Source organism: Clostridium chromiireducens, assembly GCF_002029255.1.
Taxonomy (GTDB): domain Bacteria; phylum Bacillota; class Clostridia; order Clostridiales; family Clostridiaceae; genus Clostridium; species Clostridium chromiireducens.
Map to the genome: position 1 here is coordinate 1 of NZ_MZGT01000021.1, position 57,671 is coordinate 57,671.

47 protein-coding genes and 1 pseudogene (1 of these 48 running past the window's edge) are annotated in these 57,671 nt (G+C 30.2%); 41 read left to right on the forward strand and 7 right to left on the reverse strand.

Features of this window, described 5'->3' with window-relative positions:
• Window positions 1-126: 126 nt before the first annotated feature.
• From CLCHR_RS09115 to CLCHR_RS09175, 13 genes and pseudogenes are all read left to right on the forward strand, one after another.
• Window positions 127-1,083, forward strand: a complete 957-nt coding sequence (locus tag CLCHR_RS09115) for an NAD(P)-dependent oxidoreductase (RefSeq protein WP_079439399.1) — start codon at window positions 127-129, stop codon at window positions 1,081-1,083.
• A gap of 415 nt (window positions 1,084-1,498) precedes the next feature.
• Window positions 1,499-2,215 carry a CoA transferase subunit A gene (locus CLCHR_RS09120; RefSeq protein WP_079439400.1) on the forward strand — a complete coding sequence of 239 codons (717 nt, stop codon included), beginning with the start codon at window positions 1,499-1,501 and terminating at the stop codon, window positions 2,213-2,215.
• A gap of 11 nt (window positions 2,216-2,226) precedes the next feature.
• The gene (locus CLCHR_RS09125) at window positions 2,227-2,880 is read left to right on the forward strand and encodes a 3-oxoacid CoA-transferase subunit B (RefSeq protein ID WP_079439401.1); all 654 of its coding nucleotides are present in this window, start codon (window positions 2,227-2,229) and stop codon (window positions 2,878-2,880) included.
• Window positions 2,881-3,163: 283 nt separating this feature from the next.
• Window positions 3,164-3,769, forward strand: coding sequence for a hypothetical protein (locus CLCHR_RS09130; protein WP_079439402.1), 606 nt, complete (start codon window positions 3,164-3,166; stop codon window positions 3,767-3,769).
• Window positions 3,770-4,379: 610 nt separating this feature from the next.
• Complete coding sequence (locus tag CLCHR_RS09135) at window positions 4,380-6,875, forward strand: GxGYxYP domain-containing protein (RefSeq protein WP_079439403.1); 2,496 nt, start codon at window positions 4,380-4,382, stop codon at window positions 6,873-6,875.
• 123 nt (window positions 6,876-6,998) lie between these two features.
• Window positions 6,999-9,419: a histidine kinase N-terminal 7TM domain-containing diguanylate cyclase gene (locus tag CLCHR_RS09140; RefSeq protein ID WP_312291556.1), complete on the forward strand. Its 2,421-nt coding sequence runs from the start codon at window positions 6,999-7,001 to the stop codon at window positions 9,417-9,419.
• A 595-nt stretch (window positions 9,420-10,014) separates the two neighbouring features.
• On the forward strand, window positions 10,015-10,833 hold the full coding sequence (locus tag CLCHR_RS09150) for a MerR family transcriptional regulator (protein WP_079439405.1): 819 nt from the start codon (window positions 10,015-10,017) through the stop codon (window positions 10,831-10,833).
• 423 nt (window positions 10,834-11,256) lie between these two features.
• Window positions 11,257-11,355: pseudogene (locus tag CLCHR_RS25645) on the forward strand (PEP-utilizing enzyme); the annotation flags it as partial.
• 107 nt (window positions 11,356-11,462) lie between these two features.
• Window positions 11,463-12,554, forward strand: coding sequence for an N-acetylmuramoyl-L-alanine amidase family protein (locus CLCHR_RS09155; RefSeq protein ID WP_079439406.1), 1,092 nt, complete (start codon window positions 11,463-11,465; stop codon window positions 12,552-12,554).
• A gap of 100 nt (window positions 12,555-12,654) precedes the next feature.
• Window positions 12,655-14,067, forward strand: a complete 1,413-nt coding sequence (locus CLCHR_RS09160; RefSeq protein ID WP_079439407.1) for a DUF5050 domain-containing protein — start codon at window positions 12,655-12,657, stop codon at window positions 14,065-14,067.
• A gap of 628 nt (window positions 14,068-14,695) precedes the next feature.
• Complete coding sequence (locus CLCHR_RS09165) at window positions 14,696-14,971, forward strand: CD3324 family protein (protein WP_079439408.1); 276 nt, start codon at window positions 14,696-14,698, stop codon at window positions 14,969-14,971.
• Between the two features lie 244 nt (window positions 14,972-15,215).
• Window positions 15,216-16,610 carry a L,D-transpeptidase family protein gene (locus CLCHR_RS09170; protein WP_079439409.1) on the forward strand — a complete coding sequence of 465 codons (1,395 nt, stop codon included), beginning with the start codon at window positions 15,216-15,218 and terminating at the stop codon, window positions 16,608-16,610.
• Between the two features lie 152 nt (window positions 16,611-16,762).
• Window positions 16,763-18,316 carry an ABC-F family ATP-binding cassette domain-containing protein gene (locus tag CLCHR_RS09175; RefSeq protein ID WP_079439410.1) on the forward strand — a complete coding sequence of 518 codons (1,554 nt, stop codon included), beginning with the start codon at window positions 16,763-16,765 and terminating at the stop codon, window positions 18,314-18,316.
• A 127-nt stretch (window positions 18,317-18,443) separates the two neighbouring features.
• Here the strand turns inward: CLCHR_RS09175 and CLCHR_RS09180 are convergent, their stop codons facing one another.
• A complete protein-coding gene (locus CLCHR_RS09180) occupies window positions 18,444-19,691 on the reverse strand; it encodes a DUF4179 domain-containing protein (protein ID WP_079439411.1) in 1,248 nt (415 codons plus the stop codon).
• 399 nt (window positions 19,692-20,090) lie between these two features.
• Here CLCHR_RS09180 and CLCHR_RS09185 point away from each other — a divergent pair, with 399 nt between their 5' ends.
• Complete coding sequence (locus CLCHR_RS09185) at window positions 20,091-22,124, forward strand: Na+/H+ antiporter (protein WP_079439412.1); 2,034 nt, start codon at window positions 20,091-20,093, stop codon at window positions 22,122-22,124.
• A gap of 242 nt (window positions 22,125-22,366) precedes the next feature.
• Window positions 22,367-23,434, forward strand: coding sequence for a galactose ABC transporter substrate-binding protein (locus tag CLCHR_RS09190; RefSeq protein WP_079439413.1), 1,068 nt, complete (start codon window positions 22,367-22,369; stop codon window positions 23,432-23,434).
• 133 nt (window positions 23,435-23,567) lie between these two features.
• Here the strand turns inward: CLCHR_RS09190 and CLCHR_RS09195 are convergent, their stop codons facing one another.
• Complete coding sequence (locus CLCHR_RS09195) at window positions 23,568-24,215, reverse strand: flavodoxin family protein (protein ID WP_079439414.1); 648 nt, start codon at window positions 24,213-24,215, stop codon at window positions 23,568-23,570.
• Between the two features lie 129 nt (window positions 24,216-24,344).
• Between CLCHR_RS09195 and CLCHR_RS09200 the strand changes: the two genes are divergently transcribed.
• From CLCHR_RS09200 to CLCHR_RS09255, 12 genes are all read left to right on the forward strand, one after another.
• Window positions 24,345-24,680, forward strand: coding sequence for a winged helix-turn-helix transcriptional regulator (locus tag CLCHR_RS09200; RefSeq protein ID WP_079439415.1), 336 nt, complete (start codon window positions 24,345-24,347; stop codon window positions 24,678-24,680).
• A gap of 445 nt (window positions 24,681-25,125) precedes the next feature.
• Complete coding sequence (locus CLCHR_RS09205) at window positions 25,126-27,033, forward strand: BglG family transcription antiterminator (RefSeq protein ID WP_079439416.1); 1,908 nt, start codon at window positions 25,126-25,128, stop codon at window positions 27,031-27,033.
• A complete protein-coding gene (ypdE, locus tag CLCHR_RS09210) occupies window positions 27,026-28,087 on the forward strand; it encodes an aminopeptidase (RefSeq protein WP_079439417.1) in 1,062 nt (353 codons plus the stop codon). Before CLCHR_RS09205 ends, ypdE begins: the two co-directional genes overlap by 8 nt.
• The gene (locus tag CLCHR_RS09215) at window positions 28,080-28,403 is read left to right on the forward strand and encodes a PTS sugar transporter subunit IIA (RefSeq protein ID WP_079439418.1); all 324 of its coding nucleotides are present in this window, start codon (window positions 28,080-28,082) and stop codon (window positions 28,401-28,403) included. Before ypdE ends, CLCHR_RS09215 begins: the two co-directional genes overlap by 8 nt.
• A 1-nt stretch (window position 28,404) precedes the next feature.
• Window positions 28,405-28,737 (forward strand): PTS sugar transporter subunit IIB, encoded by a 333-nt coding sequence (locus tag CLCHR_RS09220; RefSeq protein WP_079439419.1) that lies wholly within the window; start codon window positions 28,405-28,407, stop codon window positions 28,735-28,737.
• 17 nt (window positions 28,738-28,754) lie between these two features.
• On the forward strand, window positions 28,755-30,068 hold the full coding sequence (locus CLCHR_RS09225; RefSeq protein ID WP_079439420.1) for a PTS sugar transporter subunit IIC: 1,314 nt from the start codon (window positions 28,755-28,757) through the stop codon (window positions 30,066-30,068).
• A 290-nt stretch (window positions 30,069-30,358) separates the two neighbouring features.
• Window positions 30,359-31,447, forward strand: coding sequence for a M24 family metallopeptidase (locus CLCHR_RS09230; RefSeq protein WP_079439421.1), 1,089 nt, complete (start codon window positions 30,359-30,361; stop codon window positions 31,445-31,447).
• The gene (locus CLCHR_RS09235; protein ID WP_079439422.1) at window positions 31,448-32,629 is read left to right on the forward strand and encodes a MalY/PatB family protein; all 1,182 of its coding nucleotides are present in this window, start codon (window positions 31,448-31,450) and stop codon (window positions 32,627-32,629) included.
• Window positions 32,630-32,641: 12 nt separating this feature from the next.
• Complete coding sequence (locus CLCHR_RS09240; protein ID WP_079439423.1) at window positions 32,642-33,241, forward strand: RDD family protein; 600 nt, start codon at window positions 32,642-32,644, stop codon at window positions 33,239-33,241.
• A 415-nt stretch (window positions 33,242-33,656) separates the two neighbouring features.
• Window positions 33,657-34,268 carry a class I SAM-dependent methyltransferase gene (locus CLCHR_RS09245; protein ID WP_079439424.1) on the forward strand — a complete coding sequence of 204 codons (612 nt, stop codon included), beginning with the start codon at window positions 33,657-33,659 and terminating at the stop codon, window positions 34,266-34,268.
• Window positions 34,269-34,340: 72 nt separating this feature from the next.
• Window positions 34,341-35,456: an acyltransferase family protein gene (locus tag CLCHR_RS09250; protein ID WP_079439467.1), complete on the forward strand. Its 1,116-nt coding sequence runs from the start codon at window positions 34,341-34,343 to the stop codon at window positions 35,454-35,456.
• Between the two features lie 32 nt (window positions 35,457-35,488).
• Window positions 35,489-36,355, forward strand: coding sequence for a Tim44 domain-containing protein (locus tag CLCHR_RS09255; RefSeq protein ID WP_079439425.1), 867 nt, complete (start codon window positions 35,489-35,491; stop codon window positions 36,353-36,355).
• A 209-nt stretch (window positions 36,356-36,564) separates the two neighbouring features.
• Here CLCHR_RS09255 and fliB read toward each other — a convergent pair whose 3' ends face one another.
• Window positions 36,565-37,725 (reverse strand): flagellin lysine-N-methylase, encoded by a 1,161-nt coding sequence (gene fliB / locus CLCHR_RS09260; protein ID WP_079439426.1) that lies wholly within the window; start codon window positions 37,723-37,725, stop codon window positions 36,565-36,567.
• Between the two features lie 271 nt (window positions 37,726-37,996).
• Here fliB and CLCHR_RS09265 point away from each other — a divergent pair, with 271 nt between their 5' ends.
• Complete coding sequence (locus tag CLCHR_RS09265) at window positions 37,997-38,590, forward strand: TetR/AcrR family transcriptional regulator (RefSeq protein ID WP_079439427.1); 594 nt, start codon at window positions 37,997-37,999, stop codon at window positions 38,588-38,590.
• 117 nt (window positions 38,591-38,707) lie between these two features.
• Window positions 38,708-39,355: a lactate utilization protein gene (locus tag CLCHR_RS09270; RefSeq protein WP_079439428.1), complete on the forward strand. Its 648-nt coding sequence runs from the start codon at window positions 38,708-38,710 to the stop codon at window positions 39,353-39,355.
• Window positions 39,356-39,499: 144 nt separating this feature from the next.
• Here the strand turns inward: CLCHR_RS09270 and CLCHR_RS09275 are convergent, their stop codons facing one another.
• The gene (locus tag CLCHR_RS09275; protein WP_079439429.1) at window positions 39,500-40,216 is read right to left on the reverse strand and encodes a spore coat protein; all 717 of its coding nucleotides are present in this window, start codon (window positions 40,214-40,216) and stop codon (window positions 39,500-39,502) included.
• Window positions 40,217-40,619: 403 nt separating this feature from the next.
• Here CLCHR_RS09275 and CLCHR_RS09280 point away from each other — a divergent pair, with 403 nt between their 5' ends.
• From CLCHR_RS09280 to CLCHR_RS09295, 4 genes are all read left to right on the forward strand, one after another.
• A complete protein-coding gene (locus CLCHR_RS09280) occupies window positions 40,620-41,531 on the forward strand; it encodes an AEC family transporter (RefSeq protein ID WP_139376219.1) in 912 nt (303 codons plus the stop codon).
• Window positions 41,532-42,005: 474 nt separating this feature from the next.
• Window positions 42,006-43,172 (forward strand): stalk domain-containing protein, encoded by a 1,167-nt coding sequence (locus CLCHR_RS09285; RefSeq protein WP_079439431.1) that lies wholly within the window; start codon window positions 42,006-42,008, stop codon window positions 43,170-43,172.
• A 300-nt stretch (window positions 43,173-43,472) separates the two neighbouring features.
• A complete protein-coding gene (locus CLCHR_RS09290; RefSeq protein ID WP_079439432.1) occupies window positions 43,473-43,973 on the forward strand; it encodes an RNA polymerase sigma factor in 501 nt (166 codons plus the stop codon).
• Window positions 43,951-45,081, forward strand: a complete 1,131-nt coding sequence (locus CLCHR_RS09295; RefSeq protein WP_079439433.1) for a hypothetical protein — start codon at window positions 43,951-43,953, stop codon at window positions 45,079-45,081. The genes CLCHR_RS09290 and CLCHR_RS09295 overlap by 23 nt, the downstream gene beginning before the upstream one ends.
• A gap of 288 nt (window positions 45,082-45,369) precedes the next feature.
• Here CLCHR_RS09295 and CLCHR_RS09300 read toward each other — a convergent pair whose 3' ends face one another.
• Complete coding sequence (locus CLCHR_RS09300; protein WP_079439434.1) at window positions 45,370-46,023, reverse strand: flavodoxin family protein; 654 nt, start codon at window positions 46,021-46,023, stop codon at window positions 45,370-45,372.
• A gap of 148 nt (window positions 46,024-46,171) precedes the next feature.
• Between CLCHR_RS09300 and CLCHR_RS09305 the strand changes: the two genes are divergently transcribed.
• The gene (locus CLCHR_RS09305; protein WP_079439435.1) at window positions 46,172-46,540 is read left to right on the forward strand and encodes a winged helix-turn-helix transcriptional regulator; all 369 of its coding nucleotides are present in this window, start codon (window positions 46,172-46,174) and stop codon (window positions 46,538-46,540) included.
• 40 nt (window positions 46,541-46,580) lie between these two features.
• Window positions 46,581-46,919, forward strand: coding sequence for a DUF2500 domain-containing protein (locus CLCHR_RS09310; RefSeq protein WP_079439436.1), 339 nt, complete (start codon window positions 46,581-46,583; stop codon window positions 46,917-46,919).
• A gap of 142 nt (window positions 46,920-47,061) precedes the next feature.
• On the opposite strand, the gene larA is transcribed toward CLCHR_RS09310, so the two are convergent.
• Window positions 47,062-48,339 carry a nickel-dependent lactate racemase gene (gene larA, locus CLCHR_RS09315; protein ID WP_079439437.1) on the reverse strand — a complete coding sequence of 426 codons (1,278 nt, stop codon included), beginning with the start codon at window positions 48,337-48,339 and terminating at the stop codon, window positions 47,062-47,064.
• A gap of 817 nt (window positions 48,340-49,156) precedes the next feature.
• On the opposite strand from larA, the gene CLCHR_RS09320 reads away from it, so the two are divergent.
• The 6 genes from CLCHR_RS09320 to CLCHR_RS25440 all read left to right on the forward strand — a co-directional run bounded on the left by CLCHR_RS09320 (window position 49,157) and on the right by CLCHR_RS25440 (window position 56,675).
• Window positions 49,157-49,942: an electron transfer flavoprotein subunit beta/FixA family protein gene (locus tag CLCHR_RS09320; protein WP_079439438.1), complete on the forward strand. Its 786-nt coding sequence runs from the start codon at window positions 49,157-49,159 to the stop codon at window positions 49,940-49,942.
• Window positions 49,943-49,962: 20 nt separating this feature from the next.
• Complete coding sequence (locus CLCHR_RS09325; protein ID WP_079439439.1) at window positions 49,963-50,901, forward strand: electron transfer flavoprotein subunit alpha/FixB family protein; 939 nt, start codon at window positions 49,963-49,965, stop codon at window positions 50,899-50,901.
• Window positions 50,902-51,188: 287 nt separating this feature from the next.
• On the forward strand, window positions 51,189-52,724 hold the full coding sequence (locus tag CLCHR_RS09330) for an L-lactate permease (RefSeq protein WP_079439440.1): 1,536 nt from the start codon (window positions 51,189-51,191) through the stop codon (window positions 52,722-52,724).
• A 211-nt stretch (window positions 52,725-52,935) separates the two neighbouring features.
• Window positions 52,936-54,369: an FAD-binding oxidoreductase gene (locus tag CLCHR_RS09335; RefSeq protein WP_079439441.1), complete on the forward strand. Its 1,434-nt coding sequence runs from the start codon at window positions 52,936-52,938 to the stop codon at window positions 54,367-54,369.
• Window positions 54,370-54,484: 115 nt separating this feature from the next.
• Window positions 54,485-55,624 carry an acyl-CoA dehydrogenase gene (locus tag CLCHR_RS09340; RefSeq protein ID WP_079439442.1) on the forward strand — a complete coding sequence of 380 codons (1,140 nt, stop codon included), beginning with the start codon at window positions 54,485-54,487 and terminating at the stop codon, window positions 55,622-55,624.
• Window positions 55,625-55,931: 307 nt separating this feature from the next.
• Window positions 55,932-56,675 (forward strand): cell wall-binding protein, encoded by a 744-nt coding sequence (locus CLCHR_RS25440; RefSeq protein ID WP_079439443.1) that lies wholly within the window; start codon window positions 55,932-55,934, stop codon window positions 56,673-56,675.
• Between the two features lie 115 nt (window positions 56,676-56,790).
• On the opposite strand, the gene desB is transcribed toward CLCHR_RS25440, so the two are convergent.
• On the reverse strand, window positions 56,791-57,671 hold the 3' portion of the coding sequence (gene desB / locus CLCHR_RS09350) for a Delta(10) desaturase DesB (protein ID WP_079439444.1). 178 nt of this gene lie beyond the right edge of the window; only the last 881 of its 1,059 coding nucleotides appear in the window; its start codon lies off the right edge, out of view; its stop codon occupies window positions 56,791-56,793.

The window sequence follows — 57,671 nt, forward strand, 5'->3', positions numbered from 1 at the left end:
CATATATTATATAATATTTATATGGCAGGAATAAAAATGCAAATATAAGAGTAAACACCTCATATGTTAAAATAATTAATAATTAAATAACCATAAAAAAGATTAAAAGGAAAGTTGTGGGAGAAAATGAGCAATATTATATTTCTTAATTCAAGTAAAGTAAATTTTGATAACAAACTTGATTTTTCATTACTAGATAAATTAGGCCAAGTTACTACATACGAAGATAGTAGTAATGATGAAATTTTAGAACGAGTTAAAGACCAAGAAATAGTAATTACAAAAGAGATGACAATTGGGAGAGATTTAATTGAAAAATTTCCGCCTTGTGTTAAATTAATCTGTGAAGCTGGTACGGGATATAATAATATTGATATTGAAGCTGCAAAAGAAAAAAATATATCTGTGTGTAATGTGCCAGGTTATAGCAGTGAAGCAGTAGCTCAGTTAGTTGTTACATTTATATTAAACTTAACTTCATCATTATCAGAGCAGCAAAGGATGATTGAAAATAAAAATTATGATAACTTTACTAAGTATCTTCAAGTCCCTCACTTTGAAATACAAAACAAAACTCTTGGAGTTATTGGTGCTGGAGCTATTGGTCAGCAGGTAATAAAAGTAGCTAAAGCCTTAGGAATGAACATACTTGTATACAGCAGAACTCCAAAAGATTTAGGAGATTCAGCTATTAAATTTGTTAGTCTTGAGGAGCTTCTCAAGGAGAGTGATTTCGTTACTTTGCATTGTCCTCTGACAAGTGACACAAAGCATCTCATTAATAAGTCTAAATTAGAACTTATGAAACCAGAAGCTTGTATTATAAATACTTCAAGAGGTGCAATTATAAATGAAATGGATTTAATTGAAGCACTTAAAAATAGAGAAATTGCAGGAGCAGCACTTGATGTTCAGGAACAAGAACCTCCAGAATTAAATAATCCACTTTTTGACATGAAGAATGTTATTCTTACTCCACATATAGGATGGAGATGCCTTGAATCAAGACAAAGACTTGTAAACTTATTGGCTGATAACATTGAAGCATTTATTAAGGGAAGTCCTATTAATACTGTTTACTAATATTTGAAATATTTTTGAGGAAATGTGTTATAAATTGTTTATTGAAAGGAATTGCTAATTTTAAGCAGTTTCTTTTTTTATCTTAATTATTGGTAAATATCATGAAATATAAGATTAAAATGTTAATCGTTGATATAAAAAAGCAAAAAAATGAAATTGATAATTTAGGAATTGAAATTAAAATGGTAAGGAAATATATTTAGAGATTGGAATATTTTAATACATTCCTTTTACTGTATTAGGCGAAACTTCCTAGTTTTACGTACCTATAAATTAGATAAAACAGGAATGTAAACTATTTAATAATAATATATATTATAAGAGTAAGATTTCTAAAAAGAAAAAAGTAGTATCAAGGTATAAGTCTCTTTTAACAATTCATAGTATATAATGAAAATTTGGGGGTGTACAAAAAATGGCAGAGATTAAGACAGTGCAAGAAGCGGTAGAAAATATTAAAGACGGGATGAAAGTTATGACAGCAGGCTTTTTAGGAGTAGGTGCTCCATTAAAGATGATAGACGCATTAGCAGAAACAGATGTTAAGAACCTTACACTTATTCAAGCCGTATCAGCTCATCCGGGAGAAACACATGATATTGGTAAGCTTGTAGCAAATAAACAAATAAAAAAATTTGTAGGCGCACATATTGGAACTTGTCCTGAAATACAAGAACAATACAATGCAAGAGAACTTGAAGTGGAATTTATACCTATGGGAACTATAGTAGAATGTATAAGAGCTGGAGGAGCTGGGCTTGGTGCAGTTATAACTCCAACTGGTCTTGGAACTGAAATTGAAAAGGGAAGAGATAAACTTACTGTAGAAGGAAAGGAATATTTAGTATTTCCAGCAATAAAGGCAGATGTTGCCCTAATTAAGGGTTTTAAAGCTGATAAACTTGGGAATATCGTATATAGAGGGACAACTAAAGGAACAAATACAATTATGGCGCTTGCTGCTGATTTAGTTATAGCTGAGGTAGATGAAATTGTAGAAGTCGGCGAAATTCCCCCTGACAGTGTTGGAACACCGGCTATATTAGTAGATATAATTGTTCAAGGTGATTCTATTGAGGATAGAACAAAGTATTTTGAAGATTTATGGATAAGAACTAAAAAAATGAAATAAGGGGGTAAAAGATGGATAGTAAAGAGATTATTGCAAGAAGAATCGCAAAAGAGTTTAAAGAAGGAATGGTTGCTAATTTAGGATTCGGGATACCTAATATGGCTGCAAACTATTTGCCAGAAGGAATAGATATAATATTACAATGTGAAAATGGAGCATTGAAGTTTGGAGAAACTCCAGCTATAGGCAAATCTGATCCGGACTTGGCTAATTCTGGTGGCGCTCCAATTACTTTATTACCAGGAGCCTCAACATTTGAAATGGATCTATCCTTTGCAATAATAAGAGGAGGACATGTTGATATAACTGCATTAGGTGCCTTAGAGGTAGATCAAGAAGGAAATATTGCTAACTGGAAGATACCTGGAGTTTTTGCACCAGGCATGGGAGGTGCAATGGATCTTTTAGTAGGAGCAAAATATGTAATAGCTGCTTTAAATCACAATGACAAAAAAGGTAATCCAAAGGTGCTAAAGAAATGTACATTATCTTTATCAGCTGCAAAGTGCGTTGATCTTATAATTACAGATAAAGCGGTTATGAAGGTTACAGATAAGGGATTGGTATTAATGGAAGTAGCACCAGATTTAACTGTTGATGAAGTATTAAAGATCACTGATGCTGATTTAATAATAGATAAAGATGTTAAAGAAATGGATATATAATAATCGTGGTTAAAAAAATCAAGTAAAATTTTATTATTTGTTGTATTGTAAATATAGAATTTTGAAGAGTCTAAGGCTAGACAAAATCTAGCTTTAGACTCTTCGTTATCTTAAGATGTAACTATAAAATTAAGAGGCATACAAATGAAAAAAGCTAAAATGAAAAAATATTTAATAATATTTATTTTTTTTGTCAGAAGATGATATTGAATTACGAATAGTATTAAGAAGGAAAAAAATATATTATTATGTTTAAATATGAAAGCAAGGAGTGTATTGGAAGATGAAAACTAAATTAATCAAAAAAATTATGATGTTAACAATTACAACAATCACTGCTATAGGAATGTTTTCTGTAGGTGCTTCAGCATCTTGGAGACAAAATACGCATGGTTGGTGGAATCAAAAAGGAAATGGATATTCAATGGGATGGGATCGAATCGGAAGTCAGTGGTTTTATTTTAATCCAGATGGATATATGAAAACTGGTTGGCTTAAAGATGGGGACAAGTGGTACTTCTTAAATTCAAATGGAGATATGAAGACTGGCTGGGTTCAAGATGCAGGAAAATGGTATTATTTAAATCCTAATGGAGATATGGCATATAATACAGCTGTTGATGGTTATATATTAGGTCCTGATGGTGCTTGGACAGTTGATATCAATGTTACTACTGGGGCAGCCGTTAATATTACCATAACTCCAACAACAGAGGCAGCAGTAACTTTACCGTTTAGCGGTAATGATGATAATAAGTATTTAGATAAATTCAACAAGGAAAAAGAAAAGGTTGAAAAGTTTTTGGATAAAACAAAGGAAAAATTAGATGAGCAAACTCAAAAAATGCAACAAAAATTAAACCAAGCTTGGTGGTACTTGCATAGATAAATATTATTATTAGTTTTTTATTAAAATCTATCTAAAATTATACTTAACACAAAATTAAAAGTTTTAAGGGCATAGAAGTTAATTCTCTATACCCTTTAATTTTTATGTGTATCGAGATTATTATAAAGATTCAAAAAGGTAACAATCCTAGAATATTAGCCTAAAATTAAAAAAAATAGAAGAGGTTATTTTGGAATATAACAATTGGATAAAGAAGAACAATAGAGAGGATAAAATAGAAAACAATGAGGATTTTTTACAAACAGAATAAGCTTTAAAAGATAGTAGACAGTAGAAATATTGTTTGCTATTTTTTATTTTTGTTAAGCTAATGTTAAGGAAACATTATTATAATAAGAATTGTTAAAAAAACTTTTTCATTAGTAACTCTTTAATTAAGCAGCCATTAATTTGGCTGTATTTTTTTATTTAAAATGAAAAAGGCAGTAACCAAAGTTACCATCAAGTACATTTGGCAATATAATTGTAATTTATGTACTAGTTATAAACCAATGAGTGGAGTTAGTATTTTTTTGAATAATAATGATTTTATTGTCGAATACTATTTTATGATTTATAGAATTACTATATAACAGAGGAGGAAATAGTATTGAATAAAAAATCGAAAAGGTTTATAACCTGGGTTATATTAATGACCATTGCTTTTTCATATATAATAAATGTAAATGTAATGGCCGAAATGACTAATGACAATGGTGTACATTTGGTTCTAGATGGGTTTAACAATAACAGTATCCTACCAAAACATTTTCGGAAAACTACTGATTTAACAGTTGTAAAAAACAATAAAGATTTGATTCTTAATGGCTTGGATAAATTAAATATTTCTGGAAGCCAACAATTTTCGGGAAATAACATCCAGCTATTAACAAAAGCTATTGATACTTCGTTGCCTATAACAGTAATAGATTTAAGGCAAGAATGTCATGGATTCATAAATGGATTTGCAGTAAGCTGGGCAGACGCAAAGAATAACGCAAATGTAGGGCTTACTAGAGATCAAGTTATAGCTAAAGAAAAAGAGGATTTAAAAAGTATCAAAATAAATGAACCCATAACTTTTTACAATAATTCTAAGGAAACTATGGTTGTTAAAACAGTTCAAAACGAAGAAGAACTTACTAAATCTAAAAATTTAGGATATCAAAGAATAACGGTTAGAGATGGTGGAATACCTACTGATGATATGGTTGATTATTTTATGGAAGTTATAAAAAATAAGCCAAAAGACTCTTGGCTCCATTTCCATTGTAAAGAAGGGATTGGAAGGACATCTACTTTCATGATAATGTATGATATGATTAACAATTATAAGGAAGTTAGTGCTGATGGAATAATTAAAAGACAATTAGCATTAGCAAATTTTGAAGATGTCACACTAAAGTCTTTTTATAATAATGAAAGAATAGGCTTTTTAAATAAATTTTATGATTATTGCAAAGCTAATGGTGATTCATTTAATACAAAATGGAGTAAATGGGAAAGTAAATCTTCGAGTATAGATAAAGCAGATAATTCTGATACTGCACAAGTAATGAATATGAATCCCGCTTATATAAAGAATAATATAATTCCTAAATCTTTATATGTTATTTCTTTAGATTCAATGCTACCTAGTGAAAGAACAATGATAACTAGCCTTCAGGGGCTAGTTAATAATCATTGTTCTTTTCAAATATATACGATTAATTCTTCTCAGCCAGATTATAAAATATGGTTGGAAGATTTAAAAAGTAATTACAAGGTATCCTATGAGATAATATCAGATCCGTGGCAGTTAGTAAGTATATACAAAGATTACATAAATGGATATGTGCTCTATAGCAGTAAGATGCCAAAAGATTCTTCAATAAATAATGCGTGTTCCTTGGCATCTTTAAATAAAGCTTTAGTTATTGATGAGACAATAGAGCCTAAAATAAAGGAGATGGGAATAGAACTTAAAGGAGATTGCAGGAATACAGATGAATGTTGGGCTTATAATAATTTATGGAATAAAGGATTAAATCATTCCATGGTAATAGAGCTCGCTCCCGATAGAATTGATGCATTAAGGGATTATGCGATAATGACTAAATCGTTAATATTTTATGAAAAAAGCATAGATAAAACAGTCCTTAGGGACAAGATATTTTCTTCAATGGAGGGTGATTCTACTTGCTTAGGTTGGGGACCAGATGAGTTTATTAATGTAAGTACTGCATCAAAACATGGTGTTAGTATGGTTGCAGCAGATTGGTCTTATAATTTAACTAGCTTAAGTGCTTTTAATAAGCCTCATCTCACTAAAAAATCTTCACTTACAGTTCCCAAAGAGGATAATGTGCATTATGTTACGTTTATAATGTCGGATGGAGATAATCAGCAGTGGAACCTTGGAACTAACTATGGATCTCCTAAATGGTTTGGGTATGAAAATAGAGATAAACTTGCTTTAGGCTGGTCTATAACTCCAGCATTATATTACTTAACTCCGACTGTGTTCAATTTATATTATAAAAGTATAAGTAATGAAAACCAGAAAAATAACTTTATTGTAGCGCCTTCTGGAAATGGATACATATATCCAAGCAAATTTCCTCGTAATAAATTAAGTGTATATGTTAATTCGTTAAATGATTATATGAAAAAAGTTAATGAAAATTATGTTGCAATAATAGATGATTCAGCCTTTAATGATATTGAGCTTTGGGATAATTTCACTAAGAAGTCAAATATTCAAGGATTATTTTATCTTGATTATCATAGACATGATAATTATAAAGGAAAAATTTTATGGTCTAATAATAAACCTATTGTATCCTGCAGAGATTTACTTTGGGATTCCCTTGAAAATGAGGAGGATTTAGTGAAAAAAATAAATGATAGGGTTAATTCAGGACAAATAAATGTTCACAATTCAGAAGCTTACACTTTTGTTTATGTTCATGTCTGGTCAAAAGAAGCAGGAAATGTCGAGGAGGTAATAAACATGTTAAGAGACAACAAAAGTGTAAGGGTAGTCCCTCCTGAAGTTTTCATGGAATTGATAAAGAAAAATGTTAAACCTGATAAGCAAGAAATGGGATTTGCTAGAATTTATTAAAAATTATAGCAGTAACATAGAATATGTAACTATATGAATTTGATTGGGATCGCATCCATAAAAAATTAGACAAAAATCAGACTTCGAAAGAAATTTTTGGTATAATGTATGCGGGGTGGTACTTTGAACGTAAATATGTATTTTAGTTTGATACTTCTTATATCATCAATCATAATGATCCATATAGGAATTTTTTCTTGGAAAAAAAATAAGAAAGACATAGCTATAGCTTTCATTCCTGTAGTAATATATGAAATGGGATATGCATTTGAAATATTGTGTACGAACATTGAAAATGTAGTGTTTTGGATAAGAGTTGAATATATAGGGATAGTATTTTTACCGGTGATGTGGTTGATCTTTTCAATTAATTTTAATGGACACAAAGATAAACTTAAAAAGAGTACATTAATATCATTATGTATTTTTTCTATTATTACATTAATAATCAATTATACAAATGATTTTCATCATTTATTTTATAAGAATATATATATGAACAATGATGGTTTATTTCCAATTGTAGAAATAGTAAAAGGACCATGGTATTGGGTGAATATTGCTTATACATATATTTTATTGATTATAGGATTTTTGATTTTTGTATCTGCTTATTTTAAGGCGGTATACATTGTTAGAAAACAGCTATTATTTTTAATAATAGCTTGGGTAATTCCTTGGATTTCAGATATTATCTATATGTTGGGCATACTGCCTTTTAATTTAGATTTATGTCCGCTGGCATTTTCTTTTTCAGGCATAATTTCAAGTTTTGCTATATTAAACTATAAACTTTTAAAACTTACACCAATAGCTTTAGAGAAAGTTTTTTCCAATATGTTAGATGGGGTTATAATACTTGATTATGAAAACAATATAGTTAATTTCAACAACTCTTCTAAAAACATTATCGAAGAATTGAAAGATATTGAAGTAGGCGAGAAAAAAATTGATGAGATATTTAAGGAGTATAAAGAATTACTAAAAGCTATAAACAATAATATTTCTGATGAACATTTACTGACCATAAAAAATGATGAGCAGTTAAGGTATTTTAAGATTAATATTAACAATATATATGAAAAAAATGGAGATGTCATTGGAAAAGTATTGATTTTTAATGATGTTACTGAAAGTGAGCAGCAACGAAAGAAGTTATCAGATAATTTAAATTTTCTTCAAACGTTAATGGATGCTATTCCTAACCCGATATTTTCTAAAAATGAAGAAGGCGTATATAATCATTGTAATGCTGCTCTTACAGAATTTTTAGGAATGAGGAGAGAAGACTTTATAGGGAAGACTGTGAATGAATTGTTTGAAAACAGTCTGGCACAAATTCATAGTGAATATGATAAGAATTTAACTGATAACAGAGGAACTCAAGTTTATGAATCAAAGCTTATTCATAATGATGGCACATATCATGATGTGATTTTTAGTAAATCAGTGGTTGAAAGTGACTATGAAAATAATAAAGGATTAGTTGGGGTAGTAATAGATATTACTGAAGAAAAAAGGAATAAAGAGAAAATAAATAAGTTATTAAAGTTAAAAGAAGCAATGTCTAAAATTGGATATTTAATTAATGAAATAACTGATATTAATGATTTGCTTCAAATAATATTAAATGAAGTTATTAATTGCATTGATGATAGAAGTTGTGGTTCAGTATTACTTTTAGATGAGGATAAAAATATGAAAATAGCTGTAGCTAAAGGTTATGATTCACAAGAAATTAAGACATTTTCACTTAAGCTTGAAGAACATCGCTTGAGATTTAATGATGGAGAAAAAATAAATAAAACTGTTATTTTTAATAATATTGATAAATTTGGAGATATAATAATGCTAGACACAATAGAAGGAGAAAAAATAAGATCTGCTATGAGTTCGCCTATTGTTATAAATGATGAATTATATGGTTTCCTAAATATTGATAGTATATATAATAATATTTTTAGTGAAAATGACTTGGAATTGATGGAATATATGAGAAATCAGGCTTCGATTGCTATTATTAAGCATAAGCTTATTGAAGAGACTAAATATTTGTATAGATACGACAAATTAACGAATGTGTATAATAGAAGTTATTTTGAACAGGTGATTAATAAAGATATTTATAGTGATAGTATAAATAAAAATGAATTTTTAGCAGTAGTTTTTGATTTAAATAATTTAAAATATGTTAATGACAATTATGGCCACTTAATTGGTGATAAATTAATTATGACTTTCTCAGAAGAATTAATAAAATTAGCTGGAGATTCTGATATTATAGGAAGATATGGAGGAGACGAATTTATAGGTATTTTCTTTGATGTAGAATATCAAACTCTAAGTAACAAATTTGAAAAACTCATTAAACACTTTAAGAGTAATCCAATAATATTTGAGGATCATAAAATTGTATGCAGCTATAGTTATGGAATTGCTAATTCTCCAAGGGATGGAGCAGAGTTTGCTGAATTGGTAAAGGTTGCTGATGGACGTATGTATGAATATAAGCGTAAAGAAAAAAATACAATCAAGTTAAATTAGTGGATAATCAGTAAATGTGTCTGAGGATGCTTATAATTTTACCTAAGGAAATGAAAACAACATATAAAGCCGAGCTTTTCTTATATTTAGGAAATCTCGGCTTTAATTAAATTTCAAGAGTAAAGAGAAACTGAAAACTTCCCGGTAAAAACTAGAAAATAATTTTATGTATTTGAGAGAAATTTAAAAGTAGCTTGATTTATATAATGGCTATGAGGGAGTAGGTAAAATATTTAAGGACTATCTGTCATAAACACTAACAGTGCGCTTGTAAATTACTTAAATCCAAAATCAATTGAAACAGAAGAGGCGTTTGATTTTGAAATATATCCTTAATGAAAAGAATGTAGATTATTATAACAATAATTTAATAGTTAAAAATGATAAGCAGAAGTTTAAATAAACTTCTGTTTTTTGTGGTAAAATATAACTAATAACTAGAATTTGTAATTAAAAGATATAATATGAAGTGAATTGGACAAAGTAATCATAAATGATTTAAAAAAATGCGAAAAATTGAATATAATTAACCTCTTGACTTTACCCTTAACTGGAAGGTTTATACTATGGTTGTCGGCAGAAAGGAGAATGGATTGTGTACACTATTGGTCAATTTTCAAAAATTGGGAGAGTTTCAACTAAGACACTTCGTTATTATGACGATATTGAGCTGTTAAAGCCAGCATACGTGGATAGAACTACTCAGTATAGATACTATTCATATGAGCAAGTTTTACAACTTCTTTCCATAACTGAATTAAAAGAATATGGCCTAAAATTAGAAGAAATTAAGGCTATTATGGATAAGCAGGATGTTGACTTACTTAAAAAGTTTCTAAATAATAAAATCACTGAGATTGATAAAGAAGTTCAAAATAGTCTGAAACTCAAACATTCTATTGAAAAAAAAATCAAAAAAATTGAGTCAGGAGGCAATATTATGGAAGCAAAGAAAGATTTAAAGGTTGAATTGAAGGAAAGACAGCCACTAGTTGTTATTAGTAGACGAACAATCACAAGTATGAGCAATATAAGCAGTGTTATAGGAAAGGTATTTGAGGATATTTTTAAGATGAATCTTAAGCCAGCAGGGTCTGTAATGACAGTTTATCATGATAAACAAGAATTTGATGTTGAAAATGCAGATTGTGAGATTTGCGTTCCAGTGAATAGTAATGCAAATATGGAGAAAACCGAAAAAATAAAGGAATTTGCAGGTGGACTAGTTGCGACTACAACCTTTGTAGGACCATATTCTAGGCTTGGAGAAGCTTATGCAAAAGTAACGAAATGGATTGAAGACAATGGATATAAGTATGCTGGGGCACCTTTTGATATTTATTTGAATGGACCTCAAAGTGTTAAAAGTCCAGAAGAGTTTGTGACAGAGGTTTGTTTTCCAATTAGTAAATAGTATATTGATGTGTAAGATCGAATTTTATATTTGTTGCTAAGCAACTATGCGCTTATATAATGAATAATGCATCCAATTTTTAAGAGTTAAATAGGCTGAGATTTTCATATATTTAGAAAATCTCAGCCTTTTTTTATACTGCTTATACCAGAGCGCTCATTTTTTAGGTGAATACTACTCAGGACAGAGAACATCATAGCTTAAATGTAATTATTAAACTTTTTTGAAAATAAAAGTCCTCAATATATAATATTGACTTTTGAGAATATTTGACTTAGTACAAAGTTATACTAAGTATAAAAATATACGAAGTGTAATCTTTAATATGGCTTAAAGTTGCATATCCTAGAGGGAATTATGATGATGAATAGAAGAGAACGTAAAAAAGAGTTAACTTAGATATATCAAAAGCCCAAATCATATAAAGGGGAAATCCTTGTAGCGCCTTTTACTGATCTAGGATGGGCGCCACTTTTTATAAATGCAGGTGGATTAGTAATGGAAGTAGGGGGACTTTTAACTTTATTATGATATTCATGTACTTAAATGAATAGTGCAAATCAATATATGAAAAAATAAAATAAAAATATATCTATAATATAGAGAGAAAAATGTGAGGATAAATCTTTATGAAAAAGTTTATATGTCTATTTTTTGTAGTGTTGCTAGCTTGTATTTTCATAGTGCCTGTTTCTAATTGTAATGCAGATACTATTACTACAAGCGAAGATAGCGATAATAAAATTTATGATTTGCAGCAGAATGAGTTTAAATACTATAAAATTACGCATAAAGGAGCTCTAGGAATTCCGATTTCAGGTTCATTTCCAGAGTCTGAGGTGGGGGATATTAGAAAATATACGGTAGAGCCTAAGTACTTTGAATCTATCAGTAATAATAAGGTTGAAATAACTATTTCACAAGTTAATATTACAGGATCGACTGATAACTTTGATACGATTTTGAAAGATAATAAGTATATAAAGGACATAAAATTAGAGCAACTTGAGAATAATACTGTAAAAGTTAATATTGAAACTTTTGGAAAAACTAATATTAAAGTAAGTCCAGTAAAAAGAAGATATTCATCCCTAGGAGACAATAAATATAAATTTACAACCTTTATAGATGTTACTTTTGAAGAAAAGATTAAGGATAATTCTAAAATAATAATTATTGATCCTGGCCATGGAGGCTCAGAGCTTGGAACAACAGCTAATTTTACTTATGAAAAGCAGTTGAATTTAGATATATCAAAAAGAATAAAAGAAAATCTTGAAAAAGCAGGATATCGCACATATATAACAAGAAATGATGATACCAATGTAGGGTTATTGGATAGAACAGATTGTGCAAATCTTTTAAATGCAGATTTATTTTTCTGCATACATAATAATTCACTTCCGCTAGATGTGACTATGCAGTGTGTTCATATGTTTAGAGGAACTACGGTGCTATATAATTCAACTGCACCAAAACCAGGAAGAGAATTTGCTACTATACTTATGCGGGAAGTATCTAGCACAATAAAAACTAATACATATCCACTTCAGGATAGACCAAATCTTGCAGTTTTATCTTCAGCATGGTGCCCGGCAGTACTTTTGGAAACTACCGTCGAGACTGATGATGGGGATGCAAAGATGATGATGCATAGAATTAACAGTCAGAAAGTTTCTGATGCATCACTTAGAGCTGTAAATAAATATTTTAACGAGTAAATATCCTAGGTATGTGGAAGAAAATAAAAGAACAATTATATAAGTATATTGGTCTATTACTTTTTGAAGGTGCCGTAGATAACTGAAGGAGGGGATATACATGCGGTTAACAAAGATTATTAGTGAATTTTTTTCAGTTATTATTATTCCAGCAATAATTCTTATATCATATAACAGCAGTGCAAAAGCTGATGAAGCATCTGGTGCGGATTTTGCCCATACAGATTTAGGCACTGTTTCAGGATTAGCAGTTGAAAAGCAAAGTCCATATGTTGAATATGCAGGAGTTGACCATTATCCAGTTATAAGTGGTGACACAGTTAAAATTAATATTAGTTCTAAATATGACGGAGATTATTCAGACTATGGTAGCTATGATCCAGTGCAGTATAAAGTGTTTATAGCTAAGTATAATGATAAGAGATATACAGAATTAACTAAGGGATATACAAAAGCCATACCAGCATACAATGATTTTATTATAGAAGATAATAAGCCGTTAACTGAAGGTAATTACAAAGTTATGATTTTTGTAAAGAGATCTTCATCTAAAGGAATAGCGCAGAACTCATATGGTGCATATGACAATTTATATAATTTTAATTTCACCTCATTTAGCAGTTTAAATGCTCCTAAAAACGATGATTCGAAGGTTTCAAATTCATCAGGTAATATTGTAAATGATGGAATGGCTGTGGAAGATAATGATTATATATATTATATAAACAGAGTGGGAGATGTTTATGGAGCGGCTCCTGATTATCTATATAAAATAAAGAAAAATGATATCCCTAGAAAAGATTTTTGTGATTTAAGTTATAATACAAAAGTAATTCCAAATAGAGTATGGAATCTTAATCTTGTTGATGACTGGATATATTATAGCAATTGGAAAGATCCTTTTCATCATAGTATAAATAAAGTTAAAAAGGATGGAACAGAAGACACATTGATTGCAAATGAGGCAACAGGTAATATGTTTGTAGAGGGAAATTGGATATATTATGTTAAAAGAACTAATTCTCATTCAATTGATTTAAATAATATATACAAGATGTCCTTAGATGGTACTTGTAGAATAAAGCTTAATTCTACTGCTACAGAAGATATGACCGTAAGTAATGAATGGATTTACTACACCAATATATCTGATGGATATAAAATCTACAGAATGAAATTAGATGGCAGTGATAATGTAAAAATCTGTGATGATGAAACTTTATTTATGACTGTATGCGAAGATACTGTATTCTATAGTAATAAGTCAGATGATGATAAGTTATATAAAATAAATGCAGATGGAACTCAGAAAGTGAAATTATCTAATAACAAAGTTACATTTATAAATGCAAGTAAAGATTATGTTTATTATGTAAATTACTCAGATAATGAAAATCTTTATAAAATTCCAGCTAGTGGAGGAAGATCTAAAAAAATCACTAATGAATATGGAACTAATATAACAATTCTAAATGATAAAATATATTTTGATGGCATGTTTTATAATAGTTGAGTTTTAACCACTACAAAAATGTAGTGGTTAAAATATTTGATGAAAATGAGTATTTATACGTCAATAGAAGTTAAAATCCTATTTATCAACGATAACTAAATATATATTATTTGAAATCATTTTTATTGCTATTTTTATTACTATTCTTTTTTTGAGCAGTTTTACTCTTATTGCTCTTATCATTGCTGTATTTGGAATCACTCATTGATATCACCACCTTTTTCACTTTTATTGCTATATTCTATAATTAGTATTTACATTTTAAATTAATTATATAGATATTATTCTCAAAATTAATAACTTAATACGTTGTGATTAAAAAGCACTTAAAGAAATATAATGTACATGAAAGTGAGAGCTCCAATTTTGCATTTGAACTCTCAAGTTTTCTCAGTGAATGAGGATAATAGACAAAATATAAATTGACATCATTTGCCGAAACAGTATAATATAAAATAAAAAGGAAGTGAATTTACAATGACTCTAACTATAGTAGTTAGCTCCATGCAAAGATTGTAGCATATGAAAAACTTTTGCTTGGAGCCAATATATAAATATTGAGTTTTTCATATTTTACTCTTCTTTGCATCTTCATTTATAAATTAAATGTTGATTGGAGCGAGGGTTTATGAAATATGAAAAAGCACAAAATATACTGCCACACGGTATAATTGAGACAATTCAAAATTATATTGATGGCGGATATATCTATATACCTAAAAAAAATGAAAATAAAAAGTCCTGGGGAGAAAATACTGAGACTAAAAGATATCTTAATGAAAGAGATAAGGAAATTTTCGATAAGTATTCCTCTGGAACGTCTGTTAAAATTCTAGCTGAAAAGTATTTCTTAACAGAAGGCAGTATTAGAAGAATAATCAGGAATCAAAAGAATTCTACTTAGATATAAAGGCATATTTTTCACAGTTGGTACTATGAAAAATATGCCTTGAATTTTTATCTCCATATATTTGTTTGAAGCTATTTTTTGGAGGTAGCTTTTTTAACTGTAGTTCATGCTGTATATTGCTTAGTATTAAGTTTAAAAAATATAATAAGATTTACATATTAAGTTTTAAAGTAAAAAGTTCAAGCATATCATAGATTGATTACTATGTTTGGATTATTTATGAAAGGTGTAAATCTATATGAAGAAAACTAATATGAAAAAGCTTTTTAAAATTGAATTTAATAAAAAAATTATTACTTTTATAGTATTAACTATAGTAGTATATTTGCTTATTTCGTTATATTTTGCTAGTCATTATTTTTTTAATACAGAAATAAATGGAATAAATATATCGTTAAAAGCACATAAGGATGTAGATAATGTGATTAATAGTTATATTAAAGATTATAAGCTAAAGTTAATTGAAAGAGAGGGGGAAACAGAAGAAATATTAGGGCAAGATATAGGACTGCAATACAATGAAAAAAATGACATTCCTAAAATTAATAAAATACAAAGTTCATTTAAATGGATAAGTTCCTTATTAATGGAGCAAGATTATTATGAAGAAGACTTATTACTCTATAATAAAGATAAGCTGGAGAACAAAATAAATGATTTAAATTGTTTGAATAAAGAGATTATAGATCCCCAAAATGTAACTTTCGTGTATTCAAATGGTTCTTATGAAGTGGTTAAAGAAGTATATGGAAACAAGATATACACAGATAAATTAAAAGAATCTATAAAGATTAGTATATCAAAAGGAAAAGCAAATTTAGATTTAAATGAAAATGCTTGCTACGAAAATCCAAAGTACACAATTGAATCAAATAAAACTATGGAAACTAAGAATTTATTAAATAAGTATGTGGGAGCAAAGATAAATTATACATTTGGAAATAAGAATGAAATAGTAGATGGAGATACAATAAATAAGTGGCTTAGCGTAGATGATAATTTAGAAGTATTGATAGATAAAAAAGCAGTTTATAGTTATATAAGCGAACTTAGTAAAAAATACAATACAGTTGGTATACCAAGAGAATTTAAAGCATCTACAAATAAAATAATAGAAATTAAAGGTGGATTCTATGGGTGGAAAATTAATTCTATTGGTGAAACAAAAGCATTATTAGAAAATATAGAGCGTGGGGAAATACTCCAAAAAGAACCTATATATACACAAAAGGCTTTATATAGGGAGGAAGATGATATAGGTAATACTTATGTTGAAATTAATATAACAAGACAGCATTTATGGTTTTATAAGGATGGGAAGCTTGTAACTCAAGGAGATGTAGTAACAGGTAATCCTAATAGAGGTAATTCTACTAAACTTGGAGTTTATATGCTTAATTATAAAGAAAAAGGTTCTACTTTAAATGGACCTGGTTATGAATCAGATGTAAGTTATTGGATGCCTTTTAATGGAAATATAGGAATACACGATGCAAGCTGGAGATATTCTTTTGGTGGTAATATATATAAGAATAATGGATCTCATGGATGCGTAAATGCTCCGATATATTTAGCTAAAAAGATTTATGATAATATAGAGCCTGGAACACCTATCATATGTTATGAAGAATAGAAGTTAAAACATCTATATAAGATTTACTTGAGCACAATATTGTTTTTAATAATGCCTTAATCGATTATAAACATTACAGAATCATTTATGAACTTGGACTTTGTTTTGCATAGTGATATTATTCCTTATGAGGACATAAGGAGAGGGATAATATGAGTATTTTAACTATTGAAAACATGAGCCATTCATTTGGTGATAGAGTATTATTTAACCATGCATCTTTTAGATTATTAAAAGGGGAACATATTGGTCTTATTGGTGCTAACGGCGAGGGGAAATCAACCTTTATGAACATTATTACAAATCAAATTTTATCTGATGAAGGTATCATTGAGTGGAATAGTAAGTTTAGTATTGGATATATGGATCAGCTGGTTGACTTAAAAGAAGGAATTACTGTACTAAATTTTCTAAAAGATGCATTTATAAATTTATTTAATATAGAAAATAGAATTAATGATTTATATGATAAGCTTGGCGATATGTATGAAGAGGAAATGAATAAAGCCTTAAACAAAATTGCCATTATGCAGGAAATTTTAGACAAGAGTGATTTTTATAGTATTAACTCAAGAATACAGGCAACTGCAGCTGGCCTTGGAATAAAGGAACTTTTAGATAGGGATGCTTCAGCTTTAAGCGGAGGGCAGAGAACAAAAGTTTTGCTGGCCAAATTGCTTTTACAGAAACCAGATATTTTATTATTAGATGAGCCAACTAATCATTTAGATGAAGAACATATAGAATGGCTTAAAGATTTTTTAATAAACTATGAAAGTGCGTTTATATTAATATCGCATGATAATTGGTTTTTAAATAGTGTAGTAAATGTAGTATATCATCTTGAGAATAAAGTCTTAACAAGATATGAAGGAAACTATGATTATTTTGTTAAACTATATGATGCACGAAAAGAGCAACGGTTAATTGAATATAAAGAGCAGCAAAACCAAATTGCAAAACTTGAAGATTATATAAGAAAAAATAAAGCAAGAGCCTCAACTTCAAAACAAGCTAAATCAAGAGAGAAGAAACTTGATAAAATAGAAAGAATAGAGATTAAAAAAGAAATTATAAAACCTCAATTCAATTTTAAAAGTATAAGAATGCCAGAAAGCATAATTTTTAAAACTAATGATTTAATAATTGGATATGATAAACCTTTAAGTAAACCACTAAATTTAAAAATGAAGAGAGGGCAAAAAATTGCAATAACTGGAGCTAATGGTTTAGGAAAAACCACTCTTCTTAAAAGTTTACTTGGATTGTTAAAGCCTATAAATGGTGAAATATCCATAAGCGACTATAAAAAGATAGGATATTTTGAACAGGAAACTGCAGAAAATAATACTATTTCTGTTTTATATGATGTTTGGAACTGCTTTCCAAGCTTAACTCAAACTGAAGTGAGGAGGTATCTTGCTAGATGTGGATTAACTAGCAAGCATATAGACAGTCCTATTAATATATTAAGTGGAGGAGAACAAGCTAAAGTTAGATTATGTAAGTTAATTAATGAACCTACCAATGTATTAATTTTAGATGAACCGACAAATCATTTGGATATTTATGCTAAAAATGAACTTGAGCGTGCCTTAAAAGAATATGACGGCAGTATAATTATAGTATGCCATGAACCAGAGTTTTATAAAAATATTACAACAGATGTATGGAATTGTGAAGAGTGGAGATGTTGCAATAATTAACTATGAAAGAAGAATGGCTGAATACTTGATTAATATTAAAGAAGAGTCCCAAGACAAGCTAACTAAGCTGTAAGGGGCTCTTATAAATTATGTGATTTTTTTTAATACCGAATGCTTTTTAGATGAATTATTTAGATACTTGTATTTCGTTTCCTATGTTATATCTATCTATTTGTTCTATATTCTCCCTAAAAATTAATTCTAATGCTTTATCTTTTTTTACATTATTAAATTCTACAATATATCCAAGAGCATCATTTGGATTTTTGTAGAAACTCATATATTTATCGCTATCATAATCAGTATAATTAGTCTGACCTTCAACAAATTGATAATATATACTCATACTACTTGCCATTAGGAGACTTGCTTTTTCTGAAGTTCCCTTGCAATATACCTTTACACTATTATCATTTCTTTCAATATTGGATATTTCTCCCTTGCTTCCATCAGAAAAGTCAAAAGATTTTAAATATCTTACGTTATTAATTGTTTCTTTACTTTCATATTCTTTTGTATTATTGTTTTCATGTGATTTTCTAAATTCGTCCCAAGTTATATCGCAAGATAATGGTATTATGCTTATATCTTTTTGATCTTTAAGTATATCATAAGTAGCGGCCTTTGATTCGTAAGTTCCTTTTATTCCTTGACTATCTGAAGAACTTCCAGAGGACCTCAATTTATACATTTTATCTCCAACTTTCAATATCATTGATGAATCCATATATCTATCCTCATGGTCTTTTGGAGGTTCTTTATAAGTAACTACTGTACCTAAAACGTCAGACTCTAATTTATTTAATGTACAATCAGATCCAGATATCTTTGTTGATATGTCTTTTTCAATTGTTTTCTTAAATGATTCAGAAAAATCTACACTCGCATCCATTCCTATATTAACTTTATAATTTGGAAATACTAGATCTAGTCTTAAGTCACCATTTTCAGGAAAATCTTCTTCGTTGTTATCTTGATCTATAGTAATTAATAAAGTTTTATCATCTATATAATTACTTGACATACCTTGTCCACCAAAATGATTTTCTCCATAAAGCAATTGAACTATTGAATTATCATTTTTAGTTTGATCAAAAGGTTGTGTGCTTTCTACCTTAATTACTGCATTTAATTTATGTTTTGTTGCTAATGCCTTTTCCAGTGTTATTTTTAATCCATTTTGTATAACGCTCTTATTCACATTTATTGAATAGTCTTTGTAAGTTTCAGCAGATGTTGTACTATTGATATAAGTAGAAGTAACTTGTACATTATCAGCAGCTAAAGCAGGCGATTCTAATACACCAATAGCTAACATAAACCCCATAACTCCAAGAATTGGTCCTAATACTTTGCTAATTTTTTTGTTTACCATTAATATTTTCCCCCTTAAGTGATAAGTGAGAGTCCAAATCTATGATTTGGTACCTCGAACTTAGTTAAGTCGCGTTAGTGGCTTAACTTCCTTTATTCTATTTGGAAAATCGAATTTAGATGATAATATTCGATTCAGCTAAGTTTGTTTTTATTTTACAATTAATTATATCCCTATAATGGAAAAACATCAATTAATTAACTTTTGTTTTGATAAGATCTTAAAATATTTATATTTAAATGAAATTATTAAAATTGGATTCAACGAGTTTTGAAAAAATAATAATGGTAAAGATATTTTTAAAAGCTAAGTTTATAAAAAATATCTTTGCAGAATCATTTTATATTGTATAATAATAGCAATACACAGGTTAAAACATACCTTGGAAGGAGACATGAAATGGATTTACTAATGACAATATTATTGCTAATGGTGTGCTTATTAATTTCAAATATAACTAGCCACTATATACCATCGATACCTACAGCTTTAACTCAAATAGTTTTGGGAATAGTTATCACATTTATTTTTAAACATAATTCTTTTGAGCTCGAAGAGGAATGGTTTTTTCTTTTATTTGTAGCACCGATTTTATATAATGATGGAAAATATTTTCCAAGAGAAGAACTATGGAAAATGAGGCGGTCTATATTTGGAAATTCTTTGATATTAGTTCTATTAACAACTATTGGAGGAGGATATTTTATTAATTGGATGATACCAGAAATTCCTTTGGCAGCTGCATTTGCGTTAGCAGCTATTTTATCACCAACTGATCCGGTGGCTGTAAGTGGAATAGCAAAGCGAATTCATATTCCTGAGAAAGTTCTAAATCTTGTTAAAGGAGAGTCTTTGATAAATGATGCATCAGGTATAGTAGCATTTAATTATGCTATAGCTGCTGTAGTAACCGGTTATTTTTCATTAAGAGATGCAATTTTTAATTTTTCATATGTATTCTTAGCCGGTGCAGTCTTAGGTTTGATTTTTGCTTTAATTTTAACACTAATAAGGTTTAATTTGCGTAAAGAGGGGATAAATGATGTTGTATTTCACTCGTTGTTACAGATACTAGCTCCCTTTGGGATTTTCATAATTACTGAAGAGCTTTTACATGCGTCAGGAGTAATTGCCGTAGTAGTTGCAGGTATCATTTATTCATTAATTATTAAGCGATTTGAAACTAGTATAGCTGAAGAACAAGTACTTACAGAAAATATATGGTCTATTATTTTATTTGTATTAAATGGAATCGTGTTTCTATTACTAGGATTAAATATTCCTCTATCAATGAGTGCAACCATAGCTGATCCTAATATAGGGAATTTAAAGGCTATTGGATATGTTATTGCTATTGGATTTGTTATTTTAGCAATTCGTTTTGTTTGGTCTTATATTTTTGCCTTTTATGAATATCGTTTTAATAAAGGCAAAGATATGGAAGTGCCGAGTGTAAAGATGGCGTTATTAACTAGTTTAACTGGAGTTAGAGGTACGGTTACAATGGCTGGAGTTTTATCGATTCCATTTTTTCTGAATAATGGAGAAGCATTTCCAGAAAGATCATTGATTCTTTTTTTAACTGCCGGTGTAATATTATTTACATTAATATCAGCAACTATCTTCCTGCCATTTTTATGTAAAGATGAATTAGAAGAAGATAGAAAAACTAATGATAACAACCTAATTGAGGCCAAAAATAAACTTTTACTAGCTGGTATTAAAGCTATTGAGTCAGAAATAAATGATAAAAATGAAGCAGTAGCTTATGAATTAATTCATGAATGTAAACATAGATCTCAAAATCTTAGATTTGAGCAAAATTCAAATGTAAGAGAGAAAAATTTTAATCAGCAAGAAATAGTTAAAATACAGTTAATAGCTTTAAAGGCAGAACGAAAATATATAAATATATTAATGGATAAAAATGAGATTGATGAACAAGTTTTTAAAGCACTTGATAAATCTTTAGATTATAGAGAAGAAGCGCTTCTAAGAAATCCTAGTCAAGATACTATGTTTCTTATGAGAAAATTATTAAGAGCTGTGAAAATTTTTTATGGAAAATACCGCAAGCGAAGAGAAATTAAGCTAAATAATTTGAGAGTGGTAAAAGATATTCAATTAAAATCCTTTCAAGCTGCAATTGAATCATTAGAGGAATATCTAAAAAGCCATGATGAATCAGATGCTGTACAAAACGTTATTTTATATTATAGGACTATGATGAATAGATTTAAAGGAAATAGAGCTACATATAATGGAGAAAGTATTAAACAAAAAGAGGAATTGAGAATAAAAGCTATGGATATAGAGCGTTCAGAGGTTCGTAAGATGTATGAATCAGGGGAAATTACTAGAGAAGAATCAAATGAATTAAGAAGGTATATAAATTATATTGAAAGTGCATTCTTATATAAGCATGTTGAATAATCTGATAATAATAGAGCTTTTAATTGTTACTGGATTGATAAAGAAACGCTTGTGAAAAAACCTTCTTTTAAGCTTATTTTTAGCAAGTTTTGGAGTTCTCTACTTTTTAAATAGTAGTTTCTTATGAATTTTGCATATGTATTACTTTATTGTATTAAGTGAGAATAATTTTTGTATTTAGCGATAACCTAACAGTGAATATATAATGTTCATTAATTAATTAAAGTGGAGGTAGCATCACAATGAAGATTTCAATAAAAATAACTACATTAATTTTGGCAATGGTGGCTATCTTTATGTTAACAAATATAATTCAAGTTACAACATTAGCTAGTTCAAGTTTAAATTTTAATAATGCTAGAGCAGCTAATGTTGCAGTCATATTTTTCAAAATGGATGATCCATATACCATGAGCGTTGTAGAAAGCTTAAAGAATCTGGAAAATGATAAGCAGAATAATGTTAAATTAACTTTCTTTGATCCCCAAAATAATATAGCTATACAAAATGCAATGTTAGATTCTGCTCTTCAAAGTGATTATGATTTATTTATATTATATTTGCCAGATAAAAAAGAAAGTACGGTAGAAGATGTTATTAATAGAGTTAAAACAAAAGGCACTCCATTAATATTAATGAATATTCCGTCCGAAGTAGTATCAAAAGTTTCTAAACTATATAATAAGGTTGCTTTTGTAACGCCGGATTCTAAGATGGCAGGTATTAATCAGGGGAAAATTATTGTTGATTTATGGAATAGCAATAAGAGCGCTATAGATAAAAATGGTGACAATGTATTACAATATGTTTTATTAAAAGGTCCACTTAATGATCCACAAGTAAATGATAGAACCCAATATGCAATCTCAACAATTAATGAGGCAGGAATAAAAACAGAAGAACTTGCTATGGTAAGTGCTAATTGGTTAAAGGATTTGGCTAAAACTTCCATTGATAGCTTGTTTTTGAAATTATATGGAAGGATTGAAGCAATTATTTCTAATAATGATGCAATGGCAATAGGTGCTATTGAATCACTACAAAATTATGGATACAATAAAGGCGATGAATCAAAAAATATAGCAGTTGTTGGGGTTGACGGACTACAAGAAGCGAAAGATTTAATTGATAAAGGATATATGACTGGAACTGTTATTCAAGATCCAGATGTTCAAGCTAAATTATTATATACTATCGGAATGAACTTAATTAATAATTTAAATCCTACAGAAAATACAAACTATAAGATTGTTGATGGATACGTTATAATTCCATTTCCATATGATACATATACAGGTAAAGCCAAATAATTCATAATTTGAATTATGAAGATAAGCTGTAGCAAATGAATCATATTGCTACAGTAATAGTATTGACCACGAAGCCATCCACTTCTATAAGTGCTGGTGTTCACGGACAATACCTTGAAATTTTTATACTGTATTAGACATTTGTAGCAATTGATACTCCCATATCAAAAGCTTTTTGACAATCAACAGGAAACTCATCAGCTTTATGTTTTGCTTTTTCTTCTTCTGAAAATTTAGAAGATTCGTATTTATCATAATCAGAGAATTGATAAGTATTATAACTATACAATGATTCTAGTGGTTTCCCTGTGGTTCTTGCAATCATATTTTCACGTAAAGTAAAACTTTGCTTAACTCCAAATTGATTAATTTGTTCTTCTGTTGCATTCATAGTATAAATAAATCCTGCTGGGATTGTCTTAGGATAAACAGTTGGTATTTCATCGCTATAGATGCTGTTTGAAAATAAGAAACGCTCGAGTAGTGCAGTCATTCCAGCTGTAATGTTCATGTAATAAATAGGAGAACCAAAAATAACTGCATCTGCTGTTTTTAATTTTTCAAGAATAGGGGTTAAATCATCTTTTATTGCACATTTACCATGCTCACCGTTTTTTCTTTTACAGGCAAAACAGCTTATACATCCATTATATTTTAAGTCATAAAGATTTATAAGTTCAGTTTCTGCGCCCTTTGACGCTGCTCCTTTAAGAGATTTCTTTAATAAAGTTGCTGTATTCCAATTCTTACGGGGACTCCCGTTAATAGCGATAATTTTCATAAATGTTCTGCTCCTTTTTGTTTATTGTAAAATATATTATGATATAATTATATTACTAAATCAAAAATATACTAGTACGCAACTTTTTTTGACTAGGTATATTAAAATTGACTAAAGGAGATTTTTATTATGGACGATAAAACAAAGGATAAATCTATAAATAACCATCTACAATATTTACTTCAAGTAATTGGTGGCAAATGGAAATTACCTATACTATGTATATTAACAAAAAAAGAAGTTGTACGTTTTAATGAATTAAAAAGAGAACTTAATGGAATTACTAATATGTCATTAAGTAACTGTCTGCAAGAATTAGAACAATATAAAATAATAAATCGTGTTCAATACCTAGAAATGCCTCCTCGTGTGGAATACTCATTAACTGAAAATAGCAAAAAATTAATTCCTTCATTAAAAGGTCTTAGTGATTGGGCAAAGGAACAAATGGAAATTGATGTATAATGTATTAAAAATATTAATAAAAAGGAGTTGCTAATCTTAAGCAATTCCTTTTTTGCATCTCATTTATAGATATCCAACTTTGAAATTAAACTTATGTGGTAGCTTACCGAAATTACATACATATTTGCTCCATCGGACTTATGAAATTTTCGCTAGAAGGTTCTAAGTGGAAGGTTGCACCCATTTCTGCATGTTCCTAAAGCAAGTTTAGGACAAGCATCAGATGGAACAACCTTCCACTAAGAACTATCATAACTCAATTTCAAATGCCCTTCCGCAAATATGTATATTACTGATTTCGGTGGATTATATCCATAAGTCTAAGTTATAGTTAGTTTATCTATATTAGGAATATTATTGCATTTTTATATGCAAAAGTTCTCCTTTTATAGAAAAGATTATTTTTATATAATAAAAACATAGGGGATAGGAGAGTGTAGTTCAAATGAGATTTAGTCAGATAATGAATGACTTCATAGACAATGAAGATTACTGTTCAATTGAATATTTTATTCACAAATACAAAGTATCTAAAAGAACAATTCAAAGTGACATTTCATATCTCATGAGAATATCAGCTAGTAAAGGATTTGAAATACATACCAAAAGGGGAGTGGGGTATTTATTAGAGATTAAGGACGATGAATTATTCGGGAAATTTCTTGAAACTTTAGATGAAAACATTGTTTTTAAGATAAAAGAAAGGCCATCTCAAATACTGGCATTTTTGTCAGTCCAAAATGAATACATTTCAATGGATAAAGTTGCAGACACTTTTCAAGTTTCTAAAACACTTATCAAGCATGATATTAAAGAGGTAGAGGAAATAGCTAAAGGTTATTATATGACTTTGGAAAAAAAGAGCCATCATGGAATCAAAATACTTTCTTCAGATAGATATCTTAAAAAATACCTATGCAAAGAATATCAAACTCAAAACGTATTTGTTCGAATGGCAGTTGATGGTGTTGTAATGGATTTTTCACATGTTGAGTCTCAATTGATAAGAGAGATGAACAGAGAAAAATTAAACATTAATTATAATGAGCTATTAAATATGATAGTTTTTCTAAAATCCATGGTATATATTTCACTAAAAGTAAATAAGCAGTCTGTCAAAGATTATGAATTTCATGAATCTAATCCTATTGAAAAAATAGCTGCATCATTAATTCATACAATGGAAAAGAAATATAAGGTATGCTTTGATAAGGATAGCGTTGAGGAATTGATAGAAGTTATGCAGAAAAATATCCATAGGAAAGATACCTATGTCTCTTTCACTGACAATTTGGTTGATGATATAGAAGTTTTTTTGAAAAAAACAGATGAAACCTATGATACTCACTTTTTTGAAGATCAGGAATTGAAACGGCTTCTACTTTCACATATGTCCCTGTTAGTAGACAGGCTTCACAATAAAATTTCATATAAAAATGCTCTGGCAAATGAGCTAAGTATCACATATCCCATGATATTTAATATTGCCATACAATTTTGTGATATTCTCCATGAAAAGTATAATGTAGAATTTACATTTGATGAGATAGGGTTTGTAGCTATGCATTTTGCAGCACATATGGTAAAGGAGAAACAGCTAAAGCTTCAATCTTACAATAAAATCTGTGTAGTATGCTCTTCTGGTGGCGGAAGCGCATATATGATTAAAATGCAGCTTGAATCCGTATTTCCAAAGGCAGAAGTCAAAACCTTCTCTTTTTTGCAGCAGGATGAGATGATCAGCTATAAACCCGATATTATTTTTACAGTTATACCAATATCTTATGATGCCCAAATACCTATCATTTATATAAAAGAGCTTTTGGATGACAAAGATCTATATAGAATTAGGCAGATTCTGCAGTGCGATGATTATGATCCCTATACATTGATTAATGAAAATCCAATATACTATTCATACTTCTCAAAGGAATTTTTCAATATAACAGAAGAAGTTAACTATGAACATCTCATTAGGGAGATGGCAGAAGATCTTGAAAAGAAAGGATATGGCAAGGAAGGATATGCAGACCTAGTTATGGAACGAGAGGCATTCATAAGTACCGTTTATTTAAATGGCGTATGCATACCTCATCCTATTGAAACAGATGCTTTAAGAAATGCAATATCAGTCAGTATATTAAAGAAGCCCTTTCTATGGCAGGAGAAAGAAGTAAGGATTGTTTTTATGATTTGTTTAAAAAAGGAACAGGTGGAGGTCTATAAAGACATTACTAAAAAGTTATATCAGCTTATGCAAGAGCCAAAATACTTGGAAAGAGTGATTCGTGTTAAATCTTTTGAAGAGCTTATGGCAGTGATGAAAGAGATGGGAGGTGTTAATTATGAATGATATTTTATTGAAAGCATTAAGTGATGCGGACAGTATAGCTTCAAATGAAAATGAAGTCAGAGAGATTTTATACAAGGAACTTGCAAAATATAGTGATGAGATTTTTTGCGATAATATTGGAAGCATTATATTTCATAAAAAAGGGAAGGATGAGAAGCCGCTAAAAATTATGTTCTGCGCCCATATGGATGAAGTGGGCTTTATGGTTCGCAGTATTTCTGATATCGGGTTTATTTATCTTATAGCTGTCGGAGGGGTGCAGGATAAAAGTAAAGAAATGCAGGTAGTTAGGTTAACAACCTTTACTGGCAAAAAAATAGAGGGACTGTTAAATGTTACGAAAGATAGTGAAGGAAATGTAAAAGATATGTACGTTGACATTGGATGCGACACTTTTGATGAAGTTAAATCATTGGGTGTAGAGATAGGAAATATGGTTTGTTTTGCTAGTGAAGCAAGACAATTATCAAATGAAAAGGTTTATATGGGAAAAGCAATGGATGACAGGGCTGGTTGCTATGTTATTGCCGAGGCCATGAAAAGGATGAAAGATGATTTGGAAAACGATATTTATTTCGTTGGGACAAGCAGTGAAGAGGTCGGAACTAGGGGAGGGAAAACTTCAGCTTATATAATCAATCCAGACATAATTTTTGCTTTAGATGTAGCAAATAATCCAGAACTTACAAAAAATTATACAAATCATCGTCTTATTGGAAAGGGACCAATGATTGTGCATTATGATAAGACAATGTCTCCGAATATAAAGCTCCTAAGGTATGTCATGAATATGGCCGATGAAAAAGGAATTCCATATCAATGCGATATGTTTAGTGGAGGAGGAACTGATTGTGGAAATGCCCATTTAGATCGGGCCGGAAAGCTGGCATTGGTCCTCGGAATACCACTACGATATTGCCATGGCTCATATTCTTTTGTTCATAGTGATGATTTGGAAAATTTAATTAAACTTGTATATGAGCTATGTTATCGTTTAAAGCGAGAAAATTACGAAAAATTTATGGATTTTTTAGGAGGATATGAAAATGACTGAAGTAGAACAAAACATTATTATGGAGATGATTTCTTCCGCAGGTGAAAGTAAGGTAAAATCTTTTGAAGCATTAAAAAAGGTAAAGACGAGAGAGTATGATGAGGCTCGTAAATTATTAAATGAAGCCAGGGAGGCAGATTTGGCTGCTCATCAAATTCAAACAAAGATTATAACTGCTGAATTATCAAATAGCGAAAATAAACCTGAAATTGGGTTATTAATGGTACATGCACAAGACCATTACATGACAGCTCAATTAGCTAGAGATCTAATTGAGGCGTTAATAAATGTATTTGAAGAAAGGGAGGAAAAGTAAAATGAAGATTGTATTATGTTGTGCAGGAGGCTTTTCAACGACTATGCTTATGGACAGTATGAAAAATACCATTAAAAAAAGTGAAAAACTTAAAGAGGAGGATTTTAAATTCATTGCAATTCCTGTAGATATTCTGGAAAGTGAAGTAGAAGGTTGTGATGCTGTTGTTGTAGGACCACAAATTGCACATAAGCTTGATTATATTAAATCAATTATTGATCCACATGAGATTCCTTACGTTGTTGTTGATAAGGAGACTTATGGCAAGATGGATGGAGCAACAGTATTAAAAAAAGTCCTTATAGAACGTAAAAAAGCTGATATGAAAAAATAAAGTAAGGAGGTTAAAAAATGTTTGATAAGTTTGAAGCTTTTATGAGCAAGTACCTAGCGCCACTTGCTAACAAAATGGATAAAGAAATTCATTTAAGTGCCATTAAAAAAGCAATGGTAGCTTTAATGCCTTTATTAATTATCGGTAGTTTTTGTTTGATTCCAGAAGCCATCCCTAATATGATTGGTGAGAATAATTCAATATCTCAATGGATATTAGCTAATCTTGATATTATCTATATTCCCTACAACGTAGGTATGGCACTGATGGCCTTATATGCTACAGCTTTTATGGCATATCATCTTGCCAATTCCTACAAGCTGGATGTTCCAGGCTGTATCAGTATGGCAGTTATCTCTTTCCTTATGATGACTGTTGATTATACAAAAGATGGCGGAATTATGACTAAATATTTAGGACCAAAAGGTCTGTTTGCAGCAATGTTTGCTGCAATTATTGCAGTGGAATTATATCGCTGGTGTAAAAAGAAGAAATTCACAATTAAAATGCCTGATTCAGTACCGGATTTTGTTTCAAGATCTTTTGAAATGATTCCAATATCAATTATTATTATTGGCTTCTTCTTAATTATTCGTATTGTGTGTGTGAATGTGTTTAATATTATGCCGCCATTAATTTTTACAAGCATATTTGCACCATTAGTAGGGTCTATGGACAATCCATTGTCTTATACATTCTTAAAGATGTTACAATGTTTATTATTCTTCTTTGGAATTCATCCTTCTGTATTGAGTCCAATTACAACTCCAATTTCTACTCAGTTCCTAGCAGAAAATATAGAGAACTATAAAGCCGGATTAGCAATGACTCATTTCTTCGCTCCAGGTCCAGAGTCTGCATTTGGTAACTTTACAGGCACAGGTATAACATTTGGTCTAGTATTCTGGTGCTTATTATCTAAATCAAAGGCCTTAAAGCAAATTGGACGTGTTGCACTAATTCCTGCGTTATTTGGAATCAACGAACCAATACTATTTGGTGCTCCAATTGTATTAAATCCTATATTTTTTATTCCATACGTTATTTGCGGTGGAATTATAGGAACTATCCCTGGATGGATGATGAAATTTGGAGCGTTAAGTTGTTCATTCTTTACACCTCCTTATGTGGGTGTTTTCTTAGAGGGATATCTGACAAATATGGACCCAATGTCAATTGTTGCTAATGGAATTCAATTAGTCTTATCACTTGTTGTATGGTATCCATTTTTTAAGATATATGAAAAACGTTATCAACAAAAGGAAAATGATAAAAATAACATGTCTAAAGAAGATGAAGAAATCTTAAAGGATCTTGATTTAGACTTCTAAAAAAGAAGGAGCTGTAGCACAAAGAATAAGGCACAATCAAAAAAATAACAAGTCAATTTGCTAGCCTATTTTCCATCATACTGCGTCGTCAAATTGCCCTAATAGGCCCGCTATGAGACCAATTTATCTCCTTGTCTGATGAAAAATATTCACAGCAACTTTAGACTTGTTATTTATTTTCATGTGCCTAAAATCACGATATATTGGATTAGATTTTTAAATCTTAAGACAATATATTGTAGTTAAATTTCTTAATGTGACAGCTCCTCATTTTTAAGGATGGTGATAATATGGCTAAAAGGATAGAAAAAATACATGAGTTCATGAATCAAAATAATATTGATGCTCTGCTTATTAAAAGTAAAACCATGAAAAAATGGTTATCAACTATGACAGGCAGCGGATGCAATGTCTTAATCACTCAAAATAAAGGGTTCCTTATATTAGACGGAAGATATCTGGCTGAAGCTAAAGAAAAAGAACATGATCTTGAAATTATTCTTCACTCACCTCATGAAATGGGCTGTAATTATCTATCGGTAGCTCAAGATATATTGAAGAAAGAACATTGCCGGAATTTAGGGATTGAAGCTTCTCAGATGTTAGTGAAAGAATACAGAGATGTTAAAAAAATTGGAGTCCCGATTATTCTATTAGATGAAGAAATAGCTGATTTACGTATTATTAAACAGCAGGAAGAAATAGATATCATGCAAGAAGCAGTTGATATTACAGACGATATTTATAAGAAGGTGCTCGCAAATATTCATTTAGGAATGACAGAGTATGAAATAAGCGCTTTGGTCCAATATTATTCAATTGCAGCAGGAGCGCAGCAAATGTCTTTTGATACAATTGTAGCAACTGGAGAGAGGACCGCTTTTCCACATGGCAGGCCCACTGAACGCAGAGTCAAAGCTCATGAGCCAATAATGATCGATTTTGGAATACAATATAAAAATTATCAATCAGATATGACGCGGATGTGCTTTATCGGAGAACCTGAACCTAAGATTAAAGAAATTTACGACATTGTTTTAAAAGCACAGCTGGCAGGATTGAACGCTATTAATGCTGGAGTTATTGCTAGTGATGTGGATAAGGCTGCCAGGGATGTTATTGAGAAAAACGGATATGGGCAGTATTTTAATCATGGACTGGGTCACGGCCTTGGAATCGGTGATGGCTGCGAATTGCCAGTTTTGAATTCTTCAAGTAAGACTATTTTAAAGGAACATATGATGATGTCATGCGAGCCTGGAATCTATGTTCCGAGTATCGGAGGCGTGCGTATTGAAGATGATGTGGTTATTATTAATGGCAGAGGTGTTCCCCTCAATAAAACTACAAAGGATTATATAATTTTGGAGGTGAAATAGATGAAATATAATTTTGATGAAGTTCATAATCGTTTGGGAACCTATTCTACACAATGGGATTATATTGAAGATCGCTTTCATAAAAAAGATTTAATACCATTTTCAATTTCAGATACTGATTTTATTATTCCAAAACCAATTACTGAAAAAATTCTTCAAGTTGCCAGCCATCAGATATATGGATATACCAGGTGGAATCATCATGATTTCAAATCTTCTATAACAGAACATTATAAGAGAAGATTTAATACATGCATTGAAGAAAATTGGATTTTATATAGTACAAGCGTTATGTATTCAGTATCATTATTAATCAGGTTGCTAAGTGCTCCAAAAGATAAGATTTTGACATTTAATCCTATGTATGACTCATTTTTTACAGTCATAGAGGATAATGATCGCATATTGGTATCAAATGATTTAATTCATAAAGAAGGTTCATTTGAAATTGATTTTGATCTATTTGAGAAACAGGTACAGGACTGCAGAATATTGCTTTTATGCTCTCCACATAATCCTACAGGTATGATATGGTCACAAGATGATATTGAACGCATGATATCATTGTGTAAAAAATATAATACAAAGATAATTTCGGATGAGATACATATGGATATACAGATTGGACAAAAGAAACAAATCCCGCTTTTATCCTATATGCATGATTATGATGAGCTATATACAGCATCTTCTTCCAGTAAAATTTTTAATACCCCTGGTTTGATTGGTTCATATGTGATGATACCAAATGAGACGGTGAGAAATGATTTTTTATATCATACTAGGAAGAGAGATTTTTTGAATTCTGCAAGTATATTTGGAATGTATGCAACAATGGTAGGGTATATGCAATGCGGTAATTATATTGATGAGCTAAATGACTATATCCGTGGTAATATGCAGCTGGTGGAGGATTTTATTAAAAGTGAGCTGCCAGACTTTAAATTTAAAAAACCAGATGCTACTTATTTGGCATGGATAGATGGAAGGGGAATTCCATTCACCTCTGAACAGATTCAGTATGCTCTAGTAAATGTTGGCGGAGTTGCTATTATGAAGGGTGAAACCTATGGGAAGAATGGCGCAAAATATTTGAGGATGAATTTAGGATGCAGTCGCTCAAAGGTTGAAGATGGGTTAAAGCGTTTTAAAAAAGCCATGGATTATTTGTATTCAAAATAGGAGGAATGTTTTATGCATAAATCATGGAAAAAACTGACATCATGGGTGGATAGGAATCCATCGAATGTGAGCATATCAAAAAGGCTACTGGCATACATCATAGATTGGTGTTTAGGAGGAATTATCACAGGATTCCCTGCAGTTTTAATTTATAGTGCGGTGACAAAGAAAGGGGATATGTTTAGCAATCTCTATGTGTTTGCGAGTCTGGGATATTCAAACGGATGGGCATATTTAGCTGGTAGTCTTTGTTTTATTGCAGCCCTAATTTATTATATATATATCCCTTATAAAAAGTACCATGGTCAGACAATTGGAAAGCATTTGGTTAAGATTAAAATAGTCAAAAAGGACTATTCAGATATAGATTTAAAAACCCTTTTAATAAGACAAATTATAGGGCTCATGGTGATAGAGGGAACAGCAATTGTTATAACAAGTTATTTAATACAGCTGCTTACTCTTGTGACCGGTTTTTATTTTGAATACTATCTAGGAATAGCAGGCAGAATTTTAACAATTGCGTCTGGAATTCTGGTTTTAAGTACGCTATCACATAGAGCTATTCATGATTATATTTCAGGAACGACGGTTGTATCAGAAAACGCTTAGTATGTTTATAAGAGCTGCAAGAATTCTTTATGGAAAATACCTCAAAGGGAAAGAAATTAATATAAATAGGTTAAGATTATAAAAAGGCTGAAAATCAAAAAAAGATGATTCTCAGTCTTTTATTATTTAAGTTGTTTTTTTTATTGTAGGGTTCCTCAGTGATAATGGAACTTATGTGCATACTCACCGATTAATTATGATTAATCTATCAAATCAATCAGCAGCTAAATGGTAATGTCCATAAAAATTTACTAGACGTCATGTTTGTAAAGTATGTTATAATAAGGAAATAAGTGTAATTTATATGATTAAAATAAGAGATATAAGTAATATAAATATGTTGCTTCGTGGGTAGAACAATAAATAAGATATAATTCACGCATAATGTAGCATAAAACATAAGGGGGAAGATAAAATGAATGAAATATTTAAGCAAGTACCATTATATAGATTTATAATGCACTGCAATGAGACAACTATGGATAAGAACGTATTAGACTGTGGAGCTGGGGGAGACTGTCCACCACTAAGTTTATTTTCAGAATATGGATATTTAACACATGGAATAGAATTTGACGAAAGACAATTAGAAAAGGCCAATACATATGCAGCATTGAAAAGTCAGTGTTTGAATATTAAGAAGGGAGATATGAGGCAATTAAAATTTGAAAATGAGTCATTTAGTTTTGTATATTCTTATAATTCAGTATTTCATATGACAAAAGCAGATGTTTTAAAATCTATAACTGAAATGAAACGTGTACTAAAGCAAGATGGTTTGCTTTTTGTTAATTTTCTTACTACAAAAGATCATCGTTGTGGGACAGGCGTCTCCCTTGGTGAAAATCAATATGAGCAAATGGATGATGATATGCCTGTAATACATTCATATTTTGAAGAAGATGAACCTGACATGTATTTTAAGGATATGAAAATACTATGCAAAGAAAGCAGAGTTATAGAAAGAATATATCAAAGTGAAAAAATTAAGCAAGGCTTCGTTGATTATATTGTGAAGAAGATATAATGGTGATTACTATGAATATAAATAAAATTAAGAGTCATCCAATTCAATTTGTTGAGGGGTATAATGGTTAACATGAGAAAATATTATATTGATAATATTAGAATTCTATGTATATTAATGCTATTTCCATTTCACACAGCCATGATATTTAATGGATGGGGTGAAAATTGGTATGTGCATAGTAAGGCTTTATTTGGTGCAACTATGCTGGACCTTGCAGTATATCCATGGTGGATGTCAGGATTATTTACCTTGGCTGGAGTCTCTGCTGTATATTCACTAAAGAATAGGACAGTAAAGCAATATATACAGGAACGTTTTTTAAAATTGTTTATTCCTCTAATATCATCAATTTTGTTGGTGATACCAGTTCAGGCATATATAGCAGATAGATATTTTAATAACTATATTGGAAGTTATATAGAGCATTTTGCAGTGTATTTTTCATTAACGGACTGGAGTGGTTACGATGGACATTTTACACCTGGACAAACATGGTTTATATTATATCTTTTTGTAATATCAATGATAACACTGCCTCTTATCATATGGTATAAAAACAAAGAAAACAAAATAAGTGGAAAGTCCATGACTATAATGAAGATTGTACCAATGTTTTTAATAATACTGTTAGCTGCTCCAATACTAGATATTGGGGGGAAGAGTATTGGAGAATTTGCAGCTGATTTTTTACTAGGATATTTTATTTTAAGTATGGAAGAAGTGCAGGCAAGGCTAGAAAAATATCGTATTCCTTTAGGACTTGCATGGGTGATACTGATTATAATGAGATGCACTATGTACCAAATGAGTATTTCACATGGCTTGCTATGGGAAGTTCAACAGCGAGTTTTAGGCTGGATTGGTATTTTGGCAATTATGGGATTAGGTAAAAAATTTTTAGAATTTAATAATAAGTTTACACAATATTTTACATCAGCAATATTTCCTATATATATTTTTCATCAATCTATTATAGTAATTGTAGGTTTTATAGTGGTTCAAACTGTTAGAGTACCAGTAATTCAATATTTTGTAATTATGGGAACGTCATTTATTTTAACAATTATAATGTATGAGATATTCAGAAGACTACCTGTGACAAGATTTCTGTTTGGAATTAAGAAAGACAGAAGGAACAAACTCAAAAGAACCATAAATAAATCTAATGGTAAGCTAAAGTGCTAAAATAAAGAAAGTGAAATCCAGGAGGGAATAATATGTGGGAGATATTTGATAAACCTAATAAAAAGAATAAATATATCAATAAGGCCATTGACACATTAAGTAACTCTGAAGAATTATATTATACCTATATGACTATTGATAAAAATAGAGAATACGATAGAGAAGATATAAATGATTTGTTTTTTTATAAAATCAAAAGAGCTATTGCAATAATATTATGCGTAGTAATTTTAAATAAGTTAGGGTTGCCTGATATTGTTAAATGGTATTATAATGGAGGAATATTTCCTATAAAAGCTACTTTTTTAGTAAGTTTAAGCTTAGTACTAGTTATTATTCATATTTTTAAAATAGATGATTATTACATTAATAAGCTTTTATATAACAATGAGATTAATAAAAAAAAGAAAGAAACAAATGAATTTATAAATACAATAAAGAAAGATTCAAGGAATATTGCCTATGCCTTTCTTAGAAGCACTGTAAAAGAAACCTTTTTTAAAGTAAATGAATCATTGGAACAAATGAATTTTGAAATGTGTGAAAAATACATAAGCAGTGAATTTTATAATATACAGCAGGCACAATGTAAAAGATACTTTTTTAATAATATAATAAGGGTAATAGACGAACTTGAACTTATAGAAGCAGATCCTATTGGAATTATTCATCATCATGATAGCTATGAAGATGTTGTTTGGTTTTTGATTAAATATAGAGCAAAGGATTATGTTGTAGATGAAACTGATGGAGAAATTCTTTTTGGAAGCAATAAAGTTAAGACGTTTATACAATATTGGAAGTTCCAAAAAGAATGGGAAAATACTTGGCTGTTAAGTGATGTAATAATAAAAGGAGAGCGCGATATAAAAAAATTTAAAATTGTTAATGAATTTTAGCAGGCCAGTTCTAAACTCATGACAAGAATCTCAAAGGTTCAAAAAATTACCAAGTGCAATCATCCTCAGGGATTTAAAGAACATCTTTAGCAACTTGAACACCTCGTGTTTCAGAAGCAATATGGGGGAAACAGTATTATAAAGGAATTTTTATAAGAATTAAAGATACAAATAGGCAGTATATCTATTAAAAAATAGCCTGCCTATTTCTAATTCATTATTAAAATAAGTAGTTGTTTTAAATCATATATTTCGTTCATATTAAACATTTCCTCAAGATCATAAAGGTTTTTCTCTGAATTTTCTATTTCTTTAGAATACATATGCATTATGCCTATTTGATCATTTATATCAAAGTTATATTTATTATCAATCCATTTTACCACATTTAATTCTTTAATAATAAGATAACTCATAACAGCTAATGTAACTTTAGAGTATAATTCTTCATCAAAAATAGCTTTCATAAAATATTGGAATATAAAATATACCATTAAATTCTCATATTCATAGGTTTTATTTTCATAATATTCATTAAAACCATCATATTGTTTTTGATAAAAAGTAATATCTTCTTTTTTATGAAAACATCTAATAGCATTTTCTATTATTTGTGGCCACTTATCATTAATAGGATTAAGGTTTTTATATGCACTCATACATTTAAGCATATTATTATACTTGTCAGCTTGCTTTGCTTTATACTTATCAAATTCATTAATAAGCTCTTTCTGATAAGCGTCTTTAGAATAATTATGTATTATATCTGGAATTTTGGATAACTTATTTTTATTTATTTCTTCCTGAATATCATGAGCAAAATTAATTAATAGTGCAAATCTATGATTTAAAGTTATAGAACGATTTTGCAGCATAGATATAGCCATTTTTCGAGCAGATATTAGCTGCACAGAAATATCAGAATTTATATCATCATAAATATTTATTATTTCGTCATCTTCTAAAACCTCAAAAGTAGCTGGTTTAGAGTCTTTAATGATTAATCTTGCAGCCTCTGGACAGGATAATGATATTCCTATTTCACGCATATCACTATATTCCTCTGCAAATCTTGGATAAGTCTTGCAGGTATAGCATAAACTTTCTTCTCCAAGTTCAGTATAGATATCACAAAGATTATTTGTATTTAAAAATGGACAATTACCATTTTGTAATACAAAACCATGCTCTCCATCTTCATATAAGGTTAGGTTAGATTTTAATCTCTCACCAAATTCACCGCATACCATCTTATAATGGCTGTAGGCTTCATCATCAATTATAATTTCCCATCCAGCACAACAAGTATCAGTGCATTTTGAAGCAGAGCATTTAAAATCTTTATAGTAATGGGGTACTATCGTTTTCATGTAATTACCTCTTCTTTGACGCTTAACTTTTGTCTTATTTCTTAAGAAATTTTATACTTGATTTTATCATAAATTTAAAAGTTTATAAACCTTTATGAAAGATATATATGCTTAATAAGAGTCTATTGTTTGAAGATATTGAGGTTTACGTTGAGGAAGGTAAAAGAATAGTCTAAATATAAAAAATGTTGACATTAAAAAAATATTAAATTATAATTAGAATGAACATTCTATCTAACAAGAATTACAATTTTATACGGAGGATTAAAAAATGTTTGAAGAATATAACAAAGTTCAAAAGGCAGTTTTAGAGACTACCCTTGAGCTTATAAGTGAAAAAGAATTACAGGCAACATCAATGTCATTAATATCTAAGGTTTCTGGGATATCCACTGGAAGTATCTATCATTACTTTAATAGTAAAGAGGATATTATAAATGAGCTTTTTAAGGGAATAGTTAAATCTCAGTCTGATGAAGTATTAGAAGGTTTTGATTCAAATGAAGGTCTTGAAGTCAGATTTCAAGGAGTTTGGAAAAACTTTATTAAATTTGCAATGAGTTATTCAAGAGCATTTCAGTTTATTGAGCAATATTCATTTTCTCCATATATTACAGATGAAGTAAAGAAAAAAGTAAATGAAGATGTTTGGTGCAATGAAGTTGCTAAGCTTTATTCAAAAGCTATTGAACAAAAGTTATTTATTGAATTAGAGCCTAAGTTAATGGTTCAAATGCATTATGGGTCTATGGTATATTTATTAAAATCATATTTTCAGGGAATTACAGATCTTACAGATGATATTATTCAAACAGCAATCTATGCATGCTGGAATGCTGCAAGAAAAAAAGAGAACGAATTTTAAAATTCACACGTATATATAGGAGATTTAGAAGAATAAAATTGTGAAAAACTCTTGTCTCCTTTGTAATGATATTAGAATGAACGTTCAATGCAAAAAATAGAGATGGAGGAATAATTAATGAATACAAATGAAATAAAAAATTGGCATAAGGAAACTATTGGGCAAAAGGTGGTAGATTCATTAATAAAAAATGATTTTGATGCTTTATATGTGTCAACTATGGAAGAAGCTTCGGATTTTGTAATGAATCATGTTACAGCAGAATCTAAAGTGGGATTTCCTGGTTCAATGACAATATATAATATGGGAATTCAAGATAAGGCTAGAGCACTTGGAGCAGAGGTATTAGATCACAGTGTTGATGGCTTAACTTTAGAGGAAAAAGGAGAAATAGCAAAAAAAGAAATGTTAAGTGATTTATATCTTTGCAGCACCAATGCTATTACTTTAGATGGTATGCTTGTAAATGTTGATGCTTGGGGAAATAGGATAGCAGCTATGAACTTTGGTCCTAAGAAAGTAATTATTGTAGTTAGTGTTGATAAAGTATGTAAAGATGAGGCAGCAGCATTTGAAAGATTAAAAAATACAGCAGCACCAATGAATAATATGAGACTCAACACTCAAAATCCATGTACAAAAACAGGAACATGTGTTAATTGCCAAGTAAAAAATAGAATTTGCAGAACATATTCAGTAATGAAAAAGAAACCAGGGTTGACTGATATCACTGTAGTAGTTGTAGGAGATTATTTAGGATTCTAATTAGTAAAAACTATATTAAGTTTATAGAGTTTATTTATTTTTTATAGTTATTAGAATGAACATTCGATTTAGAAAATTAATATAGAAAAGAAGAGATTATAATATAATAAGTGTAAGGTATACAAATTTTTGTATACCTTATTTTCATTGAAAAATAGCCACATACTGATTATCTAAAATAAACATATTATCATTCCACTTTAGGGTATTTAAAACATAGCCTAAAGAATCTGCGTTATATCTTCCGGCTATCCTTTGATAGGCTAACAGCTCATATACATTATTTGAATCAAAGTCTACAGGATATAGGCCACTCAAAGGATTTACGAATCCGCTAATGGGACTTTTTAGTTTACCGTTCTCGTAATATATTTCATTCAAATACTCATCATCTCTATTGGATATATCTATAATGTAGTTTTTATCATTTTGTCTACTGTCAACCTCAACCTTGTAGTTATCCTTATAAGTAACATTATAATTGTATTTCTCGTTGTATGAATTAAAATCAAACAGCAATTGTGGTGTATTGTCTATAAAGGAATAAATATAGTGATACATTATCCCACCACTTCCACCTGAATCAATACTTATGAAGATATCATATATACCATTATCGGTAAATTTCCATAAAGAAAGCTTTGGATTATATCCTGAATTATCAATGAGAGGAACGCTTATAAATCTGGCTGTTCTTCCATCTTGTATTACAAGGGTAATGTCTTGAGTAAATGGGCTATCTGATGTTTTTATACCTGTTAAATAGACAGTATCAGGTATTCCATCGCCATTTACATCTCCTTGTACTAAAGAAACAATACTTGGGACTGCCATATCATCCCTCAAATAACGATTATGCATAACGGCTCCTTTATATTATAGTTTTTCATATAAATAGTTTATGAACTAATAGGTAATGTGATACAGATATTAGTCTTTAGGAATCTCAATCCTTAGGATTTCAGAAGTGATCTCGGCTGATTGTGAGAAAATGTGAATTTTATAGTATAATTTTATATTACTAGAAGATTATCATTATGATTGATTTATTGCATAAAAAAAAGATATAATGTAACGAGATTTATCCGATAGCTAGCATCCGTAATATTCAAGCTTCTTCAAATGTGAGATAACGGCTGCACGCTCCTGGATAAGTTCAACTAAGATTCAGATGGGGATCAAACCCCACCTGAATCAAGTTTCACTTGATATCTAAATATGGATATATTGAGTGAAAAATGTTTATTGGAAAGGTAAGGATTAAATGAAAGAAGTACTGGTCAAATCGTTAGGATTTATTTGTATCATGATTATAGGATATACACTTAAGAAAAGGGGGTTTTTTAAAAAAGAAGATGGACTTTTTTTATCTAAAATAGTCATGAATATAACATTGCCAGCGGCATTAATTGCTGGGGCAAGTAGTATGAACATAAATTATGTGGCAATTATCATTATTTTAGTAGGTTTAATTAGTAATTTATTTAATATTGTTCTTGTGAAATTTATACAGCGAAGAAATTCGCCAGTTGAAAGAGCTATCAGTATAATTAATTGCTCTGGTTACAATGTAGGTAACTTTGCTATTCCATTTGCAGCCAGTTTTTTTGAACCAACTGCGCTTCTTTATATGTGTATGTTTGATATGGGGAATGCTTTTATGGTACTCGGGGGAGCCTATGCATTGGCTAAAAATGAAGTAGATGGTAGTGGAAGATTAAATATTAAAACGCTAATTAAGACATTATTAAGATCAGTTCCATTTGATGTCTTAATATTTTTATTTATTATGTCAGCATTAAAAATATCAATCCCAAAAGAAGTTACGACTATTGCTTCCATGATTGGGTCTGCTAATGCATTTCTTGCAATGCTCATGATTGGAATTATATTAGAAATTAATATTACAAAGAATCAAGTAAAAGCAGTTACTAAACTGTTAGGAATGAGGTATTTATGTAATGTACTTCTTAGTTGTATTTTTTATATTTTTTTACCAGTTCCAATTCTAGCAAAACAAATGATTATAGTTGTTTTATTTGCTCCCTTGTCTACAATATCGGCAGTATATAGCAAAATGATAGACTCGGACAATCCAAGTCCAGCACTTGCTAATTCTATTAGCATAATATTAGGAATTTTCATTATGACTGGTTTATTGATTGTTTTTGCATAAGCGGTCTAAATACGTCATGTTTCAGAATTACCTAAGGCGGTCTTTGTGAAGGTTTAATGGTTAGATTTACTTTTTTATTCAAAATATAATTCTTAAATTTTTTTTATAAATTTAAGAATTTTTTGCAACACTTCTCTAAGTTGGATTGTATTACTAGTATAAGGAACAATAAAGAAAATAATTAGTCCATCTGTCAGTATATATTCTATCATGCTGATTAGGCGGATAACCTTAATATGTCCGGTCCACTATGAGTGCTATCCGTCTTCCGTACTGATGAAATAAATATGCACATTGAGAAAGAGCAGCTAAGCTGAAATTCGGAACTTTTCTGCATCTAAAATCTTCTCATGGCAATTTTGGACTTGTTATTTTCTTTCATGTGCCTAAAAGGAAAAATTAAGATGTAAAGACATAAAAATAAATACAATTTTATTTTTGATTGTGTCTAACTTAGAAGGAGAAGATAATATTATGAAAAAATTAATGATAGGTTTCTTAACAGCGGTAACAATTATGGGAATGTCTGCTAAAGCATTTGCCGAAGATTTAAATACTCAAAAGTTTCATTCAGAGGTTACTGAAGATGCTTTTCCAATATCTAACTATGCACCTAAGGATGTAGATATTAATAAGGTATTAATATGCGGAAAAAATATTGAACTTGGAAGAAACGGAGTTTTAATATATAAAGGTAAGATTATGGTTCCTCTTAAAACTACAGCAGAAAGTCTTGGTTTTAAAGTTGAAGCGGATAAGGACAATAAAACTGTAAGATTAGACAATGGTAAAATTAAAATAAATGTTTATGTAGGAACAGATGGTTTTGGGTATACAAGTACTGATCCTGATACTATGGTATTAGCTGTGATGCATGTATTAGGTGCAGAAACTATAATAGATGATAATACTGTATACGTGCCAATAAATTTATATAATTCCCTATTCAATGATCAAAAAACAGTAGGAAGTTTTTTTGTAAGGAATAAAGATGGACAATGGATATATTCACATAATGGAGAGCTGACAACTGGATGGAAGTTAATAAATAATAAGTGGTATTTTATGAATAATAGTGGCATAATGCAAAGAGGATGGGTTCAATATAGTGGCAGTTGGTATTATTTGTTGAATAATGGAGAAATGGCATTAAATACAGAGACTCCAGATGGATATAAGGTAGATCAAAACGGGAAATGGGATGGTAAGTCTGCATCTACTACAGTAAATCAAAATGAAGATGAATTGGATATAATTAATCCTATTGAAGGCTTTGATACTATAGACGATGCTCAAAAAGCACTAAAATTTAAAGTTACAGTACCAAAAGAATTATTAGGTAAATATAATATCAAATATATAAACGCTATATCTAGAAATTTATTTCAAATCTGCTATGTAAATAAACAAAATGATATTTTATTTAGAATGGCACAGGGAACTGAGGATATAAGTGGTGACTATAATAACTATAAGACTAATATTGTTGTAAATATAAATGGCAGCAATGTAAGATTAAAAGGAGATGATAATCTTATTAAAGTTGCGACTTGGAGTTTGAATAATATGTCATATTCTATTTCAGTAAATGATGGCATGAAACAAGACGATATAATCAAAATAATAAAAAGTACTTTTTAAGTATATATTAAAAAAATAAATAATAAGTAACATAAGTAGTGACAAGACTAATAAGGATGAATTTAGTTTGGGGTTATAGATAAACCAATTATCAGTTTTACTTTTACTAGTTAATTTATTCAATTTTCACTAAATTTAAGTGGATATACACACCAGAAAGCAAATACATTTTTGTGAAACAGCTCAATTTCCTAGTCCTTGTGGAATAAAAATATATTTGCTTTCGGTTAGTTACCACTTAAGTTTATGTGAAATGTTAAATATCATATTGTGCTACTGGATGGAAGGATGAGTTTTTTAATGAAAGAGGTTTCATTGCGTACGGATGAAATTATTTCACAAGATTTAGATCATTATGGAGATATGCTGCTGAGACTTGCATATTCATACATGAAGAATATATATGATGCTGAAGATGCGGTTCAAGATGTTTTTGTGAAACTGCTTAAAAATATAGAGATATTTGAAAGCGAAGACCATAAAAAGCATTGGCTTATTTGTGTTGCACGAAATATCTGTAAAAATAAATTAAAATCAGCCTGGTTTAAAAAGCATGTAGAATTAATGGACATGCCTTATTATGATGAATATAAGGACAACCATGTTTTGAATCAGGTACTAAAACTCCCAGTAAAATATAGAGAGATCATTCATTTATATTATTATGAAGGATATACTACGGTTGAAATATCAAATATAGTAGATAGGAAAGAAGCAACAGTGAGATCATTACTTAGTAGAGGAAGAAACATGCTGAAAAAAGAGCTAAAGGAGGAGTATGATTTTGAACAAGAAATATAAAGAAGAAATTGATAAGATAGTAATGAATGATGAAATGAAAAAAAGAATACTCAAAAATGTTTTAGTTGCAAATGAAAATGACAATAATGCAGAAAAAAGCTTGAAAATTAAAACTACTAAACCAAAAATAAATAAATATTACAACTTTAAAAAAAATATGCAGATGGTAGCAGCATGTGGTGCTATAGTATTATGTTTAAGTGTAGTTAAAAATTATCCTATGCTTTTAAAACCTGCACCTAATGATTTAGAGCAGAAAGAAACGGTAAAGAGTAATGATGATGAGAATAATAACTTAAAAACTAATAATGATAATAACTATGTTAACAATAAAGATAGTAAAGAAATTTCTAACAATAACAATAAGGAAGATCAAACTGTAGGGAAAAATAATAGTAATTATAATAATGGTGATAGTTATGTCAAAAGAGAGAGTAGTGACAGCTCCAAAATAAGACAAGAAGAAAAAGACAAAGATAATTTACAGTCGAACTCAAGCATAGAGGCAGAGAAAAGCCAAACATCACAAAATAATGATAATAAATCTATAGAAGATTCAAATATTTTGTCAAAAACAAATCCTGAAGGAGATATTAATAAAAAGGAAAATAAGAATCCGACAAGCACAGAATCTAAAACAAAAGATCAAGATATAATGCAAAATAGAATACCTGAAAATAATGAAGATAATAGTGTTTTGGGCACATCAGTTGCAGCAGAGAAAGTCGAAAATTATAGGCAGGAATATAAGACACTAGATGAAGCTGAAAAAGCGCTAAATTTAAAAGTAAGCCCTTTAAAAACTTTGTCAAAAGGATTTAAAATGGGAAACATAAGTGTTATATCAAATGAAATAATTCAGGTAGATTATAATGATGGTAATAATAATATAATTTTTAGAGCAGGTAAAGGTATTGATAATATAAGTGGTGATTATAATGTTTACCAAGTAAATGATACATTAAAAGTAAATGGACTAAACGTGAATTTGGAAGGAAACAAAAGTGAAGAATATAATTTAGCTACCTGGGAAAAGGATGGTATATCATATTCAATTTCAGCTGAAAATAGCATTGATGAAAAAACAATATTGGGTATGATCATATAAATAAGTTCTTTTTAACCTTGTAAAACAAGTATTAATTAATATGGTTCACTTCCAAGAAAATTTATAGTAACCGCTAAATTATTGCAACTTTAGTTCTTTGAGATAAAGAAGTACCAATGATGTCGTCGCCTCATATAGGATGTAAAGTTGTAATTGATACAAAAGAGTATATAATATTTTAATAGACTTACAATATAGAATCCTATATCGTAAGTCTAAATTTTATAAATAGATGATATAAATTTCAGATTAAAAAATAATATTATTCAACTATATTATTTTTATATATTACTTTATTAAAATAGCACCTATTTCAAATGCTTTTTGACAATCTAAAGGAAACTGAACTTTTCTATGTTCTGCTTTTGCTTCTTCAGAAAATGCATCAGATTTATATTTTGAGTAATCATCAAATTGATAGGTATCATTACTATACATTATTTGAGGTTTTGTGAATATGCGTTCTATAGAAGATTCTATTTTACTGAATGTTAATTTGTAATTAGCAATGTCCATTATTTCTTCTGAAACATTCATTGTATAAATAAATGCAGTTGCCATCTTCTTTGGTGCGATTGAAGTATAGTTTTTATCATACTCAAAATTAGGGAATAATAATCTTTCTAAAAATGATTGCAATTGGCCAGTTATATTACCGAAATATACTGGAGTTCCAAAGATGATTCCATCAGCTTGAGATAGATTTTCTAAAACTTCATAAATATCATCTTTTACTGCACATTTGCCATAACTTTTACCTTCAAGTCTTTTGCAGGCAAAGCAGCTCTTACACCCCGTATAGTTTAAATCATATAAATTAATTATTTCAGTTTCAATTTCGTTATCTTTTTCTGAGGCTTTTACTCCATCTAAGGCTTTTTGAAGCAAAGTAGCTGTATTTTTATTTTTTCTTGGACTTCCATTGATAGCATAAACTTTCATGATAGCACTCCTTTTTTTGAAATTAATTTTATATTATAGTCAATGTTTTCTGTTATAATAGTAAATTATAAGGAATAAATGTACAAGTATGCAGTTTTTTCTGTGTCAGTATAAAAAATATACTATTGAATTTTATGAGGTATAATTTATGAAGAAGGATACTAGTTGTGATACAGTATTTCCTGATGATAATATTTATGAGACCGAATGTTCTGTTATATATGCACTTGATATTGTAGGGCAAAAGTGGAGATTGCCAATTATGTGGTATTTATCAGAAGCGGAACCTGTTAGATACAATGAATTAAAACGAAAAATTAAAGGCATTACGAATATGATGCTAACGAAATCTTTAAAGGAACTAGAAGAGCATAATCTTATTGTTAGAACTCAATATGAAACTATTCCGCCAAAAGTTGAATATTTTTTAACTGAAAGAGGGAAATCATTACTTCCTGCATTGAATGAATTGTATAAATGGGGTGAAAAACAAATAAAACTTGATAAATGTGAATAAAAATATCTTAATTAGAATTTAAAATTTGGAGGATTAGTATATGGCTGGATTTCAGGTAATATTTTTTATTTTTTTCGCTTTTATAATTTTTTTGAGTGTAAGCAGATATATTAAAAATGAAAACTCACCAATTATATCTACTAAGGCACAGCTTATTAAGAAAAAAAGGGACGTATATACAAATACAGATAGCAATGGAGTAATGACAACCAATGAAACATTAATTTTGAAATTTGAATTAGAGACTGGAAGTGAACTGAAATTTACAGTTGGAGGGCATGTTTTTAGGAACATTCCGGAACATGAATGGGGAACATTAACTTTTCAAGGCACACGCTTTCTTAAGTTTGAATCAGTAAGTGGAGTAGTTGAAAAATAGTACTAATATACTTAGAAGCTGAGATTTTCTTATATTTAGAAAGCCTCAGCTTTAATTAGAATTGCATTAACTCCTATAATTTTTATAGTGCATTATAGGAGTTAATACAAATTTTTTATCTATTTCTTTAAGTTATGGCTCTTTATTTCTCAACTACTACTCCTACACCATTTGGAATAACTACAACATCTGCATCTTTACCTTTTATATTATAGGCTTGGCTTAAAGCTTCATCAAAAGTATAGGCATGTTTCATATGCATACTTGTAATCATATTTGGATCACACACATCTGTAACAACGATTACAGTATAATTACTTAAAATTCTGGCTAAAATTTGAATTTCCCATTGATCAGGTATAGTTTCATTTCTAGGTACTTTTAATATTCTTTCAAGAAGTTCTTCTGGTCCTTTAGAATTTGCTACAGTGTCATAAAAAGATTGTCCACCATGACCATCATTACAAGCAGCTATCATAATAATCACTCCACATTTTTTACAAGTGGCTTCTGCAGCGGTCATACCTTTTACAGCTTGATATAGATTTTGATCTAATGGATATCCTCCATTACTTGAAACTACAATATCAGCCTCTATGCTTTTTACACTTGAAAGATCCATAACAAATTTACAGCCTTCTTCATGTGCAAGCTTACTATCTCCAGCAAATGCATTTATGATATTTTTATTTTCATCGATAACTACGTTTAATATGAATGCAAGGTTTGATTTTTCTGCAGCATAAAGCATATCTTTGTGTATAGGATTATCTTTTATAATACCAGTTCTTGCGTGATTACTATTAATAAATTCTGAACAGTGATTTGCCATTATAGTTTTTGCTGATGCTATGCCTGGTAAAATACTTTTTCTTCCTCCAGAAAATCCAGCAAAAAAGTGAGGCTCTATAAATCCTTCTGCTATTAGTAATTCAGTTTCCATAGCTAATTTGTTTAGAAAAAGTTCACCTCCAGAAGGCAGAATTCCTACACTTACTAAACTATCTTCATCTGTAGAAACATGGTTTATTATTTCTTCATTATCAACTATGTTTTGTCCAAATTTATTTATCATTTCCTCTTTTGTTGTTGGTCTATGAAAACCTGTAGCTATAAGTATCTTTATATTTATACTAGGATTTACCTTTCTTACTCTTTCAAGCAGAATAGGCATAGTAATCTTGCTTGGAACAGGTCTTGTATGGTCACTGGTGATAATAACCATATTATGTTTATCCTTTACTAATTCCTCTAAGGATTTGCTTCCGATGCAATTATCCAGTGATCTATTTACTATATCATTTTGTGAACAATCAGCTTTATAACTATTTGCTTTAGAAACCAATATCCCCTTTAGATTTTTATCTTCAACGTTTACTTTTAAAGATTTTGTTGAGTATGGAATTTCAATTATAGCCATAATAACTTCCCCTTTATCTTAAAATAATCATATTAATATTAAGATTATAACATGTATATTTTAAAATGGTAAGACCAATTATGGAAAAACAAACTAAAACTTATGTGATAAACTCACCGAAATGAGTCGCATACTTTTGTTCCAGTTCCCAAGGAATTTTTATGGGCGATTCTAAGAATAAAAGTTGTTCCAAAACGCTAGCCTCAAAGACAAAGCTTTGAACTAGCATTTTGGAACAACTTTTATTCTAAGAATCACATCCATAAAAATTCCTTATGAAACATTCCACAAAAGTATGCGACTCATTTCTATTTGAGTTATATTTCAAAATATATTATGTAGTTTATGATTTGTTTATCTATAGTAAATTATTTGGATCCATAGAATTATAATTACAAAGATTAAAGAACGCAGCGTAACACTATTTTGTTGTAAATTTCCAACCTATTGGATCTGGGATTTATTTTTTTATAAGAGTCGTGAATTAATTTTCTAAATTAAATCATAAGTAAAATTTATGTGAATTACTATAAGTTTAAGTTATTTAGAATTTATGTAAAGTAAGTTCTTACTGGGTAAAATGTAGGTAAATTGCGTTACTAAAGAACATAATTGCGCATTCATAATCCTAATAATCTCAAAGAAATTATCAACTTAAAAATATATGCAATAAAAAAATAAAATAGATTATTGAAATCTTTGGAATTATATGATAACATTTACTTATAAATTGGTAAGACCAATTTATAATGCTTTGCGTAGAGATTAAATTCAAAAAAGTAGTTTGATAATATAAAAGGATAAGGAGAGGGAAAGTATGCAGATTCTATTATGCGTAAAACAGGTTCCAGATGATTCTATTGAAATCCATTTGGATAAAGAAAAGAAAAAGCCTAATTTAAACGGGGTCAGTTTGGTGGCAAATGCATTTGATACATATGCATTAGAGCTCGCAGTTCGTTTTATTGAGAATCACGGAGGAAAGGTCAGTGTATTAACAGTTGGAGCAGATGATTCTCTAAACACATTAAAAAATTGTCTTGCTGTAGGAGCTAATGAAGCATTTTTTGCAAAAGATGATTTATATGCAGATTTAGATGCTATGGGAACAGCTGATGTTTTGGCAGATGCTATTCATAAAATTGAAAAAGATAAAGGTGAGAAATTCGATTTAATTCTTTGTGGAAAGGAATCTACAGATGAAATTACTGGTCAAGTAGGGGCAATGCTTTCTGAAAAACTTGGGACAGGTTATGTTAGCAGTGCGATTGAAATCGATTTAAAGGATAATGTTATGGAGATTCATCAAGAAACTGAGGAAGGATATAATTTGGTTTCTTTAGAGTGTCCATCTGTAGTAACAGTAAGTAAGCCAGATTATGATCCACGTTATCCTACTATAAAGTCAAAGATGGCAAGCCGTAAGGCAGTCATTCCAACTTACAGTGCAGCAGATATTGGAGATGTAAAACAAGCAAAAGTACGCTTAATTGAATATGTTGAACCTCCTAAGAAAGAGGCTGGTATCAAGATTCAAGAGAAAGATGCTGTATTAGCAGTAAATGCTGTTATGGAGCAAATGAAAAAAGATAAGGCAATCTAATAGAGGGGGAAAACGAAAGTATGAAAGCATTATTGTTCATTGAAACAGACGGAGAAAAGGCATTAGGCGGAAGTCTTGAATTAATTAGTGCAGCAAAAGCATTAGATGCAGAAGGAACAGCTATTATAGCAGGTAACAGAGATATTGCGGATACAGTAGCAGACTTGGGAATTCCAGTTATTTTTACAAATACTGCTGCAGATTGTGATACCTTAACAGAGGTATTATCACAAATTGTTAGGGAACAAAATCCAGATATTATTCTATTAGCTAATACAACACTCGCTAAAGATATTGCACCACGTATTGCAGGACGTATTGGTTTAGGGTGTGTAAGTGACGTAATAGGGATGAGTAAGACTGATGATAAAGTTATATACACTAGACCAGCTTATGGCGGTACAGTTTTAGAGCAGATTGAGGTAGATGGTACGGCTGTTGTTACAGTTAGAAATGGAAGCTATCAAAAGCCAGAAGCTGCTTCAAATGCAGGCGTTACAGAAAAAGAAGTAGAAATTCCAGCTAGTGTTGTTAAGACAAAGATTATTAATATAGTGAAAGAAATTTCTGAATCTGTAAATTTAGAAGAAGCTGAGGTTATTGTTTCTGGTGGACGTGGCATGGGAAATGCAGAAAATTTCAAACTTGTTAAAGAATTGGCACGTGTACTTGGCGGTGTAGTAGGTGCAACAAGACCAGCAATTGAAGATGGATGGATTTCTCGTGCACACCAAGTTGGACAATCAGGAAAAATCGTATCACCAAAGCTTTATATTGCATGTGGTATCTCTGGAGCAACACAACATACATCCGGAATGTCTGGTTCTAATTACATTGTGGCAATTAATAAAGATGAGGATGCTCCAATTTTTGAAATCGCTAATCTAGCTATTGTAGGGAATGCAACTGAGATTCTTCCTATTATGATTGAAGAAATGAAGAGAGTTAAATCTGAGTAAATATTTTCTTGATTTCTAAATTCCTGTCGCATTATAAATTGGTGCGATAGCTCAATAAGTAAATCTCAATTCATAAATTTTACATTTGGAGAGCTATTAAAAAGCATAAGTCAGCAATAGACATAGTATAAAGAAAAAGAACTAAATCCAGATATGTGCAAAAATAGTAGAGTTAACAAGTGAAAAACTATGTAATCACAATATGAATGGTAATACTAATTAGTAAAAAGTAGAACCAAGAGGTAAAAGGTAGTGTCATTTAAAAATTGAATAAGGAGGATAAAGGAATGTTATTTTTTAAATTCTTAATGGCGATATTACCTATCATTTGGCTTATTATTGCACTCAGTGGATTAAAAATGCCTGGTTATAAAGCCTGCTCTATTGCACTTGTTCTTACATTGGTTTTAGCTATTTTTTTCTGGAAATTAGATGCAGTTTATGCTGCGACAGGGGTACTGGAAGGTATACTTAACGCATTATGGCCAATTTGTCTAGTTATTGTGGCAGCTCTGTTTACGTATAATTTGATTTTACGTACAGGTGCGATGGATTCAATAAAAAAAATGTTGGCTGGAGTTTCTAGGGATAAAAGGGTTTTAACCTTAATTATTGGATGGGGATTCGGTATTTTCATGGAAGGAATGGCGGGCTTTGGTACAGCAGTTGCTATCCCAGCATCTATGCTTGCGGGTCTTGGATTAAATCCATTTGCAGCGGTTATAGCATGTTTGGTTGCTAATACTACACCAACTGCTTTTGGATCGGTTGGAATACCGCTCGTAACACTTTCAGCAGTAACAAAAGTTGGAGCCAACGCATTGGCAGCAAATACTGCAATAATTGAAGCACTTCTCTTCTTTATCGGTCCATTTGTTATGGTATGCATTGTAGGTGGTGGAATAAAGGCATTGAAGGGAGTATTTATTGTTACCTTAGTTGCTTCATTATCATTTTTAGTACCTGCGTATATTACAGCAACAGTACTTGGAGCAGAATTACCAGATATAGTAGGTTCTATTTGCTCTATGGTATGTACAATTGCTGCAGCAAAAGTCTTTAATAAAGTACCTCAAGAAGAGTATTGTATTGAAGTTAACAAGACACAAGAAGAAAGAACTTTATCATTTGGTAATGCAGTACAAGCTTGGTGTCCATTTATTTTAATATTCTTAATGTTAATGTTTACGTCTACATTATGTACACCGATTCATGATGCAATTGCAGTATTTAAAACTAGTGCAAGTGTATATGCTGGTAAAGGAGCTAATACGTTGACCTTTAGCTGGATTAATACGCCAGGTATTATAATTTTCATTGCTGCAATTATTGGAGGTATTATTCAAGGGGCAAAAGTATCATTGATGTTTGATGTGTTACTTAATACATTAAAAGCAAACTGGAAAACAATTGTTACAATTTGTGCAGTTATGTCAACAGCAAAGGTAATGAGCTATAGTGGAATGATTTCAGATATTGCAAGCCTTTTAGTTGTAGTTACAGGAGGGGCATATCCGTTAATTTCCCCACTAATTGGATCCATTGGAGGATTTGTTACAGGTTCAGGTACATCAACCAGTGTTTTATTTGGAGGATTACAAGTACAAACAGCACAGAACCTTGGACTTTCTGCTGCATGGATGGGAGCAGCTAATACTCTTGGAGCAGGTATAGGAAAGATGATTTGTCCTCAAAGTATAGCAATTGGAGCAAGCGCTATTGGCAAATCTGGTTCAGAAAGTAAAATTTTAAGAAGTGTATTTAAATATTATATCTGCTATGTAGTTATAGCTGGAATCATATGTTTTGTTGGAACACTTTAAGGCAGTTGATATTTTACAGGTGACCATTTAAAGTTGACCAGGAAAATTTCAGTAGTTTTATTAAAATTAAAGAATCTTATTCAAAAGTCTACATTGTCTACGGGACATCCTAAAGGGCATGAAGTGTAAACTGAATTCGTTCGGTGTAGTAATTTGCTAATGAAAGATAAAGTGAAATTTACACCTAATATGTTAGAAAGGAATGAATATTATGGCTGAGTATAATCAATTGACCGAAGAATTAATCTCAAAATTACAGGAGGCAGCTCCAGGACATATTTTAACAGGTGATGATATTAATGAAGATTATTGTCACGATGAAATGCCTATTTATGGGAAAGTAGCTCCACAAGTTGTATTTATGGCACATTCTACAGAGGAAGTTGCCGCAGTAGTAAAAATATGTAATGAAAATAAGATACCGGTTACTCCAAGAGGAGCAGGAACAGGTCTTGTAGGTGGGGCAGTGCCACTACTTGGAGGAGTTTTAATTGACATTACAAAGATGAACAAAATACTTTCTTATGACTTAGAAAATTTTGTTGTTCATGTAGAGGCAGGGGTTTTGTTAAATGATCTTGCAGAGGATTGCGCAAAGCAAGGATTATTATATGCTCCAGATCCAGGCGAAAAGTTTGCTTGCTTAGGAGGAAATGTTTCAACAAATGCTGGTGGAATGAGAGCTGTTAAATACGGTGCAACACGTGATTATGTACGTGCTATGAAAGTTGTTCTTCCAACAGGCGAAATTACTGACTTTGGAGCTACAGTATCAAAAACAAGTTCAGGTTACAGCCTTTTGAATTTAATGATTGGTTCAGAAGGTACCCTAGGAATTATTACAGAACTTACTTTGAAAATCATGCCAGCACCAAAGGTAGTTGCAAGTTTAATTATTCCTTTTGATAATTTAGATGATTGTATTTCTACTGTTCCTAAGTTTAAGATGGAACACATGAATCCACAAGCTATAGAATTCATGGAAAGAGAAATAGTTTTATCTAGTGAAAGATATATTGGAAAGAGCGTATTCCCACAAGTAGTTGGTGGATTAACTGCAAATGCTTATTTACTTGTTACTATTGATGCAAGTAATGAAGATGAATTAAATAACCTTATCGAACAAGCAAGTGAAATAGTATTAGATGCAGGGGCAATTGATGTTCTTGTAGCTGATACACCTGCAAAAATAAAAGATGCATGGGCTGCACGTTCTAGTTTCTTAGAAGCAATTATGGCAGAAACAAAATTATTAGATGAATGTGATGTTGTAGTTCCAGTAAATAAAATTGCTCCTTATCTTGCTTTTGTAAAAAAAGCTGGTGAAGAGTTTGGATTAACTATTAAGAGTTTTGGTCATGCAGGGGATGGAAATCTTCATATATACCAATGCAGTAATGATCTAGAAGAATCAGAATTTAAAGAAAGAGTTGATAAATTCTTTAAGATTATTTACGAAGAAGCAATAAAATGCGGAGGCCTTGTTTCAGGAGAGCATGGAATAGGCAGTGGAAAGATGAGTTATTTAGCAGATAGTGTTGGAGAAATAAACATGGAATTAATGAAAGGTATTAAAAAAGTGTTTGACCCAAATTCTATTATGAATCCAGGTAAAGTATGTTGCCCATTAGAAAATTTAGCTTAATAGGGCATAAGCAAAGATAATTGATATCTCACAAAATATAAAAAGGAAATAAAAATATTAAGTGGTGTACAAGCGAGTACACTAGATAGATATAAAAGAGAGGCAGGAAATTAAAATGGATTTTAAACAAGATGAAAACCACCAACAATTACTAGAAATGTATCGTGAGTTCGCAGAAAATGAGGTAAAACCAATTGCAAAAGAAATTGATGAAAGCATGCGTTTCCCTGAAGAAAATGTAGCAAAAATGGCTGAAATGGGCTTGCTTGGAATTCCATTTCCTGAAGAATACGGCGGAGCCGGAATGGACACATTAAGTTATATACAATGTGTAGAAGAATTATCTAAATGTTGTGCAACAACAGGTGTTATTGTTTCAGCACATACAAGTCTTTGTGCAACACCAATTTACACATATGGTACAGAAGAGCAAAAAGAGAAATATTTAAAACCACTTGCTTCAGGTGAAAAATTAGGTGCCTTTGGATTAACAGAGCCTGTTGCTGGAACTGATGCTTCTATGCAAAAGACAACAGCTGTACTCGAAGGAGACCATTATGTATTAAATGGAAGTAAAATTTTTATTACTAATGCAGGCTATGCAGAGATATATATTGTTTTCGCTATGACAGATAAGAGTAAAGGAACAAAAGGGATTTCAGCATTTATCGTTGAGAAAGATTTCCCAGGTTTCTCTGTTGGAGGTCATGAGTTAAAGATGGGAATCCGTGCATCTTCTACATGTGAATTATTCTTTGATAACTGTATAGTTCCAAAGGAAAATCTTTTAGGAGAAGAAGGCAAAGGATTTGCTATTGCAATGGCAACTCTTGATGGAGGCCGTATTGGTATTGCTGCACAAGCTCTTGGTATTGCAGAAGGTGCAATAGAAGAAACTGTAAAATATGTTAAGGAACGTGTTCAATTTGGGCGTCCTATAGCACAATTCCAAAATACACAATTTGAACTTGCACAGATGCGTGCAAATACTGAAGCTGCAAAACTTTTGGTATATCAAGCTGCATGTGCAAAAGATGATCATCAAAAATTCACACATTTAGCTGCTATGGCAAAATTGATTTCCGCTAGAAATGCTACTGATGTAACAAATCGTTGCTTACAATTATTTGGAGGCTATGGATATACAAGTGATTACCCAATTGAAAGAATGATGCGTGATGCAAAAATAACAGAAATTTATGAAGGAACATCAGAAGTTCAAATGATGGTACTTTCAGGATGGATGCTTAGATAATATAAAATAAATTTGCCTTCTTGTTAGGCTCACTCAAAAAATAATAGAGTACTAGTATTTTTTGAGTGACTTAAGCCTATTTAAATAAACTAAGAAAATAACAAGTTCGACTGCATAAAGAACTTGTTATTTTTTTATGTGCTTAATACAAATTTCTAATATTAATAAATGAATGAGGTAAAGGAGAACGTATTTTTAAGGGGGAGAGAAGCTATTTATGCATTGTTATAACAAATATTTGAATATTTGAGTTTTGATGGTATATAATTAAATAAATGAATAGTTATAAAAAACAAAGGGGTAAAAAATGAAAAGGTTAAAACCAATAAAAATTTTAGTAAACTCATTATTAATAGTTTCGGTATTGGTATTAAATCCAATAGGAGCAAATGCAGAATGGAGACAAAATAGCATAGGGTGGTGGTTCACCGAAGGAAATTCGTGGTCAGTTGGTTGGAGAGTGATTGATGAAAAATGGTACTATTTTGGACAAGATGGGTATATGAAAACAGGATGGTTACAAGATAGTGATGGAAAATGGTATTATTTAAATTCAGATGGAAGTATGGCCCACGATACAACAATAGACTGGTACACAATAGGTTCAGATGGAGCAAGGAACCAAAGCGTGCAAAGTAGTTTTGAGCAAAGTACCACAACAGAAAACATTTTATCAAATGCTAATCTAAGCCATACAACGATAAGTGGTGTAACTGGTGTGAAATTTGATGATATTACCAAAATAGTTTTTTCTGATGGAAGAGGACGAAATAAGCCAGTAATAGTTGAAGATAAGCAAAAGATTAGAGAATTCATGGAATATTTAAATGGCTATGGTGTTAAGAAAACAGAAAATCCTGAATCAATAGGATGGATATATAGGGGGATATTCTATTTAAATGACAAAGAAGTAATGGATATAACATTTATTAATCCAATAGTTATTAATAGGAATTATTTTAATATTACAGAGGGTGAACTTGATACTGCAACTATTGGTAAGTTTTTAAAATCAATTGACCCTTATTATGATGTAATGGCTGGTTTATAAGCAATTTTTTAAAGTAAAATATAAAACGGAACTCTTTTTCAGGAGTTCCGTTTTATTATATTGTATTATTAACACTATTAATTAACATAGCGACCAAATAGGTTATTTCACGAGCCTAAGATATATGTTTATATATATGATAAGAAATATTGTCAGCACTTAGTCCATTTTCTAATGAATTATACACACGTCTATTTTTAGGGTCTATTAACTCTTTATTATTATAGTAGATTCTAGGAGTATTCCATAGAAGTTTTAAAGCACTTCCAAGTGGCATTTGATGATATTTGTCTGGCCATAGTTTCAATATCTCTCCTTTTACTAGTGCATAATATTTAGGGTTTATGCCTGGAAACAAGTGGTGCTCTGTATGATAAGAAAAATTAAAATGGAGAATATCTAGCCATTTAGGAACTGTTACAGAAAGACTATTAGCTAAAGGATCATTTATAGGCACAAGAGGGTTTAGTCTATGGTTAGTAGAGATGTAACACATTACAATAAAATTACCTATGAAGAATGGAATTAAATATGAGAAAATCCATTTTTCGGTTTCAAGTAAGAAGAATAAACCTATCCATATGATCCAAGGAAGTATAAATTGTATCCATAGTCTTAAATTTTTTTCCTTCTTCAATTCTTTACTATAAATAAAGAACATACGAGTGCCATGAAGGGTAAAAGAAATAGTTAGTGCTGTGAAACTAAATAGAGAACGAAACAATAAAGGAAGCTTATAAATATACTTTATAAAAGTCCTATTGTTAAATTGCTCAAAGCTCATCCATGCATCTGGGTCATTTAGTTCATGTTGAGTATTAGCATGATGGCTCATATTATGCCACTTAATCCAAAGCTGAGGACCTATGCTTAAAGGCATAAAAGCTATTCCCCCAAGTAAATTCTTTAGCCAATGTGTTTTTACGACAGTACCATGTAAAATCTCATGTCCTAAAAAGCCTATAGATGCAAAACTAAAACCTAAAACTAAAGATA

What these genes read in the sequence shown, in the direction of transcription:
- CLCHR_RS09280 (WP_139376219.1), top strand. Translation starts at nt 40,620, where the DNA reads ATGAAAGAAGTACTGGTCAAATCGTTAGGATTTATTTGTATCATGATT.
- CLCHR_RS25440 (WP_079439443.1), top strand. Translation starts at nt 55,932, where the DNA reads ATGAAAAGGTTAAAACCAATAAAAATTTTAGTAAACTCATTATTAATA.
- CLCHR_RS09155 (WP_079439406.1), top strand. Translation starts at nt 11,463, where the DNA reads ATGAAAAAGTTTATATGTCTATTTTTTGTAGTGTTGCTAGCTTGTATT.
- CLCHR_RS09320 (WP_079439438.1), top strand. Translation starts at nt 49,157, where the DNA reads ATGCAGATTCTATTATGCGTAAAACAGGTTCCAGATGATTCTATTGAA.
- CLCHR_RS09120 (WP_079439400.1), top strand. Translation starts at nt 1,499, where the DNA reads ATGGCAGAGATTAAGACAGTGCAAGAAGCGGTAGAAAATATTAAAGAC.
- CLCHR_RS09160 (WP_079439407.1), top strand. Translation starts at nt 12,655, where the DNA reads ATGCGGTTAACAAAGATTATTAGTGAATTTTTTTCAGTTATTATTATT.
- CLCHR_RS09175 (WP_079439410.1), top strand. Translation starts at nt 16,763, where the DNA reads ATGAGTATTTTAACTATTGAAAACATGAGCCATTCATTTGGTGATAGA.
- CLCHR_RS09270 (WP_079439428.1), top strand. Translation starts at nt 38,708, where the DNA reads ATGAATACAAATGAAATAAAAAATTGGCATAAGGAAACTATTGGGCAA.
- CLCHR_RS09130 (WP_079439402.1), top strand. Translation starts at nt 3,164, where the DNA reads ATGAAAACTAAATTAATCAAAAAAATTATGATGTTAACAATTACAACA.
- CLCHR_RS09325 (WP_079439439.1), top strand. Translation starts at nt 49,963, where the DNA reads ATGAAAGCATTATTGTTCATTGAAACAGACGGAGAAAAGGCATTAGGC.
- CLCHR_RS09250 (WP_079439467.1), top strand. Translation starts at nt 34,341, where the DNA reads ATGAGAAAATATTATATTGATAATATTAGAATTCTATGTATATTAATG.
- CLCHR_RS09285 (WP_079439431.1), top strand. Translation starts at nt 42,006, where the DNA reads ATGAAAAAATTAATGATAGGTTTCTTAACAGCGGTAACAATTATGGGA.
- CLCHR_RS09225 (WP_079439420.1), top strand. Translation starts at nt 28,755, where the DNA reads ATGTTTGATAAGTTTGAAGCTTTTATGAGCAAGTACCTAGCGCCACTT.
- CLCHR_RS09335 (WP_079439441.1), top strand. Translation starts at nt 52,936, where the DNA reads ATGGCTGAGTATAATCAATTGACCGAAGAATTAATCTCAAAATTACAG.
- CLCHR_RS09290 (WP_079439432.1), top strand. Translation starts at nt 43,473, where the DNA reads ATGAAAGAGGTTTCATTGCGTACGGATGAAATTATTTCACAAGATTTA.
- CLCHR_RS09265 (WP_079439427.1), top strand. Translation starts at nt 37,997, where the DNA reads ATGTTTGAAGAATATAACAAAGTTCAAAAGGCAGTTTTAGAGACTACC.
- CLCHR_RS09310 (WP_079439436.1), top strand. Translation starts at nt 46,581, where the DNA reads ATGGCTGGATTTCAGGTAATATTTTTTATTTTTTTCGCTTTTATAATT.
- CLCHR_RS09190 (WP_079439413.1), top strand. Translation starts at nt 22,367, where the DNA reads ATGAAGATTTCAATAAAAATAACTACATTAATTTTGGCAATGGTGGCT.
- CLCHR_RS09295 (WP_079439433.1), top strand. Translation starts at nt 43,951, where the DNA reads ATGATTTTGAACAAGAAATATAAAGAAGAAATTGATAAGATAGTAATG.
- CLCHR_RS09215 (WP_079439418.1), top strand. Translation starts at nt 28,080, where the DNA reads ATGACTGAAGTAGAACAAAACATTATTATGGAGATGATTTCTTCCGCA.
- CLCHR_RS09275 (WP_079439429.1), bottom strand. Translation starts at nt 40,216, where the DNA reads ATGCATAATCGTTATTTGAGGGATGATATGGCAGTCCCAAGTATTGTT.
- CLCHR_RS09245 (WP_079439424.1), top strand. Translation starts at nt 33,657, where the DNA reads ATGAATGAAATATTTAAGCAAGTACCATTATATAGATTTATAATGCAC.
- CLCHR_RS09330 (WP_079439440.1), top strand. Translation starts at nt 51,189, where the DNA reads ATGTTATTTTTTAAATTCTTAATGGCGATATTACCTATCATTTGGCTT.
- CLCHR_RS09200 (WP_079439415.1), top strand. Translation starts at nt 24,345, where the DNA reads ATGGACGATAAAACAAAGGATAAATCTATAAATAACCATCTACAATAT.
- CLCHR_RS09180 (WP_079439411.1), bottom strand. Translation starts at nt 19,691, where the DNA reads ATGGTAAACAAAAAAATTAGCAAAGTATTAGGACCAATTCTTGGAGTT.
- CLCHR_RS09165 (WP_079439408.1), top strand. Translation starts at nt 14,696, where the DNA reads ATGAAATATGAAAAAGCACAAAATATACTGCCACACGGTATAATTGAG.
- CLCHR_RS09300 (WP_079439434.1), bottom strand. Translation starts at nt 46,023, where the DNA reads ATGAAAGTTTATGCTATCAATGGAAGTCCAAGAAAAAATAAAAATACA.
- larA (WP_079439437.1), bottom strand. Translation starts at nt 48,339, where the DNA reads ATGGCTATAATTGAAATTCCATACTCAACAAAATCTTTAAAAGTAAAC.
- CLCHR_RS09255 (WP_079439425.1), top strand. Translation starts at nt 35,489, where the DNA reads ATGTGGGAGATATTTGATAAACCTAATAAAAAGAATAAATATATCAAT.
- CLCHR_RS09185 (WP_079439412.1), top strand. Translation starts at nt 20,091, where the DNA reads ATGGATTTACTAATGACAATATTATTGCTAATGGTGTGCTTATTAATT.
- fliB (WP_079439426.1), bottom strand. Translation starts at nt 37,725, where the DNA reads ATGAAAACGATAGTACCCCATTACTATAAAGATTTTAAATGCTCTGCT.
- CLCHR_RS09220 (WP_079439419.1), top strand. Translation starts at nt 28,405, where the DNA reads ATGAAGATTGTATTATGTTGTGCAGGAGGCTTTTCAACGACTATGCTT.
- CLCHR_RS09195 (WP_079439414.1), bottom strand. Translation starts at nt 24,215, where the DNA reads ATGAAAATTATCGCTATTAACGGGAGTCCCCGTAAGAATTGGAATACA.
- CLCHR_RS09305 (WP_079439435.1), top strand. Translation starts at nt 46,172, where the DNA reads ATGAAGAAGGATACTAGTTGTGATACAGTATTTCCTGATGATAATATT.
- CLCHR_RS09125 (WP_079439401.1), top strand. Translation starts at nt 2,227, where the DNA reads ATGGATAGTAAAGAGATTATTGCAAGAAGAATCGCAAAAGAGTTTAAA.
- CLCHR_RS09170 (WP_079439409.1), top strand. Translation starts at nt 15,216, where the DNA reads ATGAAGAAAACTAATATGAAAAAGCTTTTTAAAATTGAATTTAATAAA.
- CLCHR_RS09205 (WP_079439416.1), top strand. Translation starts at nt 25,126, where the DNA reads ATGAGATTTAGTCAGATAATGAATGACTTCATAGACAATGAAGATTAC.
- CLCHR_RS09115 (WP_079439399.1), top strand. Translation starts at nt 127, where the DNA reads ATGAGCAATATTATATTTCTTAATTCAAGTAAAGTAAATTTTGATAAC.
- CLCHR_RS09340 (WP_079439442.1), top strand. Translation starts at nt 54,485, where the DNA reads ATGGATTTTAAACAAGATGAAAACCACCAACAATTACTAGAAATGTAT.
- CLCHR_RS09240 (WP_079439423.1), top strand. Translation starts at nt 32,642, where the DNA reads ATGCATAAATCATGGAAAAAACTGACATCATGGGTGGATAGGAATCCA.
- ypdE (WP_079439417.1), top strand. Translation starts at nt 27,026, where the DNA reads ATGAATGATATTTTATTGAAAGCATTAAGTGATGCGGACAGTATAGCT.
- CLCHR_RS09230 (WP_079439421.1), top strand. Translation starts at nt 30,359, where the DNA reads ATGGCTAAAAGGATAGAAAAAATACATGAGTTCATGAATCAAAATAAT.
- CLCHR_RS09235 (WP_079439422.1), top strand. Translation starts at nt 31,448, where the DNA reads ATGAAATATAATTTTGATGAAGTTCATAATCGTTTGGGAACCTATTCT.